42 protein-coding genes, 1 rRNA gene and 1 pseudogene (2 of these 44 only partly in view) are annotated in these 57,671 nt (G+C 68.5%); 22 read left to right on the top strand and 22 right to left on the bottom strand.

All coding sequences use genetic code 11. The annotated features are described in order from the left end of the window. Together WMF14_RS13035 and WMF14_RS13030 are read right to left on the bottom strand one after the other, a co-directional pair. A protein-coding gene (locus tag WMF14_RS13035; protein WP_437801300.1) for a hypothetical protein crosses the window boundary here: on the bottom strand, positions 1-598 show its start. The gene continues 851 nt to the left of window position 1, outside the view; the window shows 598 of its 1,449 coding nt (coding positions 1-598); the start codon lies at positions 596-598; the stop codon falls past the left edge of the window. Positions 599-805: 207 nt separating this feature from the next. Next, the gene (locus tag WMF14_RS13030; protein WP_437801299.1) at positions 806-1,798 is read right to left on the bottom strand and encodes a PEGA domain-containing protein; all 993 of its coding nucleotides are present in this window, start codon (positions 1,796-1,798) and stop codon (positions 806-808) included. Between the two features lie 350 nt (positions 1,799-2,148). Between WMF14_RS13030 and WMF14_RS13025 the strand changes: the two genes are divergently transcribed. The 4 genes from WMF14_RS13025 (at position 2,149) to WMF14_RS13010 (ending at position 5,205) form a co-directional block, all read left to right on the top strand. Beyond that, positions 2,149-3,234 (top strand): RNA polymerase sigma factor, encoded by a 1,086-nt coding sequence (locus WMF14_RS13025; RefSeq protein ID WP_437801298.1) that lies wholly within the window; start codon positions 2,149-2,151, stop codon positions 3,232-3,234. A gap of 116 nt (positions 3,235-3,350) precedes the next feature. Then, positions 3,351-4,247: a helix-turn-helix transcriptional regulator gene (locus WMF14_RS13020; RefSeq protein WP_437801297.1), complete on the top strand. Its 897-nt coding sequence runs from the start codon at positions 3,351-3,353 to the stop codon at positions 4,245-4,247. A 197-nt stretch (positions 4,248-4,444) separates the two neighbouring features. After that, a complete protein-coding gene (locus tag WMF14_RS13015) occupies positions 4,445-5,008 on the top strand; it encodes a sigma-70 family RNA polymerase sigma factor (protein ID WP_437801296.1) in 564 nt (187 codons plus the stop codon). Then, positions 5,005-5,205 carry a hypothetical protein gene (locus WMF14_RS13010; RefSeq protein WP_437801295.1) on the top strand — a complete coding sequence of 67 codons (201 nt, stop codon included), beginning with the start codon at positions 5,005-5,007 and terminating at the stop codon, positions 5,203-5,205. Before WMF14_RS13015 ends, WMF14_RS13010 begins: the two co-directional genes overlap by 4 nt. Before the next feature lie 746 nt (positions 5,206-5,951). Here WMF14_RS13010 and WMF14_RS13005 read toward each other — a convergent pair. Then, entirely contained in the window at positions 5,952-7,163 is a 1,212-nt protein-coding gene (locus WMF14_RS13005; protein WP_437801294.1) for a hypothetical protein, read from the bottom strand. A gap of 902 nt (positions 7,164-8,065) precedes the next feature. Between WMF14_RS13005 and WMF14_RS13000 the strand changes: the two genes are divergently transcribed. The 4 genes from WMF14_RS13000 (at position 8,066) to WMF14_RS12985 (ending at position 14,039) form a co-directional block, all read left to right on the top strand. After that, on the top strand, positions 8,066-8,977 hold the full coding sequence (locus tag WMF14_RS13000; protein WP_437801293.1) for a restriction endonuclease: 912 nt from the start codon (positions 8,066-8,068) through the stop codon (positions 8,975-8,977). Between the two features lie 733 nt (positions 8,978-9,710). Next, positions 9,711-11,687, top strand: a complete 1,977-nt coding sequence (locus tag WMF14_RS12995) for an ATP-dependent nuclease (RefSeq protein ID WP_437801292.1) — start codon at positions 9,711-9,713, stop codon at positions 11,685-11,687. A gap of 7 nt (positions 11,688-11,694) precedes the next feature. After that, positions 11,695-13,578, top strand: coding sequence for a UvrD-helicase domain-containing protein (locus tag WMF14_RS12990; protein ID WP_437801291.1), 1,884 nt, complete (start codon positions 11,695-11,697; stop codon positions 13,576-13,578). Positions 13,579-13,670: 92 nt separating this feature from the next. Next, complete coding sequence (locus tag WMF14_RS12985) at positions 13,671-14,039, top strand: MerR family transcriptional regulator (protein ID WP_437801290.1); 369 nt, start codon at positions 13,671-13,673, stop codon at positions 14,037-14,039. A 6-nt stretch (positions 14,040-14,045) separates the two neighbouring features. Here WMF14_RS12985 and WMF14_RS12980 read toward each other — a convergent pair whose 3' ends face one another. Continuing rightward, positions 14,046-15,359 (bottom strand): phospholipase D-like domain-containing protein, encoded by a 1,314-nt coding sequence (locus tag WMF14_RS12980; protein WP_437801289.1) that lies wholly within the window; start codon positions 15,357-15,359, stop codon positions 14,046-14,048. A gap of 718 nt (positions 15,360-16,077) precedes the next feature. Then, positions 16,078-16,248, bottom strand: coding sequence for a hypothetical protein (locus WMF14_RS12975; protein ID WP_437801288.1), 171 nt, complete (start codon positions 16,246-16,248; stop codon positions 16,078-16,080). 319 nt (positions 16,249-16,567) lie between these two features. Here WMF14_RS12975 and WMF14_RS12970 point away from each other — a divergent pair, with 319 nt between their 5' ends. Further along, positions 16,568-16,801, top strand: coding sequence for a hypothetical protein (locus WMF14_RS12970; RefSeq protein ID WP_373372322.1), 234 nt, complete (start codon positions 16,568-16,570; stop codon positions 16,799-16,801). A gap of 110 nt (positions 16,802-16,911) precedes the next feature. Here the strand turns inward: WMF14_RS12970 and WMF14_RS12965 are convergent, their stop codons facing one another. Beyond that, on the bottom strand, positions 16,912-18,303 hold the full coding sequence (locus WMF14_RS12965) for a hypothetical protein (protein ID WP_437801287.1): 1,392 nt from the start codon (positions 18,301-18,303) through the stop codon (positions 16,912-16,914). 451 nt (positions 18,304-18,754) lie between these two features. Beyond that, on the bottom strand, positions 18,755-19,483 hold the full coding sequence (locus WMF14_RS12960) for a 2OG-Fe dioxygenase family protein (protein ID WP_012234178.1): 729 nt from the start codon (positions 19,481-19,483) through the stop codon (positions 18,755-18,757). Positions 19,484-20,840: 1,357 nt separating this feature from the next. Here WMF14_RS12960 and WMF14_RS12955 point away from each other — a divergent pair. Further along, positions 20,841-26,393, top strand: a complete 5,553-nt coding sequence (locus WMF14_RS12955; protein ID WP_437801286.1) for an AAA family ATPase — start codon at positions 20,841-20,843, stop codon at positions 26,391-26,393. A 30-nt stretch (positions 26,394-26,423) separates the two neighbouring features. Here the strand turns inward: WMF14_RS12955 and WMF14_RS12950 are convergent. After that, positions 26,424-26,720: pseudogene (locus tag WMF14_RS12950) on the bottom strand (transposase); the annotation flags it as partial. A 327-nt stretch (positions 26,721-27,047) separates the two neighbouring features. Between WMF14_RS12950 and WMF14_RS12945 the strand changes: the two are divergent. Beyond that, a complete protein-coding gene (locus WMF14_RS12945) occupies positions 27,048-27,467 on the top strand; it encodes a hypothetical protein (protein WP_437801285.1) in 420 nt (139 codons plus the stop codon). Between the two features lie 15 nt (positions 27,468-27,482). On the opposite strand, the gene WMF14_RS12940 is transcribed toward WMF14_RS12945, so the two are convergent. Further along, positions 27,483-27,608, bottom strand: coding sequence for a hypothetical protein (locus tag WMF14_RS12940; protein ID WP_437801284.1), 126 nt, complete (start codon positions 27,606-27,608; stop codon positions 27,483-27,485). A gap of 269 nt (positions 27,609-27,877) precedes the next feature. On the opposite strand from WMF14_RS12940, the gene WMF14_RS12935 reads away from it, so the two are divergent. Continuing rightward, entirely contained in the window at positions 27,878-28,951 is a 1,074-nt protein-coding gene (locus WMF14_RS12935) for a trypsin-like serine protease (RefSeq protein ID WP_437801283.1), read from the top strand. Positions 28,952-29,140: 189 nt separating this feature from the next. Then, entirely contained in the window at positions 29,141-29,656 is a 516-nt protein-coding gene (locus tag WMF14_RS12930; RefSeq protein WP_437801282.1) for a hypothetical protein, read from the top strand. A gap of 164 nt (positions 29,657-29,820) precedes the next feature. Here WMF14_RS12930 and WMF14_RS12925 read toward each other — a convergent pair whose 3' ends face one another. Further along, positions 29,821-30,072, bottom strand: coding sequence for a MoaD/ThiS family protein (locus WMF14_RS12925; RefSeq protein WP_437801281.1), 252 nt, complete (start codon positions 30,070-30,072; stop codon positions 29,821-29,823). 341 nt (positions 30,073-30,413) lie between these two features. Between WMF14_RS12925 and moaA the strand changes: the two genes are divergently transcribed. Then, positions 30,414-31,493: a GTP 3',8-cyclase MoaA gene (gene moaA, locus WMF14_RS12920; protein WP_437801280.1), complete on the top strand. Its 1,080-nt coding sequence runs from the start codon at positions 30,414-30,416 to the stop codon at positions 31,491-31,493. 52 nt (positions 31,494-31,545) lie between these two features. Here the strand turns inward: moaA and WMF14_RS12915 are convergent, their stop codons facing one another. Next, complete coding sequence (locus WMF14_RS12915) at positions 31,546-35,532, bottom strand: protein kinase domain-containing protein (RefSeq protein ID WP_437801279.1); 3,987 nt, start codon at positions 35,530-35,532, stop codon at positions 31,546-31,548. Between the two features lie 392 nt (positions 35,533-35,924). On the opposite strand from WMF14_RS12915, the gene WMF14_RS12910 reads away from it, so the two are divergent. Next, positions 35,925-37,073: an ATP-binding protein gene (locus WMF14_RS12910; protein WP_437801278.1), complete on the top strand. Its 1,149-nt coding sequence runs from the start codon at positions 35,925-35,927 to the stop codon at positions 37,071-37,073. A gap of 41 nt (positions 37,074-37,114) precedes the next feature. On the opposite strand, the gene WMF14_RS12905 is transcribed toward WMF14_RS12910, so the two are convergent. The 4 genes from WMF14_RS12905 to WMF14_RS12890 form a co-directional block, all read right to left on the bottom strand. Beyond that, positions 37,115-38,683 carry an FAD-dependent oxidoreductase gene (locus tag WMF14_RS12905; protein WP_437801277.1) on the bottom strand — a complete coding sequence of 523 codons (1,569 nt, stop codon included), beginning with the start codon at positions 38,681-38,683 and terminating at the stop codon, positions 37,115-37,117. Positions 38,684-38,699: 16 nt separating this feature from the next. Continuing rightward, positions 38,700-39,848 (bottom strand): polysaccharide pyruvyl transferase family protein, encoded by a 1,149-nt coding sequence (locus tag WMF14_RS12900; RefSeq protein WP_437801276.1) that lies wholly within the window; start codon positions 39,846-39,848, stop codon positions 38,700-38,702. A 797-nt stretch (positions 39,849-40,645) separates the two neighbouring features. Then, positions 40,646-41,197, bottom strand: a complete 552-nt coding sequence (locus tag WMF14_RS12895) for a hypothetical protein (RefSeq protein WP_437801275.1) — start codon at positions 41,195-41,197, stop codon at positions 40,646-40,648. Next, a complete protein-coding gene (locus WMF14_RS12890) occupies positions 41,194-41,841 on the bottom strand; it encodes a hypothetical protein (RefSeq protein ID WP_437801274.1) in 648 nt (215 codons plus the stop codon). The genes WMF14_RS12895 and WMF14_RS12890 overlap by 4 nt, the downstream gene beginning before the upstream one ends. 97 nt (positions 41,842-41,938) lie before the next feature. Here WMF14_RS12890 and WMF14_RS12885 point away from each other — a divergent pair, with 97 nt between their 5' ends. After that, complete coding sequence (locus WMF14_RS12885) at positions 41,939-42,343, top strand: transposase (RefSeq protein ID WP_437801273.1); 405 nt, start codon at positions 41,939-41,941, stop codon at positions 42,341-42,343. 641 nt (positions 42,344-42,984) lie between these two features. Here the strand turns inward: WMF14_RS12885 and WMF14_RS12880 are convergent. Continuing rightward, positions 42,985-43,839 carry an SDR family oxidoreductase gene (locus WMF14_RS12880; protein ID WP_437801272.1) on the bottom strand — a complete coding sequence of 285 codons (855 nt, stop codon included), beginning with the start codon at positions 43,837-43,839 and terminating at the stop codon, positions 42,985-42,987. Between the two features lie 170 nt (positions 43,840-44,009). Between WMF14_RS12880 and WMF14_RS12875 the strand changes: the two genes are divergently transcribed. The 6 genes from WMF14_RS12875 to WMF14_RS12850 all read left to right on the top strand — a co-directional run bounded on the left by WMF14_RS12875 (position 44,010) and on the right by WMF14_RS12850 (position 51,071). Continuing rightward, the gene (locus WMF14_RS12875) at positions 44,010-44,924 is read left to right on the top strand and encodes a LysR family transcriptional regulator (RefSeq protein ID WP_272103062.1); all 915 of its coding nucleotides are present in this window, start codon (positions 44,010-44,012) and stop codon (positions 44,922-44,924) included. 165 nt (positions 44,925-45,089) lie between these two features. Continuing rightward, positions 45,090-46,409, top strand: a complete 1,320-nt coding sequence (locus WMF14_RS12870) for an ATP-dependent 6-phosphofructokinase (RefSeq protein ID WP_437328956.1) — start codon at positions 45,090-45,092, stop codon at positions 46,407-46,409. A 136-nt stretch (positions 46,410-46,545) separates the two neighbouring features. Continuing rightward, complete coding sequence (locus tag WMF14_RS12865; protein ID WP_437801270.1) at positions 46,546-47,013, top strand: hypothetical protein; 468 nt, start codon at positions 46,546-46,548, stop codon at positions 47,011-47,013. 300 nt (positions 47,014-47,313) lie between these two features. Continuing rightward, positions 47,314-48,819, top strand: coding sequence for a hypothetical protein (locus WMF14_RS12860; protein ID WP_437801268.1), 1,506 nt, complete (start codon positions 47,314-47,316; stop codon positions 48,817-48,819). Between the two features lie 7 nt (positions 48,820-48,826). Further along, on the top strand, positions 48,827-50,245 hold the full coding sequence (locus tag WMF14_RS12855) for a hypothetical protein (RefSeq protein WP_437801266.1): 1,419 nt from the start codon (positions 48,827-48,829) through the stop codon (positions 50,243-50,245). Continuing rightward, a complete protein-coding gene (locus tag WMF14_RS12850) occupies positions 50,238-51,071 on the top strand; it encodes a class II glutamine amidotransferase (protein ID WP_437801264.1) in 834 nt (277 codons plus the stop codon). The genes WMF14_RS12855 and WMF14_RS12850 overlap by 8 nt, the downstream gene beginning before the upstream one ends. Positions 51,072-51,167: 96 nt before the next feature. On the opposite strand, the gene WMF14_RS12845 is transcribed toward WMF14_RS12850, so the two are convergent. The 6 genes from WMF14_RS12845 to WMF14_RS12820 all read right to left on the bottom strand — a co-directional run. Beyond that, complete coding sequence (locus WMF14_RS12845; protein WP_272103056.1) at positions 51,168-51,542, bottom strand: zf-TFIIB domain-containing protein; 375 nt, start codon at positions 51,540-51,542, stop codon at positions 51,168-51,170. A 249-nt stretch (positions 51,543-51,791) separates the two neighbouring features. Next, positions 51,792-52,373 (bottom strand): hypothetical protein, encoded by a 582-nt coding sequence (locus WMF14_RS12840; RefSeq protein WP_437801262.1) that lies wholly within the window; start codon positions 52,371-52,373, stop codon positions 51,792-51,794. A gap of 274 nt (positions 52,374-52,647) precedes the next feature. Continuing rightward, a complete protein-coding gene (locus WMF14_RS12835) occupies positions 52,648-54,579 on the bottom strand; it encodes a glycosyltransferase family 87 protein (protein WP_437801260.1) in 1,932 nt (643 codons plus the stop codon). Positions 54,580-54,584: 5 nt separating this feature from the next. Then, on the bottom strand, positions 54,585-55,682 hold the full coding sequence (locus tag WMF14_RS12830; RefSeq protein ID WP_437801258.1) for a lysylphosphatidylglycerol synthase transmembrane domain-containing protein: 1,098 nt from the start codon (positions 55,680-55,682) through the stop codon (positions 54,585-54,587). Continuing rightward, positions 55,631-56,668 carry an NAD-dependent epimerase/dehydratase family protein gene (locus tag WMF14_RS12825; RefSeq protein WP_437801256.1) on the bottom strand — a complete coding sequence of 346 codons (1,038 nt, stop codon included), beginning with the start codon at positions 56,666-56,668 and terminating at the stop codon, positions 55,631-55,633. Before WMF14_RS12825 ends, WMF14_RS12830 begins: the two co-directional genes overlap by 52 nt. Before the next feature lie 378 nt (positions 56,669-57,046). Beyond that, positions 57,047-57,671, bottom strand: a 23S ribosomal RNA gene (locus WMF14_RS12820); it runs 2,382 nt beyond the window's last position.

Genomic DNA, 57,671 nt, shown 5'->3' with positions numbered 1-57,671 from the left:
AGTTCACAACCGGCAGGGCGCCCACAGCGGCGTCCGCCGTGCAGGCAGACGCGCCATGGTTCCCCTCCACGCCATCCGTCGCTCGATAGGTGTGCGCGTCCTTGCCCGCCTCCCCGTCCTTGCCGTCGCCCACGATGACATCGCTCGACACCACCTTCGCCTTGGCCCCTTGGCTCAAGATCATCGCGATCGAGGACTTGCCATCGTCCGCGGACGCATCCGCCGCTACGGCGCGCACGCCGAAGATCACGGACGTCGCGTCGTCCCCTGCGATGACCGCGTCGTTCCCCCCGAGGACCCGCAGCGGGATCCCCACCGGCGGAGCGATGATCGTCGGGTGATCCGGCCCGTCGAACGACCCCTCATACGACCAGTCGCCGCCGTCACACCGGCGTCCGCCCCAGAGGTCGACCCCCGAGGGCAGCGTGATCTTCTCCTCGAACGACCCGCCGCACGCGTACACGCGCCGGGTCGGCCCCTCGCCGTGGCCTCGCCCGTGCGCGGCGAGCCCGATCGCGTGCTGGAGCGTCTGGACCGGCGCTCCCTGGGTACCGAGGCTGCTGTCGTCGCCCAGCGCGCTGACGAACACCCCGCACATGTCGAGCGCGCTCGCCGTCGCTGGATTCCCATCACAAGGAGATGGCTCCGGCGGCGGAATCTCGCACCAGTAGGTGTCCGCGCAGCTGTCGGAATAGCACCCCGTGTTCCCCGCGGCGCTCGCCAAAGCGAACGCGATGGGCGCCAGCGATCGGAGGACATCTCGACTTCGACCCACGGATCCAGAACGCATGACCCTTCCTCCCCCTCACCACGCGCCTTCGAGGAGCACCCCCGCCCGATCGTTCGTCGTCACCGGCACGAGGCGAACGCCAGCGGCTTTGGGCGCACCACCGAAAAAGGCAACCTCCGTAAAGAACGAGGCCGCCGTCGCCACGCCGAACACGGCGCTCGTCGCCAGCGACACCTTGCCGAGGGTCGCGAACAGATCCCGCTCGTTCACCTGGTCACGAATGCCGGCGCACGCCGCTGGTGCGCTGGCTTCCCGGCACGTATGCGACGTCCACCCCTGCGCGCGAAGGGTGATGTCTCTCTCTCGCAGATTGCTGTGGACGACGTGAGCGCGCAGGAGAAAGACCGCGCCGGCCGCCGCCGTTGCCGTCGTCACCACGATGCCGCCTATCCGCGCCGTCCCCGGCCAGGAAGCCCATGGGCTCGTAGGTCGCGTCTGCGCAGCCGCCGGGGAGCTCAGGGCTCGCGGAGTTTCGTTCGCTGACACCGGCGCGCCTTCCTTGGCGCTGCTCACCGACGCGCGCGGCACATGAAGAGAGAGCTCGTGCTCCGCTTTCGCCACGGCGCGCACGGACTGAAACGCATCTTCGCCGCCCGGTGCTCGGGCCCGCACCATGTGCAGCCCCGGCTCGACGAACAGCGTATAGACGCGCGCGATGCGGCCGACGGCTTTGCCATCGACGAACACCTCGGCGTCCGGCGGGTCGACGGAGACACGGAGCTTCGCGACGTGCGGTGTTGCCTTACGCAGCCCTTCCTCGAATCGCTTCTGCAGCGCGGCCGGCAGCGCCTCGCGCTGCTCGAGGCTCCAGGTCAGGTGTTCGGCCGCATCGCGGTATTTGCCCAACGCGAGCTCGCAGAGGCCGAGCTCCCCGGCAATCTCCGCGCGCTCACGCTCCGTGGTGGACTCCGGGTCTGCGGCGTCGAATGCCGCCTTGTAGGCGGCGTGTGCCTCGGTCCATTGCCCCGCCGCGCGCGCCCTCTGGCCACGGCGAACATGGTCCTTCACCGTCGAGTGCTCTCTCGACCTTGGCGTCGATGGGCCGCCCTGGGCGCGCGCTGCGCTCGTAAGGCATGTCGATGCCCCGACCGCAAGGAGAATCGAGAGGAACTGTGGAGCGCAACGCATGTCACGACGGTAGTTGCGTCAACTGCTCGGCGTCAATGGGGGGTGAAATCGCCATGCGCTCGCGTTTGCCATGAGAAATTGCAGCGCGAGCTAGCAATGTTGTCACCTCGCCTAGGCGCCGAGTGCTGTGCGAGTGCACAGGTGGCGCATTGGGGCACATTGTCCCACCAAAATGAGCCGGACCGTTCACTTTTCTGACCCCGGGAGGGCCGCTCAGACGTGCTACCGGCATGGGCAAGCCAGCGGGGGCCTTCAGCAGCTTCGAGCTCTTCCGGCGCCTGGCGAGGCGCTTCGGGGTCCCGGCGCGCGATGCCGAGGACGTCGCGCAAGACTCGCTGCTGCGGGGGCTGGACGCGGAGGGACGGATCGAGGCAAGCGGGGACCCGGCGCCTTACCGCGTCACGATCGCGGCCAACCAGGCGCGCGACTATGTTCGAAGCGCGCGCCGCCGGCGAGAGGTGCTGACGCCGTTTGGCGACCCCGAGCTCCACGACGAGCACCCCACGCCGGAAGAGCTGCTCAGGTGGCGCCAGCGGGAAGCCGTGCTGCGCGAGCTCATCGCCGGTGTCGAGCCGAAGTACCGGGACATCTTGATCAAGCATGACCTGGAGGAGATCCCGCTGACCCAGATCGCCGTGGAGCATGGGCTTCACCCTGACGCCGTGAAGACGCTGCACCGGCGAGCCCGCGAGCAGCTGGAGGAGGCGGCGCAACGTCGGAGGGCGAAGCAACGCTCGCGCGGATGGGACGAGACCGCCTGCGTCGTTCCTTTCGGGCTCTATCCACGCCAGGGGTGGAGCGGCTCCCTGCTCCGCTGGAGCTGGAGGCGCCTGGCGCAGGGGGCGAGCGTCGTGCTCATGAGCGCCATTGTCGCTGCCGTGACCTCCTCGTCCACGCTGCAGGCGTGGGTTCGATCGGCTCTCGATGACGGTTGGCCCGCGCTGACGGGGCAGGGCTCCGCGCCGCTCCCCGCGGAGCGCCGCGCCGGGCAGGCGGGGACGTCCTCCGCATTACCCGCAGAGCAGGCCCTTGCGCTCCCGGCGGAGCGCCGCGCCGGACGGGCCGGCGCCGGGGCTAGCACGACGCCTTCTCCGTCGGTGACGGCTACTCCTCGCGCCTCGTCCTCGACGACGTCCGCGCAGCCGGCGATCAGCGCGCGCGAGAGGAGCCTGATTGGCCAGGCCCGGACGGCCATCGAGGCTCGCAGCCCAGAGGCGGATCTCGAGGCGCACCGGCTGCTCGAGGCACACGCGGAGGAGTTCCCGCGCGGTCGGCTCGCTGCGGAGCGCGAAGAGATGCTCAGGCAGCTTCGCTGACGGGTCGGCTGACCATCAACAGCTAAGCCAGCGGTGCGGTCGGTGCTGTCGTCGGGCAGCACAAGGCCGGGCTCCGCCATACGTCGGACAAGAATGCTCACGGTTCAGGAGGGAACATGGAGGACATGCTGGGTGCGATGTGGCTCGTCTCGCCGCTCGGGCTCGCGATGATCGCGTGCGTCGCGATCGGCTTCGCGGTCACCGCGCGCGAAGCGCTGGGACGCGAGCGCGGGCTTCGCGAGGCGCGCGAGCACGCGCATGATGACGAGGAGGCAGCCCTCACCGATGCGAAGGAGCAGGCAGCGGGCGAGCGAGACCGATATCGGCGCCTTCTGGACTGTCATGTCGACGCGGCGCTCGCAGAGCTGACGGAGGCCCGCACGCGCCCCCTCCCCTGGCCAGGAAGGGTCCTCGAGTCGTTCTGTGCGACGACGCCTTCGTGGAGGAGAAAGCTAGCCGAGAGCACGGGGCTGGAACCGAGGGAGGTGGAGCGGTTGCTGAGGAGCGACCTGCCAATGACGCCCGGCCTTGCCCGGCAGCTGGAGTCCTTCACCGGCACGCCTGCGCGGTACTGGGAGCGCCTGTGGCGGCTGCACGACGACCACCGAACGGACGCGGAGACGACGGTGGTAATGCAGATCGGTGCGCCCAGCACCAAGCGTGAGAGCTCGACGCTTCCCGCGGCGTCGTCGGCGCCGAGCTCGGCGCCACCGACTCCGCCGACGATACCTCCCCGCGCGCTCGACGTTCCTCCGCCCGTGGTACCGTCTCCCGAGCTTGCGGCCAGGAGCCCGCGGGCGAAGCTCCCGCCGCCTCCGCTGCCGCGGCTTCGGTCGCCGCTCCCTGTCCGCACCGCCGCGGGGGCGGAGCTCGCCCAGCGCGCCGCCACGCTGACGAGCTTCCCGCTACAGCGTGATGAAGGGGGGACGAGCTCCGCCAACGCGTCCGACTGGGAGGACGCAGAGCGCTCTCCGCTGAACACGACACTTCCGGGCGTAGGGAGCCATGGATGAGCGCCGCCGCGCTTCGCAGCTACACGCCATCAGGAGCCTGCAGCCTGCTGGCAAGCATGCCGCCACTACCGGAACTGAGCAGCTACGGCACGTCTTCCTTTGGTAGCGGACGGGGACGACCGCGAACCGGTGCCGCATGAGGCGGACGCGCGGCATCACCCGCTTACGGGCGATTGCCCGCGGGGGAGGGTAACGCCATGGATCGTCTGTCGAATGAAGACGAGCGCGCCGCCGCGCACGCGCGCTTGTTTTGCCCGGCGCAGGTTCGTGCCGTGCTGCGCTGGTTGGGGAGGCTGGGGGTCCCACTGTGCCATCGTACCGACGTCGCAGGCCAAATCTGGCTCATTGCCTGGGAGAGCTGGCCCAGGTTCGATCCGAAGCGCGGCAGGCCGGAACGCTGGTTAAATGCGATCACCGTACACGTTGCTTCACACTATCACGAGCGTATGGAGCGCCGCAGGGAAGAGCTCGTCGATTTGATCGATGTGGCCGATCCAGCGCCGGATGCCGCTGCTACGATGGAGTCTGACAGCATCAGGACGGGCACCATCGAGGCGGTGAACGCGCTCCATCCGAAGCTGCGCTTTGTTCTAGTGGCACATGATCTCAACGGAGTCTCGATGGCCCAGATCGCCGAAGACGCAGGGCTACCTCTCTCGGTGATCTACAAGCGACGCGCCAAGGCGATCGGTGCGCTGCGCGACATCATCGGACTTCGGGAAAACACGGAGGAGTTCGCCCGGAAAGTGGGGGCGCAATGACCATCAAAGGCCTGGTTGTTCACTTCCGGCGCGACTTGGACGATTACGAGGCCGAGCGAACAATCGACGCTCTCATGATGATCAAAAAGGTTATCAAGGTGTCACCTGTCGCAGCCGTTTACGAGGACGACCTGAACCGGCAGCGGGTCAAGCGAGAGCTGCGCGACAAGATGCGCGCGCTGCTGGACGACGAATAGACGTCGAGCTCGGCCCTGGCGAACCGGCGTCCGAGGGCGGCAGCGCCGATGGCGTCACGTAGCCCGCCGACCCGTGCCTCGGCCTCCGCTTCCCCGGCACGGCGGGGCGCACCAACCTTGCCTTGTGCTCGAGGTGGCATGGGCGTGCTCAGGGGGCGCGGCGGGGAGATCTGGCGGCTCCGCTCGGCAGGCCGGCCTCAGCGTCCTGGCAGAGTTCGGGCAGTTCCGCTGGCTAGCGGAGCAACCGATGCCCGAAAAGGCGCATTCTAAGGCGCCATGCGCACGTTGTACAGAAATCGGTTACATGCGCAGGCTACAACGGCGGATCGCACCATGTCGCCACCTGCCCCTCGTGGGCCCAGCTCCCTCGGGAGCTTCGCAGCGAGTGCGACGCATGACCGGCCTGTCGCGCTCGAGATCCATGTAGACGCCGCACTCGGTGAATCACGAAAGCGCCGCTGTAGATTCATCACAACGCCAGGAAGGTGGATATCTGAGGCTCCAGATTAGATGAGTCCAGCGAAGCAGACTCCCAGTCCATGGTGTCCAATCCGCGACGTCCACCGCCGCCAGGGCAAGACGAGCTCCTGTACATGTAGTACCGGCGCCGAGTTTCGCGAGGGTGTCGACCCCGAGGAGCTCGCAGGGGGCGCCGAGCTCCGCGAGCTCGACCCGGGAACGACGATGGTCCGACCCGCCAGGACACGGCGAACAGTCCGACGCTGTCATATGCGTACCCTCCAGCTCTACGCGTCTCTCGACACGAGCGCGCTCCCTCGGAAATCCACGATTGGCTTTTCCACATCGGCCACGCTACGTGTTAGGTCCAGCAATGAGATGCGAAACCCCTCCTTGGAATCCTCAAAAAACAATCGATCATTGACGAAGAATGCAAGTGGAACGCGTGGCAATTGCTGCGGACCGGCAGTCACCGTCAACTGGGCGTAGCAGTTTAGCCCATCCGATCTATCGATGTTGCTCCCGCGGGCGCGAGACTTGGCCTCCAAAAAGTCGCCGTAACCGGAAAGACATTGCGTCCACATTATCTCCGGTCGCTCGACAGGTTTAAGCATCGCGACCACTGGTTCATCGTCTGAGGGAGGGAACAAAGTAACGATATCGCGCGGCTTAACGACGGCAAAGCTATTAGACTTGTCGCCGATGAGACCATCGAATTCGTGGTAGTGAGACAGGTCGTACTTTGTTGGATAGCGCTCCGGTCGCGCTTCGTAATCCAACGCGACAAGATGCGAAAGGTAGTCTTCTGCCATAAGAGACATGAGCTTAAAGAACTGCGTAAATACGTCGTCGTCAAACGATAGAATGACAATGTTTCTGCGTAGCCAAATGGCCTCGAACATGGCAGTAACAACCAGCAGCTCATCAGCGGCTCGTTCGTGGTGCCCCTCTTTGTTCGCCATCTTGGACGTGCCCTTACTCAAGCCACCCAAACTCCGTGATAAACGATCCCGCTCTAACTTTGTCAGGGGCTTACCGCTCTGAATCTCGAGCACTTGCTCCAGGTAGCCTTTTGCGGCTTTCCGTTGCAAGATTAGGTTTACATAATAGCACAGAGCGGGCAGAAGGCTTTTGTATCTGGCCGGACTAACGATCTTGATCGTTGGGACGAGTGAACGATCTTTAAATATGAGATTTGCGACCTCCGCATCATCCCGAGTGCGTGGTGGAAGGGCGGCATACTTCTGAAGCTCGCCGACTATTGGGGGTACCACGAGCACGTCGTTCCGACGCAATACCTCGCGCACCATCGCCAAGTTTCCGCCGGAAAAAATGTTCGCGTCGCAGAATAAGAGGGCGCTTTCGTCGCGGATTACGTCGTACACAAAGGAGACGTCGGGAAGCTCAGCCTTTAGATATAAAAAGGATCCCTTGGGCTCGGTTGGATCAGCAGGTGGCTTCCCACGTTCCTTAATGAACTGAAAGACGGAGTTTTTCATGGTGTTGTCTGCGTGTTGCAAAAGAGCAATGGACTTTGCTAGTTAGCGCGGATCGTCGCACCGATCGTCATCGGACACAACGTTGTTGGCGATGGTACCGGACACGACATCCTGCCGACAATGCTGGGGCGCCGAACTCCACGAGCCCGACCTTGAGGAGCGCCGAGCTCCACGAACTCGACCTGGGGGGCGGGGCTCTACTGTCCAGCCATACGGTCCCGCAGAAACGGCGCGAGGTCGATCTCGCGCACACGCCGACGCAGAACGAGGTGGGGCGGCGCCGCGGGCACGGACCAGTCGATCTCGAGGAACGCGCCTTCCTCGAGGAACGCGTCCTCTTTTCGTGGGCGCGCCGGGGCATACCTGTGCGTGTGGGTGCGGCAAACCCGTCCGCATCCTACCGTCGTACCACTCGCGGCGCATCCCCCGCTACCTACGCGCACACCACCCCATGGCGATGACCATGGAGACCCGACAGTTAAAGGAGGCCGGGCTCCTGACCTCGACCGCCGTGGCCCGGATGCTCGGCATCGGGAAGACCACGCTCCGGCGGCTCGAGGGCATGCTCTTCGAGCCCGCCCCCGTCTGGGGAGTCGGAAGATGCGTGTGTTCACGCCCGAGCAGGTCGAGCTGCTCTGGAGGGCGCTCCGGGAGAAGATCCGGCGCGGCCCCGAAACCGGAGCTCGTCGGGTTCGACGAGCTGGCGCGCCGGAGAGCGCCAGCTCGGTGGAGCTCACGGCGAAGGCTGGCTGCCCGAGCGGACGAGCCCAAGCGCACCTGGTGCCTGTCCGTCCACCTGCTCAGCCGACCAGTACCATCTCGAACGGCTCGGCGAGAATGTGCATCGGCCGGATCCACCTCCGTCTTGACAGACTGGTTCCGCGGGCGACACCCTCCAATCCGTGGCCAAGATCTACTCGCCGCAGGTTTTCGAGGCCCTCGCTGAGAGCCTTCGCACAATCTATTGGTACACGAACGATCTGAAGTCGTTCCTGATCCGGTGCGGGGTTCCTCGCGAGCACGTCGCGCGCCTTGACTGGACGTACAAGCGGACGGCGGTGCGGGAACTGCTGGACGACCTTGCTGTCCACGGTGCAACCGGAACGAAACTCGTCGGGAACCTCATTGGCGGCGTCGTCGAGCAGGACGAACGGTTTCCCCATTTGGCTAAGCTGGATGACGGCAGGGCGAAGGTTCGTGACGCTCGAGAGGCCGTTCGTGATCTCAAGAACCTGCTCGGGCACCAGACGGTCGTCGCCCATGCGGAGGCAGCGCGCGCCGAGAACAGGACGGAGGCCGAGCGTCGGCGAGCAGAAAAGCAGCAATGGACCGAGACACTCGCGACGCTCAAGCATCGATTCATGGCCCTCGGCGGAATGACGGACCACAACCAGCGCGGCCTAAAGTTCCAGCTCTGGCTCCGTGAGTTATTCGCGTTGCACGACCTCGAGCCCCGAGGGTCTTTCGCGAGCATTGGCGAGCAGATAGACGGGAGCATCCGCATCGACGGGCAGACGCTGCTTGTGGAGGCCCGGTGGACCAAGGACCGCGTCGCCCCCGAAGGAGTCCGAGACTTCGTTGGAAAGTTCGAGCAGAAGCTCGACAACACGCTAGGGCTCATGGTCTCGATCCAGGGCTTCACCGACGCCGCTGGGGCGAAGGCTACGAGCAGCGGTCGGCTCCTCACTATCTTCATGGACGGGCAGGACATCTACCCTGTCCTCGACGGCCTCGTAGACCTTCGGCAGCTTCTGAGCCGCAAGCTCCGACACGCAGCAGAGAAGGGCGAGCCGATGTACCGGATAGGCCAGTAAAGACGCGCGACCAAAGCGCCGCGGAACGAGCTCCTTCAGCATGACGAAGAGGCGACGAGGGCGCAGCGAGGGATCCTTGCCGAGCTGCTCGACGATGAAGGGCACGAACGGGTCGACCATGGACGGGCGCGGCGCGACGACCTTCGGGTCGACGCCCGCTTGCCCGAGCACGCGTTGCACGGTGGTGTGGTGCAGCCCGAGCTGGCCGGCGATTGTGCCGAAGGCCACTTGTCGCCGTGGTAGAGGCGCAGGATTCCCGCCTCCTTGGCGATCACCGCCGCCTCCGGTCACCGTGAAGGCCCTCGTGGGACGTGGGGAGGGCGCCACGATCGCTGAATGGTCTGAGCGCTCCGGTGTCTCGCCCATGTCGGCGCGGAAGTTGGCGAACGTGTGCCAGCGCTTGCAGACCCTGATCCCGCGTCTGCCGTAGCGAGCAAACGCGTCAGACTTGGAGCTGTAGCAACGCCGTATCATAGCCTGCCAGCATGCATAGGTGCGGCTCGGGCGCCCTCGGCTTCCGTGGCCGTGTGTGGTGCACGCCTTGACGAGTCGAGCGCCGTTCTTCCGGTCGGCGCATGCCCGGCACGAGTCGCTGCGCGGCGCGCCGAGAACGAATGTCACCAGCCGCCGCACCATGGCCGTCGCTGGGTGAGCACGTGCTCCTCAACGTGACCTGCTCATGCGACGCTGGCCTGGACACAGCACCAAAGCTCAGGTAGGAGGCGATGACCAGATGAAAATTGAGCAGGTGACACTTCAGAACTTCCGCAGCTTTGGGCCGCAACCTGAAACAATCCGGCTTGGCGGACGGACCAGCCTCATCGGTGCGAACGGCTCTGGGAAGTCGAGCACCATGATGGCTCTGGTGCGCATGTTCGGAGCAACATCACCGGAGCGTACGCTCGAACCCGGAGACGTGCACGTTCCTCATGGCAAGCGACTCGAGGACCTGGGTCCTACGACGATCTCCATCGAGGCGCAGATCGCGCTCCCCGAGATTGAGACGGGCTCCAAGAGCATCGGGGCCGTGTTCAACCAGATGGTAGTCCCCGCTCCCGGCGCTTCCCCGTACTGCCGCATGCGTCTCGAGGGCAGATGGTCGGGCGGTGCTGCAGATGAGGGCGAAATGGACGTTTCGCTCTCTTGGATCGCGACCACGGACCCGGTGCCCAAGCCCGAGCACGTTTACCGAGTCACGGCGGTCGACCGTGCGCGAATCCAGGTTCATTACGTCCCGGCTGCGCGTGATCCGGCGCGTCAGCTTCGCGCGGTCTCTACGGCGTTGCTGGCACGCCTCTTCCGTGGAGTCGAGTTCTCTTCGAAGGTCGCCGATCTGCTGAGGTCCACATCTGAAGACGTGCGGATGGCCTTCCAAGACGAACTGGGGATCAAGGCGGTGACCACCGAGGTCGAGCGGGCCTGGCGGACGTTGAACGATGCCCCCCATTTCTCCCGCATCGGTTTCCGTCCCTTCGAGGCTGAGCTCGACGATCTGCTTCGGCGGGTGGAGATGGTCCTCGGTCCGGCCCCTCACACGTCGGAAGTAGGCGTCGAACGGCTAAGCGATGGCCAGAAGTCGCTTTTCTATCTGTCGTTGATCGCATCGGTGTTCTCGGTGGAGGACCACGTCAATGCTGGGAAGGCCTCCTCACTCGGCCTTTCCGCGGAACGCTTGACGCCGCCCATGCTTACGTTTCTCGCCGTCGAGGAGCCGGAAAATCACCTCGCGCCGCATTATCTGGCGCGAATCATGAATACGCTCGACACCATTGGAGGTTCCTCGCGCGGTCAGGTTCTCCTCACAAGTCACTCGCCAGCCATCCTGGGGCGCGTCGAACCGGAGGCCGTCCGTTACCTAAGGCTTGATTCCACTACGGGCCGCTCGTCAATCAAAGAGATCACTCTACCAGCGAAGTCGGATGATGCACACTTATATGTGCGGCAAGCGGTCCTTGCGTTTCCTGAACTCTATTTTGCCAAGCTGGTCGTTCTCGGTGAAGGCGACGGCGAGATGGTCCTCCTGCCGCGGCTAGCGATGGCGAGGGGCACGCACCTCGATCGCAATTTCGTGTCCGTGGTGCCCCTAGGCGGTCGGCACGTGAACCACTTCTGGAGGCTACTTAGTGACCTCGGGATACCACATGTGACACTGCTAGATCTCGACCGAGAGCGCTTCGGAGGCGGATGGGGACGGGTTCACTACGCGCTGTCGCAGCTCATAGAACGAGGAACGTCGCGCGATAAACTGCTAGAATGCGAATACGGCGTGCTCACGGAGCAGGAGTTCGCCGACATGACGAGTTGGCCCTTCGACGAGCTCGCCAGCTGGATAGATCATCTCGAGGCTTACGACGTCTTTTTTTCCGAGCCTCTTGACATCGACTTCATGATGCTCCGTGCATTTCCAGCGGCGTATCGCGCAACGGTTCCGCCGAATGGCGGCCCCAAGCTGCCGAGCAATCCCGAGGACCTCGAGGCGCGCATCGAACGCGCTACGCGGACCGTTCTTAAAGACAACGGCGGAGACGGCAGCTCTTTCAGCCAAGATGAGAAGAACGATTTTCCGTGGTACTCAAACCTGTTTCTTAACAGAGGGAAGCCCACGACTCACCTGCTCGCCATGGCTGCCCTGACGGACGACCAACTGCGATCAAGCATGCCGCCCGTACTCGAGCGCCTGCTTGATTGGGTCGAGCAGAAGCTCAAGTAGGCGCGCCATGCCCACTAGCAAGGCGGCGTGGAAGCCAATCGGAGTCAAAGCGCTCGAGGACGACGCAGACCTTGTAGTTCGCGCCGGTGAGTCGAGACTCGTCATCGCAGGTCCAGGTGCCGGAAAGACCGAACTGCTCGCGCAGCGTGCTGCCTACCTGCTGCAGACGGGGCTATGCGCTGATCCGCAGCGAATCCTCGCGCTTAGCTTCAAGCGCGACGCGGCACGAAACCTCGCCGAGCGTGTGCGAAAACGCATCGGCCCCACGCTCGCCGCGCGTCTCGATTCGTTCACGTTCGATGCCTTCGCAAAGAGCATGGTCGACCGATTCCGCAACGCGCTACCGGAGGCGTGGCGACCGACCTCGGACTACGAACTCGACTTCAAAGTCGCGACGAACACGCGAGATGCGATTCTCGCAATCCCCGACGCACATCTCTCGCTTACCCGTGGGCAACGAGAGGCGTTGCCTCACCCAAGAGGTACTTTTTTCCGCAAGTATGTGGTCGGCGCCCCGTTGCCACTCGTCGCGTCAGAGGCCGACACAGACGCCCACGTGGCGGGCCGAGCTCTGTGGTCCCACCTTCTTCACGGGACCAGGCGCTCGGTACTCGCGTTTCCGATGATTACGCGGTTAGCTCAACTCATCCTCAATCACAACACGACACTGCTCGCTGCGCTCCGGGGCACATACGCGTTCGTATTTTTAGACGAATTCCAAGACACCACCGGACCCCAGTATGCGTGGACCCGCACAGCTTTTGCTGGCTCAGCGTCCATCCTAACGGCAGTCGGCGACCCGAAGCAGTGCGTGATGCGGTGGGCAGGCGCGGTGCCCGCAGTATTCGCAACTTTCACGAAGTACTTCGGCGGGATCGAGACCCCCCTTAAGCAGAATCATCGTTCCGCGAGTACACTCGTTGCCGTACAGGCCGTTGTAGCCCGCCGCATCGACGCTAACTCCGTGGCAGCGCAGCCGGTCGGCGAATACGCAAGCGCAAAAGCCGAGTGCCTTCTCCTTGAGTACGGCGACCACGAAGCAGAGGCGGCAGACCTCGCTGCTCGCATCGATGGGTGGATCCGCGAGGAGAATCTCGATCCACGCGACCTCTGTGTACTCACGCGCCAGCAACCATACGTCTACGCGGCCACGCTAGTTGCTGCTCTCGCGAAGGTCGGTCGTCGCGCCCGCGTTGAGCAAGATCTTCAGGACGTCCTCTCGGAGCCCCTCACGAGCGCGTGTCTAGACCTTCTGCGTCTCGCAGTCCAGACCCGTGCGCCTGCGTCTTGGGTGCGAGCGACCGAAGTGCTCGAGCGATTAGATTCCTCGCTTCAAGGAGCGGATCGAACTGCCGACCGCCTTTCGACACATACCGAAGAACTGCGCGAAGCTTTCGCGCGTGACGCATCTGTTACGGAAATCGTGCAGCGCATGATTGACTTTCTTGGTGAGGCGCGCTTCCGTGCCGTCGAGCCCACCTACCGCGAGGGTCAACTTTTTTTCGACACAAGGAACAAATTCGAGGCTGCCTTGGATGCGGCGAAGCGAGGCCGAACATGGCGCGATGCGGTGGACGAAGTCGAGGGCGTCGGGGCGATCCCCATCCTGACGGCTCACAAGAGCAAAGGGCTCGAGTACCACACAATCGTGTTCATCGGCCTGGAGGACAATGCTCACTTCGGCTTCGCCAATTCTCCGAAGGAGGAGACCAGCGTCTTCTTTGTCGCTCTGTCGAGGGCGAAGCGGCGCGTGGTCGCGACCTTTGCAGAGCGGCGAATCACGCGGCAGGGCCGTGGTCCTGAGCGGCAGGCGCGTGACGCGATCCAGAGCTTCTACGAGGCCCTAGAGGAAGCGGGCGTGCGACCTGTGCGTGTCGGACCGAAGCGCTGAGGGGGTGCTGCAAGCCGATCCGCATCCTCCCCTCGCCCCACTCGAAGGGCATCCCCCGCCACCTGCGCGCACATCACCCCATAGCCGTGACCATGGAGACCCGCCAATTAAAGGAGGCCGGGCTCCTGACCTCGACCGCCGTGGCCCGCATGCTCGGCATCCGGAAGACAACGCTCCGGCGGATCGAGGGCCAGCTCTTCGCGCCCGCCCCTCGTCAGGGGATCCGCAAGATGCGGGTGTTCACCCCCGAGCAGGTCGACGTCCTCCGAAAGACACGCCGTGAGAAGACCCGCCTCAGCCGCAAGCCAGAGCTCGTCGGACTCGAAGAGGTAACGCGGAGAGCGGCGTGCTCGATGCAGACGATTTGCCGGTGCCTTCGCGAATCACCTCGCCATCAATTCCAATGTGTCCACCAGAACCGCACTCGAGCGGGAAGGGCGCGAGCTTGCCAGGTTTCGTAATGTGACCTACCCCGGATGGGGTAGCCGCTTCCAGCCAGTGGGAAGAGTCCAATAATCATCAAAGTGTCGGCTGTAGGCGTCGTGCAGGGCCTGGCCGTTAATCTCAACAAGAAGCTCATCATTCTTGTTGACTGACGGTTCGCTAATATTTTGAGACCCAGTGTACACTACATAGCGCCCATTGCCGTCCCGACCTTTATAAGTCAAAACAACCATCTTGGAATGTATGCTCCCATCGCGTTTGCCCCAGACCTTGACCTCTGCGTTGGTTTTCTTTGCCAGTCGACGAAGGAGGCGCCCATGTTTAACATGAGACATTGAACCACGTCCGATCGCAACCTGCACTTTACAACCTTTTTTGGCAAAATCGCGAAGGACTTCAAAAATATCCACTAGTCCGAAGCTCTGATGTGCCACACGAATAATGCAGTCGTTGTTGGCCACATCAAAACTGCTCAGATGATTGCTAAGGCTTACCGCGAGTGGGTTGCCCCTGAATTCGGGAAGAAGATAGACGGTCGCACCAACGTCTGTAGCTTCAATCGTTTGCTTCGTCGGCTGAGCATCACGATTTCCCTGTGATGTTTGAGCATTGTAGTACCCGATCATCCCGTTATATAAATTCAGGCTTCCGTAGACCGTCAGACCGTCATTGAACTTCCTTTTTCCTGTACTGTCTGTAAGGTTCGCGGACCCAATCCATGTCGCGTTGACGGCCGCCGTAGGGTCCTGTGGATTTGGTATGCTACTAAACAAGAAGTACTTGGCATGCTGTATGCCTTTGTCTGGATCGCCGAAGCATGCTGTGCCGCCATTGCTTTGATGGCAAAATGTTATGTTTATGCGACCTTGCACAGATGGGTGAAGCCTATTGTTGTATAGATACGTCATTGCCTCCCATTTTTCTGATCCAACATCGGTTTTACATCGCTTTCTATCCCAGTGGGCAGGCTCGAGGCATCCGTCGGCAACTAAGTTGACTTTCACGCGTCGATCTGGATCTGACGCTGCCTCCACGAGGGCGACGGCGATGTCCTTGATGTCCAAGTTATAGATGGCGCCGTGTATCTCGGAATCATCTTGCGCGCTTCCGATTAGCGACAGCAAATGACTGATGATAACTTCTCTTTCGCTGTTAGTCTTAGCTGCAGCGGGGGCGTCAAAATGTGCGCACACGCTTGTGTTGCAACTGCTCGTCTCGATATTGCCTCGTACGCTTTCGATGAGTTCATCTTCTGCGATTTCACCCACGCACCCAACGAGTAGGAGTGCGGATGCGGTCAGACTGAGGCGTATATTGACGGTTTGTGGTCGGTTCATTTCATCCTCCTGGGCACGCCCTCAACGAGGCGAGCGTACAGGAGCGAGCGACCGGACGCCAGTACAGCCGGTCCCATGTGCTGAGCGCACATCGCGAATCGTGCAAGATGGCCGACTGGTTAGTTTGGTTTCATTGTCCACATTTGACCCCAACTAGCTTACGCGGCTTACGATCTGCGCACGCTACCGAGGATTCATGTTTTTGAAAGTAGGTCGTCGCTGGACAAGGTGGGAGATCAAACTCCTGCGCCGGCCGCGGATAGCCAAGTTGTCTCGACGAAGCTGATCACGTCGGATTTCCCTTTGCCTGTCCGGTAGCTCGGGAACGACGACCTTCATCGCCACCGAAACGGTTTTCTCCGCCTCGCTCAATGCGTCAAGTTTCGAGGGAGCCCAGCGCCGGGTTCATGGACAGCAGCGGAAGGCACAACTGGATGGCCCTAGGCTCTCCGGTTCGACCGGATCCCAGCGTACCCATCAAGAGCACGTTCTGCCTCTCCGCGGCGGTGATGGTGGGGTGACCTTCGCCGCGTCGCAGGGCTTTTCGGACCTCGCCAGGCCGTTGACCGAGCGCGGCGCCTCGTCGGTCCGCTGCGCTGCCGGGGTCGGCGGTACCCAGGCCGCGGCAGAGCCAGGACTAAGGGGATCGTGCCGACGTGGCTCGGCCTCCGCGGCTCTCCGCGTCTGTCCTACCTCGGTGCCTCGTCTATGCGGCCTGCTACTGTCGGCGCGACCTTGCTCGCCCTTCCGGTGCCGCCGACAGCCCGAGCAGCCGACCGAGCGCCTCGTGAACGACCCGGGCCGCCGCCTCGTCCCCGAGGGCGACGGCGCGGCTCAGGGTGCTGGCGAGCGAGGCGACCACCGCGGCCCGACGCGACGTCTCGATCACGGCGAGCTCCCCACCCCCAGGGGGTGACGCTTGGGCCCGGGTTGGGCCCATGCCTTCCGGGGGGGTGCGATCCGTCGTCACCCTCTCCCCAAATCCCGGGGCATCCGACGGATCGCAACGGTTCGCCCCCGCGGCACTGTCCCGCCAGAGAAACAGATCGATGAATAGCGGCCTCCGGAAACAGCAACGAATTCCATAGTTTCCGCCAACTTTACCGCCGAGGGCGGCTCCGGTGTGGCCCAACGGGGCGCCCTCCGCCGCCGAGTCGCCGGCGGTTAGGGGCCCACGGCATCACCGATCGGGGGCGGCGCCTGGCCCGGTGACGCAACAGCTGGAGAGCATGTACCCGACGACGGGCGCAGGGGAGCCGCCGTATCCGCCGGCGCTGATGTGCATGGTCACCCTGCTGCAGGGCTACGTCGGCGCATTGAATGCCGAGGCCGTGGAGCTGTCCGTCGTCGGCCTGCGCTGGCAGAGGGTGCTCGGCTGCCTGGGTGCGGCCACGTCCGCGTTCTCGCAGGGCGCGCTGCAAGCGTTCCGGGAGCGAGGGTGACGATCTCGGCGCGCACGTCGAGGCGACGGTCCACGTCCGCCTGATCGAGCCCACGCCGGACTTCGGACCCGGGCGGAGCGGGCGGAGGGCGCCGTCGATTCGGGTCCTGGTCAGTCCTGCGTAGCCTGCGTCTCCGCGGTATTGCCGCCTGCGCTGGCGCCGGAGCAGTCGGCGGCAACCGCCCGGAGCGCCGCGACGCCTCCACGCGGAACGGCGTAGGTGATCGCAAAGGCCTCGCCGGACCAGGCGACCCGCGCGCGCGCGTCGCTCGCGTCCGGATCGGCCGCGCGCAGATCGATATCCTCGCCGACGGTGCGATGGAGCCACGTTCGCCGCCGGAAGCGCCCGCGCTCGCCGTGTGGCTCGATGTACTCGGCGAAGGGCGTCCGGAGCGCGCCGCGCTCGGCGGCGCCGTCGGGGCGCAGCGCGAGGTGGTCGAGGGCGCCGCCGGCGCTGGCCGCGCCGGGAGCGTCGAGGACGGCGTACTGGACGGTATCCATGGAGCTCAGCCAGACCTGCCGCGCGACGTGGATCCTGCCGTCGGGCCCCCAGCGGGCCTGGAGGCGGGCGTCGAGGAACCGCCCGGAGAGCGCGTCGGTGAAGTTGCCTTGTACCGAGCGCACGCCGCCGGGGCCGACGACGCGCAGCGCGCCGCCCTCGTCGAGGAGCAGGAGGGTCGGCGGGCCGGAGCCTCGCACGGGAAGCGCGTAGTCGGCGGCCGGCAGCTCGCTCCTTGTCACCTCGAGAGCGTCGCTGGCCGGCGCGCGTGCGGCGCAGGAGCGCACGGCCGGCGCGCGTGCGGCCGGCACGTGGATTGAGATGAAGTCCTTGCCCGTGACGAGCGCGAAGGCGCGGTCCGTCCCGGGGATCACGGCTTCGATGTCGAAGGGGCCGCCCTGGAGAGGCACCCATGCGCCGAGAGCACATCCTGCGGAGTCGGTGCGCTGGGCGACGAGGCCAACCGGCTCGAGCCTGGGGCACGGGCGCCAGCAGGGCCGGGAACAGACGTGCGGCTGCGGCGTGCCCGCCGGCCACGAGGAGCAGGTCGCGTCGACGCAGCGCGACGCGCAGGCGAGCGGGCGCACGACGAGGCGCTGGGCGAGCACGACGAAGCCGCCGGCGACGGGCACCACCTCCCGCGGCGCCGCGTCCTTCGGCAAGGCGAGCGCGACCTCGGCGCCCACCGTCTCCGCGAATGCCGTGAGCGGCCTCGCGCGTGCGCCTCCAGGGCCGGCCCACACCGCGAGCCCGCCGCGGTCGCCGAAGCCCAGGGCGAAGGCGCCTCCGGCGGCCAGGGCGCCAAGCTCGGAGGGGCCGCGGAGCTGGCAGCGCACCGCGCCGGCGTTGGCGGTGGTCGCCTCGGGCGGAGGGCGGTGAGGGGCGGCGGGAGGAGGTCCGCTCGCGGCCGCCGGAGCCGGAGCCGGGGCGAGCGTCGGGGCGGGGACGCAGCGGGCCGCGGCGAGCGAGGCGAGGACGGCAGCGCAGGTGCGTCGGGAGGGCATGATTCGGCGACACGCAGGGAGACGACCGCCTTGGGCTGCGCGAGGGCTGGCCGTGTGGATCGGCGGAGAAGATCGGCAGGATACAGCGATCGTGACGGAGCGGGGCGGGCGATGTCGGTCAGCAGCGCTCGTCGGCACGCGCGCACGCGCAGGCGGCGTGGCAATGGCGGCCGAGCTCGAAGGCGGCGGCGAGCCGGGTCGCGTCGAACAGCGCGATCCGGGTGCGAGGTCCATCTCTCAAGCAGGTTATTGCGAGCCGAGCTTCAAAGCGGCCTCCGCTTGCGCGCGCGTGAGGAGGTCATCGACGCGAGGCTGCTCAGCCCGCGTGCTGAGATGGTGGTCGTTGATCTCGGCTCCGCTGACTCGAAGCACCTCGACGACGTCACGCCATCGCCTGGACGAGACTTCACCACCCTCGCGGTACCAGAGCAGCGCGCCGCTCTCCGCCGCTTCAGGCGCCCTGGAAGCCGCCCGCGCGGTACGTCAGCACCAGCGTATCGCGATGGCCGAGCTCGCCGGCGGGCTGGATGGGCGTCGTCTCGTGGATCACGCGCTCGTCGTCCAGCAACAGCAGGCTCCACGGCTCGGTGAGCGTGAATCGCTGGCCTGCGGGCCCGTCCGCCTGGAAGACACGCGTCTCGCCACCCTTGATGCCCTCACGCCCGACGAGGAACACCGCCACGAGATCCACGCCGTCGCGGTGCGCGCCTTCCGGCGTGGGGCGGCCGATCCCCCCTTGCGTATCGATGCGGAACTGGTGCGCCTCGACGAACCAGGGCTGCTCGCCCTTGCGGCCGGAAGCGACCTGCCCGAGCGCACGCAGCAGGCGCGCCCAGGCGGGCGGATCCACCACCTGCGGCTGCATCGGCTCGAACCACCGCTGCATGCCGCCGTGCAGCGCGTTGTATTCGACGGGCTGCCAGTGCGCGCGACGCGGCGCCTGGCGCACCGCGCCGCCTTCGACCACGAAGCACGAGTGCCGCCGGCTGCGGTAGCGCCCGCCGTCCTTGAGGTAGCGGTCCGGCGGCAGGTCGTCCCAGGAGGGCCGCAGCGCATGCAGCTCGCCCAGGTCGCAGCCCGTGAGCTCGGCGACGCCCTGCGGGCTGAGCACCGCATAGCCCTGCTGGCGCAGCAGCACGGGCACCTGCGCGGGATAAGTGAAGGCGGGCGTGAGTTCCATCGCCTGCGAGTTTACCAGGCAGCCGGCCGCGCTGCCCGCGCTGCACCTGCGCAGCGCGGGCTTCGGCGGTCGCGCGGGCCGCTGATAGACCCGCCACCCTCCCTCAGCCACGCGGGCAACCGAGCGCGGAGTGACGATCCAGAGCGCGCCGTTCGGGCCGATATCGCTCTTGCGCCGAGGGGCGCGACTGTCTGCTCGTCCCCATGATGCGAGGTAGGCATGCTCCGACGGTGTGGTGTTGCGCGGTGGCACGCAGGGCGGATGGTGGGCCTTCTGCTTCCCGCGATGGGGCTGGTCCGGCCGACCTATCAGGCCAGCGTGCCCTCCTGTGCTAGTTCGGCGGGCAGCGGCGCGTTCAGGCGCTGCGACCGAGCCCCGGCGGCGCCGGGGTCACGGCTTCGCGTCGTCGTCGTCTGCGCACGCCGCCGCGCTTGCCTCCCGGCACAGGCCTGCTGCTTGCCGGCAGCACTTTCCGGAGGCCTCTTGGGCGCTTCGGCACGCAACCACCGCGCGCGGGTGATCTCAGTAGAACCTGCGGGCACCGACGAGCGGCAAGGCTCCGGCAGCGAGTCGACGCGAGCGCCGGGCTCGAGGATCGGCCCAAGCCGGCGATGGAGCGCATCTTCGCGGAGGAGATCGCCCGAGTCTGAGCCGTGCGCGGGGCACGCGCCTCTGCCCGCCGCGCCCGCGCCCGCCGCGCCGTGCGCTCTCAGCGAGGTCGCTCGCGCATGCCGAGCTCACGGTGCGAGTTGAGCCGACCCTGATCTCGGTCTTGCACTGGGGGCGGGCCTGACGGTGACAGAGGGTGTATCCGTCGAGATCCCGGCTGATCACGCCAGGCAGGAGCCGGCCCTCGGCCGCCACCTGCGCGAAGAAGGGGAGGATAGCTGAAAATGCAAAGGAGCACGTGTGTGCCTGCGGGTGCGGGGGGCGGGTCGCGGTGAAGCCGTGGCAATCGTGAACGACGGAGATTGGGTTCTCCTGCGAGTGGCGCGATGTCCTACGCCTGTCGGCGCGGTCCACTCGGACTTCAAGCCGGCGATGCGGATTCTCCGGGGCGCGATCAACCCTTCTTGGAACGACTTCGACGCCGCTCCTGTTCCGCAGCTCGGACGCACCACGTCCACGCTGCCCATAGCGCCCCTCCCGTGAGACCCCTGGCCGCCAAGGGGTGCGCCAAGCGTCCGGACTCCAGGGGGCGTTCGGAGTTTCCTGACGACCTCACGCGCCTGCACACCCAAGAGCCGCACGAGCTGGGCGTGGGCCAAACTCCGCCGGTGCCAAGTCACACCCTTTGGAATATATAAGTAGCTGGCCGTAGTGCGTCGCGTTGACGAGCGAGCGAGCAAGGTTTTCGATGATCGTCGAGAGAGGCTACGCGCTCCGCGAGAAAATCGAGGAAACTGCCGATTTCGCCCTGTACCGCGCATACCACGAGGGCGACGGCGTCCCGGTTTTGCTGAAAATCCTGTGCGCGGAAAGATCGACCGGCGCCGAGGTCGTGCGCTTCAAGCACCAGTACGAGCGCATCGCGCGCCTCGCCTCGCCCCGCCTCGTCGCCCTGCGCGGCGTCGAGGCGCTCGCCGGCTCCTTGATCGTCGTCCTCGAGGACTTCCCGGGCCGCGATCTCGCGCGGATCCTCGCCGCGCGCCCGTCACGCAGGATGCCGGTCGGCGAGGCGCTCGATCTCGCGGCCGCGCTCGCCGAAGGTCTCGCCGCGGTGCACGTGGCCGGGCTCGTCCACCGCGATCTGCGCCCGCAGAACGTGCTCGTCGGCGCGCGCGGCGCGGTCAAGATCAATGGCTTCGGCGTCGACGCCGAGATCACCCACGCGCACGAACGGCTCTACGCGCCGGCGGTCATCGCCGACGTGCTGCCCTACGTCTCCCCCGAGCAGACAGGCCGCATGAACCGCGGCGTCGACTACCGGACCGACCTCTACGCGCTCGGCGTCATTCTGTACCAGATGCTCACGGGTCGGCGCCCCTTCGAGGCCCTGGACCCGATGGAGCTCATTCACGCGCACCTCGCCCTCGCGCCCACGCCGCCGTCCTGCGTCGATCCGACCATCCCCGAGGCCGTTTCCGACATCGTGCTCAAGCTGCTCGCGAAGAACGCCGAGGAGCGTTACCAGAGCGCCGAGGGCCTGCTCGCCGACCTCGAGCACTGCCGCGAGGCCCTCCGCGGCACGGGGACGATCGAGCCCTTCGTCGCGGGCCAGCGCGATCGTCAGGACCTCTTCCGGATCCACCAGAAGCTCTACGGCCGCGAGCATGACATCGAGGCGCTCACCGCCGCGTTCGAGCGCGCGCTCGAGGGGGGCCGTGAGATCGTCCTCGTCTCCGGCTACTCGGGGATCGGGAAGTCCTCGCTCGTACACGAGATCTTGAAGCCACTCGCGCGACAGAAGGGCTATTTCACGAGCGGCAAATACGACCAATACAACCGCGGCGCGCCCTACAGCGCGGTGATCCAGGCGTTCGACGGCCTCGTGCGGCAGATCCTCACCGAGAGCGATGCGCGCATCCTCCGCTTTCGGAGCGCGCTCCTCGAGGCGCTCGGGCCGAACGCGCAGGTCGTCTGCGACGTCATCCCGTCGCTCTCCCACGTGATCGGCCCGCAGCCGCCCGTCCCGGCGCTCGGCCCGATCGAGGCGCAAAACCGCCTGAACCGGTGCTTCTTGCTGTTCGTCTCGGTGTTCGCGCGGCGCACGCACCCGTTCGTCCTGTTCCTCGACGATCTTCAGTGGATCGACCCCGCGAGCGTCGGGCTGCTCCGCGCGCTCCTCGCCGACGACTCGCTCGATGCCCTCTTTTTCTGCGGCGCTTACCGTGACAACGAGGTATCGCCCGGGCACCCGTTCGTCCTGGCGATCGAGGAGCTCAAGCAAGCCGGGCTCGTCGTGCGCAACATCGTACTCACCCCGCTCGCGCGTCCGCACCTGATCGAGATGCTCTCGGATAGCCTCAAGCGCAGCGACTGTGGGCCGCTCGCCGATGCGGTGCAGAAGAAGACCGGCGGCAACCCGTTCTTCGTCAAGGAGTTCGTCCGGCCGCTGCACGACCACGGCGTCCTCGCGTACGCAGCCGGATCAGGCTGGCGCTGGGACCTCGCCGCGATCGACGCACTCGGGTACACGGACAACGTCGCAGACCTCATGGTGCGCACCATCGCGCGCCTGCCGCCGGCGACGGTAAAGGCGCTCAACCTCGCCGCGGCGATCGGCAACCGGTTCGACCTCGACGTGCTCGCCGCGGTGAACGAGTGCTCGCCGGAAGACGCGTATGCCCGCCTCGATCCCGCCGTGAGCGAGGGGCTCGTGATCGCCGGGCGCGGCGGCTACCGCTTCGCCCATGACAAGGTCCAGGAGGGCGCCTACGCGATGATCCCGGAGGCGGACCGACCCGCCTTCCACCTCCGGATCGGCCGGCTGCTCGCGGGCAAGCTAGACCTCTCGGAGAGCCAGAGCCTCTTCGACGTCGTCGGCCACCTGAACAGCGCAGGCGACCTCGTGTCGGACCCCGCGGAGCGCCTGCACCTCGCCCGCATGAGCCTCGAGGCCGCATGCCGCGCCGAGGACTCGGCCGCCTTCGGCGCCGCGCTGCGCTACCTGCAGTTCGGCCTCCTGCACCTTCCGGAGGACGCCTGGGCGTCACAGTACCCGCTCCGCCTCGAATACGCGAAGAGAGCCGCCCTGATGCTCTCGCTCTGCGGCCAGCATGACGACGCCCTCGCGATCCTCTCCGAAGGCCTGGAGCGGGCCGCGAGCCGGCTCGATCGTACCGAGGTGCTGCGGCTCAAGATGAACGTGCAGGTGCTCAAGAACGACCTGCCAGCCGCGCTCGCGGAGGGGCTCGAGGCCCTGCGCCCGTTCGGGATCGACCTGCCTCTCTTCCCGGACGACGCCATGCTCGACGCCCAGGTGCGGGCGACGATGGATCTCGTCCGGGAAAGGACGATCGAGGCGCTGCCAGGCCTGCCGTCGCTCGCGGACCCGGAGATCCTCGCCATGCAGGACGTGCTCCAGGAGCTCTTTCTCCCCTGCTACTTCCTGGCCACGAACGACCTCGGCATCACGGTCGCGAAGATCCTCGAGAACACGCTGCGCCACGGGCTCTCGAAGAACTCGATCTTCGGCTGCATGAACTTCGGGATGCTCCTCTGCGCCCGCGGCGACATCGCGCTCGGCTACCGCTTCGGCCGCGCCGCCATCGACCTCGCGGACCGCTGCACGGACAAGAAGTCCGAGGCGATGCTCCGCAATATGTGGGGCGCCTTCGTGCAGCATTGGCGAGAGGGCTACGCCGCCTGCAAGGCGTCGCTGGTCGCCGGGATGCACACCGGGCTCGAAACGGGCCAGTACATCTGGTCGTTCTACAACACGGCCAATGGCATCACGAACAGCCTCCTGCGCGGCCTCCCGCTCTCCGACCTCCTCGCCGAGGCGCGGAGCTACCAGCCGATGCGCAAGCTCGACGAGTTCAATGCCATCACCTGGGCGGTCGGCGCGGTCGGACAGATCGCGCACCAGCTCTCGGTCGAGACCGAGCGCCCCGCCGCGCTCAAGGGGGCGTGGGTCGATATCGACGAGGTGATCGAGGAGTCCCGCCGCATCGACAACCAGGCCTCGTTCTTCTTCGCCCACTTCTACATCGTCATCCTCTGCGTCTTCCAGGGCCTGTTCGAGGAAGCGGCGCGCGCTGCGCTCTTGCCGAACATCGAGATCCCGGCCGTGGCGGCCTGGCATGGCAACCCCGCGTTCCATTGCTACGCAGGCATCGCGTTCACGCAGGCGGCGGACGTCGTCTCCCCAGCGGAGCGCGCGCTCTTCCTCGCCCGCGCCGAGGTCTCCGCCGAAAAACTCTCGCGCTGGGCGGACCTCTGCCCGGAGAACCTGGCGCACCGCCGCGCCCTCCTCCGCGCCGAGCTCGAGCGCGTCCGCGGCGACGCGCGCGCCGCCGGGGACCGCTACGACGAGGCGATCGCTCTCGCGCAGCGCGGCGGCTATCTCCACGACGAGGCGCTCGGCAACGAGCTCGCGGGCCTCTGCTTCCGCGCGCTCGGCAAGAAAACCATCGCCGGCGCCTACCTGACCAAGGCGCACAAGGCGTATGGCCGCTGGGGCGCGACGGAGGCGATGCGGCGCCTCGAGAACGCGTACCCCGACCTCGTCCCGGGCGAGAGCCTCCGCGGCGAGAGGAGCCCGCAGGCCGGCGCCGCGCTCGACGTCGGCTCGGTGCTCAAGGCCTCTCAGGCCATCTCGGGCGAGATCGTCCTCGACCGCCTGCTCGACGCGCTCATGCGCATCATGGTCGAGAACGTCGGCGCGCGGCGCGGCGTCCTCCTGCTCCTGCGTGACGGACGGCTCGTCGTCGTGGCCGAGCACCACATCCGGGATGCGTCGGTCCACGTGCTCGGCGCGGCGCCCCTCGAGGGCCGCAAGGACCTGCCGGCCAGCGTCGTCACGTACGTGGCGCGGACGCGCGAGACCGTCCTGCTCGACGACCTCGCGATCGACGGGCCGTTCGGGCGCGATCCGTGCTTCGCCGGCGGTGCGCCGCGCTCCTCGCTCGCCGCGCCCATCGTCTACAAGGGCCGCCTCGCCGGCGTGATCTATCTCGAAAACGACCTCACCCGCTCTGCCTTCACCCCCGATCGCGTCGAGGTGATCCGGCTGCTCTCCGCCCAGGCGGCCAACTCCATCGAAAATGCGCGCCTCTATGCGGATCTGCAGCAGGAGAACGCGGAGCGACGGCGCGCCGAGGAGGTGCTCCGCCATTCCCTCTCGCTCCTCGAGGCCACGCTCGAATCGACGGCGGACGGCATCCTGGTCGTCGACGACGAGCAGCGCGTCCTGTGTCAGAATCACAGGTTCACGGCGATGTGGCGCATCCCGGACGAGATCCTCTCCACCGGGTCGGACGACACGTTCCGTACGTTCGTCTGCGACCAGGTCCTCGATCCCGAGGCGTTTCTGCAAAGGATCCGCGCTCTCTATGCCTCGCCCGAGGAGTCCAGCTTCGATGCCATCCCGTTCGCGGACGGGCGCGTCTTCGAGCGTTATTCGCAGCCCCAGCGCCTCGGCGGGCGCGTGGTCGGGCGGGTCTGGAGCTTCCGCGACATCACCGCGCGCGTGCGCGCCGAGCAGCAGCGCGATCAGCTCCTCCTGGACGAGCGGCGGGCGCGCACGGCAGCGGAGGAGGCCGTGCACCTGCGGGACGAGTTCCTTTCTATCGCCTCGCACGAGCTCCGCACCCCGCTCACCAGCCTGCAGCTCGCCATTCAATCGCTGGGGAAAAGGCTCGCGCGGGGTATGGACGTCGAGCGCGTGCGATCCGCGGTCGCCCTCTCTGGCCGCCAGGTCAAGCGCCTCACCGACCTCATCGATATGCTGCTCGACGTCTCCCGGATCCAGGCGGGGAGGCTCGAGCTGTATACGGCGCCCGTCGAGCTGCGCGCGCTCGTCGACGAGGTCGTCGCCCACCTCGGCGATCAGATCGCGCAGTCAGGCAGCGTGGTCGCCGTGCGCGCGGAGCAGCCGGTCATCGGCCGGTGGGACCCGCACCGCCTGGAGCAGGTCGTGACCAACCTCCTCACCAATGCGATCAAATTCGGGGAACGCCAGCCGATCGACATCACCATCACCCGGGAAGATCGGGTCGCGCGGCTCTCGGTGACCGACCGTGGGATCGGGATCTCGGCCGAAGTGCAGGTGCAGCTCTTCGAACGATTTCGCCGCGGCGTCTCGTCTAAGCATTACGGGGGGCTCGGGCTCGGCCTCTACATCACCCGCACCATCGTCGAGGCGCACGGCGGCCGAATTCGCGTGTCGAGCGAGGTCGGCCGGGGCTCGACCTTCTGCGTCGAGCTGCCGCTCTCGACCGAGCGCGCGGGGGATTTGTCGTCGTAGCGGTTGCCTCGAGCGGCTTCGTGAGTTCGGCTTGGTCACCTGTCCCTCGGTTTGTCCGTTGCTCCACCTCTCGGTGAGCGCGGCCCTGACTGCGCGCTCGTCGCGGCAGAGCCCCGCGGCGAAGTCGCGAAACTCGACCAGCGAACTCGCCTTGGCTTGCTCCAGCCAGGGCACCAGCGCAGCGGTATCGCGGGCGCGGACCAGCTGGGTGAATTTCTGCGCAAGGCGTTGTCCGGCAGCGATCGTGGGGCAGTCTTCGAGCAGGTGGTAGATGTAGCGACGTTGGTCGGGGTTCAGCTCGAACGCGGGAGCGCATCCTTTCGACACGACGCCTCCGGACGAGCGCCTGCAGAGCCTGCGGGCGCTGGCGAGCGGCAAGGCTTCGGCAGCGAGTCGACGCGAGCGGCGGGCTCGACGTTCAGTCGGGGCGGGCGACGGATCGCACCGGTTCGCCCCCGCGGAACAATCCCGCCAGAAGCACCGCGCGATGACGAGCGGTCGCCGGAAACTCGAGCTCGGTATGCTCGCGAACCTCCCCTGCTCGATGGAGAGTGGTTGAACAGCGTCTTCTTCGCAGCCGGCGGCCGATGGGAGCACCTGTCATGCTGGTGGATCGAGTTGCCGCCGGCAGACTGGCGCGTGTAGCATTTGACAATGCGAGCGGTGCTCTCGATCTGCCTCTGGACCGTCTTGGTCGTGCTCTCCAGCGCCGGCTGCAAGCGCCTCAAGACAGGCGCCCGCGAAGACTTCGCGGAGAGGTATAGCTGCCCGGAGGACAGGGTCGAGGTGCGCGAGCGTGACGACGTCAAGTGGAGCACGGTCGTGCTCGGCGACGCGCCGCGGGAGGCCCCGCCGGCCGAGGTGAAGAACGACCCGGAGCGGCTCGCCAAGTGGAACGCAGACCGCGCCGAGCAGGACGCGGAGACGAGGGAGACGCTCGACGATCTCGACGTGTTCCAGGTGCGCGGGTGCGGGCACGACGAGCTCGTCGCCTGCAGCCACCCGGCGGACGGCGATGGCGTCGCGACCGACAGGGTGGTTTGCTTCCAGGGGCCGAAGCGACCCAACCCCTGACCGGACAGGCCGTGCTCACGTGAGCCAGGCAGCCGGCGTCGAGCCGAGGTCGATCATGGGCGCGCCGAGAAGCGCGGTGCGGCGCCACGCCAGCTCGCGCTGAGACTGGTCCGCGCGGTCCACGGCATCGTGCAGGGCCACCCAGCGTGTTCTCACAGGCCCGCTCGGGCTTGCAAGCGCGCGAATTGATGCGCTTGCCGATCCGACCCGTGAACGGATATCCAATGTGCTGATGGGTGGAGCCACCAGCTGGAGGCCGTCGCCTCCATCCAACGCTTGACGGACGCACACGCCCTCGTCCCCAGGACCACATTTTCCCGGAAATCGACGTAGATCGACGCGACAATCACCGGTCGCCCCGCGCCGGCATGGTTGTTGCCGAAGCACGATGCGTAAGACGGAGAGCCATCATGAACAAATCACTCGCAATGATCATTGTCGCCGCCTCCTATTCCATCGCCGGATGCGTCCTCGATGCCCCCAATGGCCCCGACACGCACCTCGGCGCCGAGCTGACGAACGAGCACGCTGGAGCACTTACGAACGGCGAATCCCCCGTTGCCGACAAAAGCCCCCTGGCAAAATCGACGGTTCGAGTCTCAACTCAGACGCACCCATCGTGGTTCCCCCCCGGAATCGACTGGGTAGATGACTGCACGGGGGTCATCGTCGGCCCTCGGCACGTGCTGTCGGCGTCGCACTGCGTTCCGCCAGCGGGCGACACCACGGTGACGTTCTATGACGGTCCGCTGCCAACGGGGGACTTCGCCACGGTGGTCGCGACCGTGGCACCGAGCGGGGTCGAGCTGGGCTCGCATTCGGATGACGGCCGCCGGGACACCAACGGCAAGTTCGCCGACATCGCGGTACTCACGCTCGACTCCGATATCCCGAGCTATACGCGCCCGGCGTTGCTCCCCCTGGGCTACCCCGGCAACGATGTTTCCGGTTACATGGTCGGCATCGGATATCACGACAATCAGCCGAACGACGACGACTGGGATATGCGGAAGCTCTCTGAGGCCACGTATTCGAGCAACGTGAATGACGGGCACTTCTTGGTCAATGACGGGCACCTTTTGACAGATTGGCCGAACGCCAGCCGTGGCGACTCCGGAGGCCCCTTCCTGGTCTGGGCGAGCACGCCGGGCCGATACGTCGTTCACGGCGTGGCATCCTCGAGCGTCGACGAGTGGGGCACGTGGAAGACGAAGTACACGAGCATCACGTACCGGCTGAACTGGGTCCTCAACAAGATCAGCTATACCGGAGGAATGACCCGCAATGTGGGCGTCCGACTCGTGTCAAGCAGCTTCACTGTCGCTCCGTCGGTCGATCAGAGCCGCAAGTGTGCCTTGTATTGCGAGCACGCCCCCAGCTGCTCGAGCTATTCCTATTCACTCACTGGCCAGTTGTGCACGCTCAACCTCGGGAGCGCGACGCCTGTAACGGCGAGCGGCTTCGTCTCGGGAGAGAAGCCATGAACGACGCCACCCGGCGCCCGCTACGTCAGGGAAGGTGTCGCCGAAGGACCACGCGCAGCGAAATCTCGCAAGCTCCCCAGCTCGCCTCCAGCAGGTGGATATCGCTTTCCCTTGCGTCCCTTACGCTCTTGCGGTGTCCTCTCCATGGATCACGTCGTTTGTGGCGCGGGATCGCATCGGAGGACGAGCATGGAGAGCTTCTTGCGGTGGACGATGGGGGTGTCTGGGCTCGGGCTGGTCGTGGCCCTGACGGGAGCCGCCGGCTGCCTCGGCACGGCCGAGGGGGAGGACGCAGCGCTGGCCGAGCCGAGCGCGGCGGGGGCGCAGGCGCTGACCGGGTGGCAGTGCGCGGCGTGCGTCAGCGGCGAATACACGCACTCCGTGTCGCTGAGCCAGGGCAGCGCGCTCGGCTGCGCGAACGGCGAGGCGTACCGCTGCGAGCTCATCCCCTGGGCCACGCGGGCGTCCTTCGCGCATTGCGACGCCTCCGTCGGCTGTCCGCCCGGCTGGTACGTGAGCAGCTCGCAGAGCGGGCCGAGCTACTGCGCCGGGATCTACGATCGGATCTCGTGCGGCGCGGTGCCGTACCCGAGCGGGGCTTACGCGACGTGCGACCCGATCTGTTACCCTGGCTTCACCCAGACGGTGGTGAATGCCGGCGTGCCGAGCTGTGATTTCCAGGACAAGCGCACCTGCGTGAAGTGAGCGGCGGCGCCACCTCCCGCCGCGACCCAGCTCCCTCCGGCGAGCGCGCACACGAGCCGCGGCGACGGCATCGGTCCTGCCCGTCGTCAACAGCCGGGCGCTGGCGAGCAGCACGGCTGACGCGGCTCCCGCTGCGCTTCCGCGCCGCGCCGCCGTGAGCCGACCTAGCCGCCGGCGACCGGCGGGATCAGCGCGACATCGTCACCGCAGCTGATCTTCTCGTCCGCATGGGCGTAGGTCCCATTGACAGCAAGGCGGATCGAGCGCCGATGCGGCGTGAGCGCCGGATAGCGCCGGCACACCTCGCCCATGAACTCCTCCACCGTGCAGGGGCCGCTCAGCTCGAAGCGTACCTCCGAGGCCCCGACGATGTCGCGCGCGCCTCCGAAGGCGAGCAAGTTGACGGTGTTTTCCATGGCCGAAACGTACCATCCCATGCAGCTCGACGCCGCGACGCCCGATCGATCATCCCCGCCCCGCTGAGGCATCGCACACGCTCGAGCTCGAACGCGGAGCGGCTGAGCTCTGCGGAGGTCATCGCGAGCGACCAGCCGACGTCGGGGGCCGAGTGGATCGCAGTGCCGTCGAGTCGAACATGACCAGCAGGAGAGTGCTTTCCATCGAGTCTCGCCTTCCGCGAGCTGGAAACGCGGCCGCCCTCCCTTGCGGGTCCGCGCCTGGAACACCATCAGCGTTGCATGCTCGGCGCTGCCGTCGATGTGTGAAATCGGCCAGGTGGACGCAGGAGGAAGGTGGCATGCTCGCGACAATGCCGCTCCCAGGTGCCGCCGGTGCCCGGCGATCGGAGGGCCAGACGTCGACCGTCGACGTGCACGGCCGGCCGATCGGCGATCTGCGAATCTCGGTCACGGATCGGTGCAACCTGCGCTGCTCCTATTGCATGCCGGAGGAACAGTACGCCTGGCTCCCCCACGATGACATCCTCCGGTTCGAGGAGATCAGCTTCCTCGTCGACGTCTTCGCGGAGCTGGGCGCCGCCAAGGTGCGCCTGACGGGCGGCGAGCCGCTGCTGCGCCACGATCTGAGGACGCTCGTGCGGTTCATCGCCGACAAGCCCAGGATACGAGACATCGCGATGACCACGAACGGCGTGCTCCTCGCCGAGCACGTCCACAGGCTCCGGGCGGCCGGCCTGCGCCGCCTCACCGTCAGCCTCGACACCCTGCGCCCCGAGCGCTTCAAGGCGCTCACCCGCCGCACGACCCACGCCCAGGTCCTCGAGGGCCTGCGTTCCGTGCCCGCCGCCGGGTTCACCGACACCAAGATCGACGCCGTGGTGATCCGCGGCGTGAACGACGACGAGCTCGCGGATCTCATCGAGCTCGGCAAGACCATCCCGGCCGAGGTCCGCTTCATCGAGTACATGGACGTCGGGGGCGCGACCCAGTGGTCGCACGACAAGGTCGTCTCGCGCGCCGAGATCCTCAGATCGCTCTCGCGCCGCTACGGCCGGGTGGAGGCGATCTCGGGCGAGGGCACGGCGCCGGCCGCCCAGTATGCGCTCCCCGGCGGGACGACGTTCGGCATCATCTCCTCGACGACACAGCCGTTCTGCAGCGCTTGCAATCGCTGCCGGCTGACGGCCGACGGGATGTGGTATCTGTGCCTCTACGCTGCACGGGGCACCAACCTGCGCGAGCCGCTCCGGCAGGGCGCCTCGCTGGAGGAGATGAAGGCCATCGTCGCCCGCGTGTGGGGCGCTCGCTCCGACCGCGGCGCCGAGGCCCGCCTCGCCGACCGATCACGCGGCGCGCTGCTCCCGGCCATCCAGCTGAAGCGCGACGCGCACCTGGAGATGCACACCCGCGGCGGGTAGGTGTGATCCGCTCGAGCGACGCTGATCCACGGGCCCCTGGGTGACGCGGCGCTCAGGCGACAGCCCCCTGGCGCTCCAGAGCCCACGCGTCGGCGAGCGCGAGCGCGCGGGCGTTCTCGGGGATGCTCTCCAGGAAGCTCTGCCGCAACGCCGGCCTGCCGATCTTCGCGGCGCGCTCGAGGAGCCGCGAGCGCGCCGCCTCGATCATCTGCGCGGCGCGCTCGCGCTCGCCGGCGGCGCGCAGGGCCTCGGCGTAGGTCAGGCGGATCAGCGACTCTCCCTCCTCGGCCATCCCCGCGTCCTCGATGAGGCGGAACGCCTCCTGCGCGTCGAGGAGCGCCTCGGCCGCCCCCTCGGGCCCCCCACCCATCCGGGCGCGCGCGAGGAGGGCCAGCGCCACCGCGCGCAGGAGCGGCGCCACGTCGAGCAGCGCCGCCGCCGCGCCGGCCTCGCGCGCGGCGGCCTCGCGGTCGCCCGAGAGGAGCGCCGCCCGGGCGAGGTACGCGCGCGAGAGCCCCTCCATGCGCCGGTTGCCCTGCCGGCGCGACGCGTCGATGGCCTGCTCGAGGAGCGCGCGGGCCTCGTCGATCTGGCCCGCCTGGAGGAGGACATTCCCGAGGTTCTGCCGCGCGGTCGGGAGCACCTCGTGCAGATCCATCTGTGTCGCCTGGGCGACGGCCGCGCGCAGCAGCTGCTCGGCGCGCTCGAGCGCGCCGAGCTCCGTGAGGATGAAGCCCATGTTCAGCTGGACAGAGCAGGCCTGCCGGCGGTCGCCGGCGCGCCCGAACGCCCCGACCGCCACCTCCAGGGCGTCCACCGCGGCGGCGTGATCACCCGCGAGCGCGGCGCGAAACCCGACGGCCTGGTGCAGCCCGCCGAGCGCCTCGTCGTCGACCGTCGGAGCATCGTCCGCGAGGCGCAGGCACTGCTCGAGCAGCGCGTCGGCGGTCGCGTGCTGGTTGGCGAGCATGAGCTCCGCCGCGCACCCGGAGAGGCAGAGCACCACCACGCTCAGCGCCTCCTCGGCGGGCGCCGTCGCCGCGAGCCTCTCGGCCCACGCCCCGGCGCGATCGACGGCGCCCTGCTTGCTGGCCCCGAGCAGGGCCGCGGTGAGCGCGCGGTACCATGCGCCCGACCCCGGATCGAGCAGCGCGATCGCCTCCGTCGCGCGCGCCTCGGTGGACGACAGCTCGCCGCGCCACAGGTGCGCCTCGGCCTGGACCAGGCGCAGCGCGCCGAGATCCCGCCCGCTCGCGCCGGAGGCCACGCCCCGCTCCGCGCGCGCGAGCGCGGCCGCGAGGTCGTTGCCGCGGAGCGCCTCCTCCGCCGCGGCGCAGAGCCACCGCACGGCCCGCTCGGGCTCGCCGCCGCGCTCGCAGTGCCCGGCCAGGACCAGCGCGTCCCGCTCCCCGGCGTGCTCCAGCCACTCGGAGGCGAGCCTGTGCCCGAGCCGCTGATCCGCCTCGGTGAGCATCATGTACGCCGCGTCGCGCACGAGCCCGTGCCGGAACGCGTACTCCACCTCGCCCGGGAACCGGGACGCAGGCCGCCGCGCGATCCACTCCTGCTGCTCCAGCGCGAGGAGGCGGCCCGCGAGCGCGGCGTCGTCCCGGTCCACCCCGAGCAGCCGGGCGATCGCGCCCCACCAGAACACCTCGCCCAGCAGGCTCCCGGCGCGCAGCGCCCGGCGCGCCTCCAGATCGAGCCCCTCGAGGCGCGCCTGCACCATGGCGAGCGCGGTCTCGGGCGCCTCGCCCGCGTCGCGGCCCTCGACGCCCTCGGCGCCCTCGGCCGCCACGCGCAGCATCTCCTCCAGCAGGAACGGGTGCCCCGCCGCGCGCCGGACGAGCCTCTCCACCTGCGCCGCGGGCGCCTGCTCCCCGAGCGCCGCGCGCACCAGCCGCTCGCAGGCGAGGGCCGGCAGCGCCCCGAGCCGCATCGCGGTCGCGCCCCGCTCGGCCCACAGCCCCGGGAACACCTCGTCCACGTCGGGCCGCCCGAGCCCCAGCACCAGGAGCGGGCTCGACCGGAGCTGCCCGAGCGCCGCGTCCACGAGCTGCACCGTCGGCAGGTCGCCCCAGTGCAGGTCCTCGAGCACCAGGAGCACCGGCCCGGCGCGGCACTCCGCCTCCAGGAAGGTGAGCCAGGCGCGCCGCACCTGGTCGGCCATGAGCATCGGGTTCTGCCGCGCGGCGCGCAGCTCGCGCCGATCCGCGTCCGGGAACGGCGCGCCGATCACCTCGCCAAGAAACTCCGTCACCCGCGCCTGCTCCGCGGCGTCCACGGATCGTGCGACGCGCGCGGCGAGCTTCTCCCGGCCGCGCTCCCGGGGCTCGCCCTCCGCGATCTGGGCCGCGCGCCGCACCACCTGGGCGAGCAGCCCGAGCGGCGCCCCGGCCCGCACCGCGTCGCCCTGCGCCGTCCAGATCTGGGGCGGCGCCTCGCGGCCGCGCATCCTGCGCGCGAGCTCGATGCGGAGCCGCGATTTGCCCACGCCGGCCGCGCCGATCACGAGCGCCGCCTGGGCGCACGGCTCCGAGGCGCACTGGTCGAAGAGGAGCTCGAGCCAGCGCAGCTCGCTGCTCCGCCCCACGAACGGCGTCGGCTTGCCGAGCAGCGCGCGCGCCTCCTCCAGCGGCTCCTGCTCGCCGAGCAGCGCCGCCCCGCGCTCGCCGTGCGCCACCTCGAAGCGCGGGCCGAGGAGGGACGCGGTCATCGCGTCGATCGCGATCGGCCGGAGCGCCTCCTCCGCGCCCCGCTCTGCGGCCGTGAGGTTCGCGACGGCGCGGTCGATCACGGTCCCGAGCGGCTGGGTCCCGTCCACGACCTCCCAGCCCGTGGCGAGCGCCACGTCGGAGGCCTGCAGCAGCGCCTTGAGCGAGAGGGCGCACCGGGCCGCGCTCGCCGCGAGATCCGTGGGCGCCTCGGCCCCCGTGAGCAGGGCCGCGATCGATCCGTCCTGGAGCAGCTCCACGCGCGCGCCGTGCAGGTCGGCGGTCCTCCGGATCTCTCGGAGAAGGGCGAGCGGCCAGCGGCGCTGATGGGTCAGGCCGCGCGCGGGTGCCGTGCTCTCGTCGCTGGCCACGGCCTGCGCCGGCTGTGGCGGCCGCGCCGGCTCGGGCTGGCGCGTCGCCAGCACCACGGTGACCAGCCGCCGCTCGGCCGTGGTCAGCCCGACCGACGGCGCCAGGGGCGCCGCGCTCGCCTCCCGGATCTCCGGTGAGCGCAGCTCTGCCGCGATCGTGAGCGCGTCCCCGGGCCGCAGCTGCCGATCCTTGCCCAGGAGGCGCGAGAGCAGCGCGTCGAGCGCCGGAGGCGCGCCGGGCCACAGCTCGTGGAGGCGGGGCGCCTGCGCGAAGAGCACCTTGGTGAGCAGCGCGACGACGTGCGACCCCACGAACGGCGGCCGCCCGGTGAGGCACTCGAACAGCACGCACCCGAGCGCGTACAGGTCGGCGCGCGCGTCGATGTCGGGCTCGCCGCGGACCTGCTCCGGCGCCATGTAGGCGGGGGTCCCGACGGGAGCGTCGGGGTTGGTCAGCGTGTAAGTGACGTCGGGGGCCCGCGCGATCCCGAAGTCGAGGATCTTCACCGCCGCGACGTCCCCACCCGGCAGGAAGAGGTTCGCCGGCTTGACGTCCCGGTGGACCACCCCGCGCAGGTGCACGGCGCCGAGCGCCTCGGCGGCGCGCGCGGCGAGCGCGAGGCTCTCGTCGAGGCCCAGCGGCCCCCGCCGGAGGCGCGCCGCGAGATCCTCGCCGTCGAGCCACTCCATGGCCAAGTACTGCCGGCCCTCGGCGGTGACGCCGTGGGCGACGTGCCGCGCGATGGCGGGGTGGTGGAGCCCCGCGAGGACCCGCGCCTCCCGGCGGAACCGCTCGGTCTGCTCGCCTTCCGCGTGCTCCGCGTGCAGCCCCACCTTGACGGCGACCGGCTCCCCGGTCTCGCGGTCGATGGCCCGATAGACCGCGCCCATTCCCCCGGATCCTGCGACGCGATCGAGCTCGAAGCGACCTGCGAGCAGGTCCCCGGGGCGCATGCGCGGAGTATCGAGCAAGCGCGCGGCGCGTGCCAGGGCGGCGCGCGCGGGCAGGACCGACGCAGCGTCCTCTGGCTACTTGCCTGAAATCTTCCTGCCTTGGAGCAACTGGCTCGGGAACGCGCACAGCACGAGCACACCACCAGGCGAGGGAGGACGGCGAAGCGCCAGTCGTTCGGTTGACGAACGCCCCCCACCACGGTGGCGGCCTGCTTCGCTCAACCGTTCGGCGCCCCATCGGCGGTGCTGCCCCTCCGGTCCTCGCTCACCTCGGCTCTCTGGCTCGGTCCGGGTTCCTGCTTCTCCTGAGGGGCGTTGCGGGATCCATGACAATGGCGGACTGCGGCGCGCCGAATGACGAGACGCATCTGCATCGATGGGGGAGAGCGCAGGTGAGCCACAACTTGTCGCGCATCACGGTCCTGCTCCGTGAGCGAAGCGAGGACATCATACGCCAGTGGATGGTGCGCGTGCGGAGCGCACCGAAGATCGCCCCAGCCCGTGAGCTCACCGATGAGGACTTGAGAGATTTCACTCCGAAGCTCCTCGACGACCTCATCGACTCACTCGCGCAGAGCGCGCAGCCGGACACGCCGGCCGGAGCCAGCGGCCCGGAGATCGGCAGCTCGGAGGCCGCCAAGGTGCACGTCTCGCATCGCATCGCCGAGGGCTACACCCTCGCGGAGGAGCTGCGCGAGCTCGGCGTCCTTCGCGCCGTGATCGTGGACCTGTGCGCGCAGGAAGGGGTGGTGCTTGGCGGCGAGGAGGCCCAGCTCGTGCATTCGGCGCTCGACGAGGTGATGATCACTGCGGCCGTCGAATACGAGCAGGCGAGCTCAGCCGATCTCCGCCGTGATGTCGCTCTCCACGAGCTGTTCATCGCGGTCCTCGGGCATGACCTGCGCAACCCGCTCTCGGCCATCCGGTTCGCCACCGCCGCCCTGCTCAAGCGCGAGGACGTCACGACCGCCCTGGCGAGGCTCGCCCAGCGTATCGCAGCGAGCAACGACAGGGCGGTGCGGATGGTCGAGGAGCTGCTCGACCTGACGCGCATCCGCTCCCACCGGGGTCTTCCGGTCGAGCCGGAGCCCGTCGACCTCCGCGCGATTTGCCAGCGTGTGGCCGAGGAGTTCGAGCTCGCCCACCCGGAGCACATCATCCGCTTCACGGCCCACGGCGACGGGCGGGGCACGTGGGACCCGGGCCGGATGGGGCAGCTCCTGTCGAACCTGATCGGCAACGCCGTCGACTACAGCCCGCCGGAGGAGCCGGTGCAGGTGGAGCTGCGCGGGCACGAGAATGCCGTCGCGATCGAGGTGACGAACCGCGGGACCCCGATCCCGCCCGAGCTGCTGCCCGTCCTCTTCGATCCGTTTCGCCGGGGCGAGCAGAGCCAGCTGGTCGTACAACGCTCGAAAGGGCTCGGGCTCGGGCTCTTCATCGTCAAATCGATCGTCGACGCGCACGGAGGCTCCATCCAGGTCACGAGCACGCTGGAGGAGGGCACCACGTTCCGCGTCAAGCTCCCCCGTTCGTCGTAGCGCGGTCGCTTCGCCGACACACGCCGTGGCGCGGCGACGGCTCATACAGGCCTCAGCGCCGGCCACACCAGCTCGATGCCCTCGCGGACCAGGAGCGCCTGGAGCTCTTCGCGGAGCGAGCTCCGGGCGCGCACCTGCCGCGGCAGCACGCGGCGCTCCAGGCAGAACGTCGCGAGCAGCCCCGCCGCCTCGCCGACGCTCCACTCCACGGGGTGGACCCGGTAGGCGCCGTTCGTGATATGCGTGACGCCGAGGTTCTTCCCGCCCGGCAACAGGTTCTCCACCCGCACCGGGATGAGCGACCCCAGCGGTATCTGGAACGGCCAGCAGCCGAGATCGAGGTACCCGGCGCCCCCGACGCGCGGGTGCAGATCGATGCGATAACACCCGATCCCGACGCTGTCCTCGAACGTCGCGGGGCCGTCGGGCCGGAGCGGATACGCGATGTCCTGCTCGAGCACCGTGAGCTCGGCCCGGATCCGCCGGGACTCGCGGATGTAGGGCGCCGGCGCGAGGCCGTCGACCGTGCCGCCGACCACGTCCCCGCGGAGGCGCAAGCCTGGATAACCGAGCCCGCCGTCCGGGCGAGGCGCCTCGGTCTGCATCCAGTACAGAAGGCTCAGGCTGAGCTGCCGCGCCGCGTCCAGGTGCCGCGCGGCCTCCGCCTCGTCGACGCCGCAGACGGGCCCGAACCAATAGTCGTTCTGCGGCCAGTTCACGATGGTGATGTCGCTCGGCGCGAACCCCGCTTCGAAGACCGTCCTGTCGAGGATCCGCCGGAAGCTCCACCAGGGATGCCGGTCTTCCGCGGCGAACAGACCTCGAGTCAGCGGCTCGAGTGTATCGGGTCGAACCGCCGTCCAGTCCAGCAGCCGTCCCGGCCAGCCGGGCGGCTCGAGGGAGCGCCAGCGCTCGTACTGAGAGGGCCTGTCGATGGTATGGTCCTCTCCCGGGTGGTGCTCGATCGCAAAGCACACGGTGATCGCCTGCTGGGCCCTCGGATCGGCGCGGTCGGGGGCGTGCGGCTCGCAAGTCTCCGCGCGAGACTCCGCCCCGAGCGCGTGCTCCACGCGCGCGAGCGAGAGGAGCTCGCCATGAGGCGTGGCATCGATGAAGAGGTCGGCCACGAGGAGGACATCGCGCCCCGATTCGAGCCCTCGGACCACGACGCCGGTCACCCGATCGCCGTGCGTCGACGCCGAGATGGGCCGGTGAGCAGGGAGCGCGAGGAGGCGCCCGTTGAGCCGGTACGGCGCGGTCATCTCGTGCAAGACCGCCACCGCGACCCGCGGATCGTGGCACAGGCGGCTGACCCAGCCGTTGCCGGGGTTGAGCTCGCGGAGCGCCCTGGCCGACGCGGTGAGCGGCAGATGCCTGCGGTAATACTCGCGGATCCCCTGGCGCAGCGCGCGGTAGCTCCGGGTCGCCCCGATGTCCTCGATCCACGGGTGCTCGTCCGGAGGGACCGCCTGGTTCGTCAGCTGGCCCCCGAGCCAGTGAGTCGCCTCCGTCAGGACGACGCGGCGGCCCGTCCGCGCCGCCGCGAGCGCAGCCGCGCAGCCGCCGAGCTCTCCGCCGATGACGGCGACGTCGGTCCGGATCACGTCCATCGCCAGCTCCCCGCGCTCACGCGCTCTTCCGCACGGGCTGCGCCGCCGGAGCTCGCCGCGCGAGGAGCTCGGTGACGAGCTGGTTGGTCTCCCTCGCCCTGGCCTTCAGGCCAGGGAGCAGTCGGCGGATCTTCGCGCGGATCTCGTGACGCGTGTCCCACGAGCGATCGAGCCTGGCGATGAGCTGCCCGGAGCTGATGCTCCCGAGGGGCGGGGTCTCCATCTCGAGGTCCTCGATGAACCCCGCGACCTTGGACGCGTAGGGCAGCGCCACGAACGGGGTCTCGCGGAGCGCCGAGAAGATCAGGAAGTGGAGGCGCATGCCCACCACGAACTCGAGGTGCCCGACGAGGCTGAGGATCTGCTGCGGCGTGTACCGGCGCCTCAAGACCTCTGCCCGCTCGGCGTTCTTCATGTGGGCGACGACCGCGTGGCTGTGCTGCACGTCCGTCCGTTCCATGGACACGAACACGACGTCCGCGTCGAGGCGCTCGACGACGAAGTCGGCGGCGTTGGCGAGCAGGCCATAGTACTCGTCAGGGTCGATGTCGGGCGCCGCCGGGCCCGGCTCCCTGACGGAGAAGCCGACGAGGTGCCGCTCGAACTCGACCCCTTCGGCCCGGATGGCCTCGATGGGCAGCGCCTCCTCGCGCAGCAGCAGGGCCGGATCGGCCGTGAGGCGGATCTCGCGATTCACCCCCACCTCCTCGAGCAGGCGACGTCCCTGCTTGTCTCGTACGGTCACGATGTCCGCGGCGTTCAGCGCCGCCCGTACGGCTTGCTTCGCGCTCGGGTCCGACAGCGGCCCGGCGCTCACGGCGTAGATCACGACGGGGACGCCGCGCTCCTCCGCGATGAACGCCTCTCTCAGATAGACCGGCGCGTCCCGATCGTACAGGATGCCTCCCCCGCCGAGGACGAAGAGATCGAGGCGCTCGATCTCGGCGGTCGACTCCATTCGTGTGAGGTCACGAACGGGGACGACGCGCTCCACCCGGTGGCGCATCTTCGTGTCCTCCGGGCACAGCGAGAACACGGTGATCTCCGCTGACATCGACTCCCGGAGCTGCGTGACGATGCCATCGAGGATGGCCTCGTCGCCGAGGTTCATGCCGCCGTAGGACCCTGAAATCCCGACTCGGAACGGTTGGTTCGCCTTGTCCATCGTGGGCTCCTCCCGCGAGCGCCTCCGCTCGATCGCCGCGCCCGCCGCGCCCGCCGCGCCGCGTCGAGCGCGGCCCTCCGCCAGCTGCGACCGGCTCGGTCGTCCGAGATCGTCGGCGCAGCGCAGGACCTTGCCACGGCGGCGGCGAGGCGCAATATCCGTCGGCGGAGGACGCAGCATGGGACACGCGCAGGCGCGGGAGATCCGGAGTGGCTCGAGAGAGCCGAGCGGCGAGGCGCGCCCGAGCAAGGAGCAGCGCGCGGGGCGAGCCGCGGTGCGGGCCGTCCCGGCCGTGGTCGTGGTCGATGTCGTGGAAGAGGCCTGTCAGCAATCCTTTCCTGCCAGCGACCCGCCTGCCTGGACGCCTGTGAGAGCCGGCCTGCCGCGCGACGACCGGTCAGATCATGCCATGAGAGGAGCGCGGCCGACGCTACCAGCGCGTACTGGCCGAGCACCGGAGGTGAAGGCAGCGGCAAAGGGTTGAAGAAGATGCCGTTCGGCGGACGCTCCCCTGTTCAGTCCGCAAAGGTAGAGGTGACGGGGGCTTCATCGTCTACCCGTCCTTAGGGCTGATGGGTGAGGTCCAGAGCACCGGACCCTCGACGCGCGCCGGCTCAGCGGAGGGCGGCCGCGTGGCCCTGGGCGCGCTGCGCGAACCCGATCGGCTCACGCGGGGTGACCTGCGGCTACGCTACCGCCCAGCCGCCCCAGCGCATGCCGGCCCGTAGGCCAGGTGCCGGGTTGTGTACCCGTTGTGGACAGCGACGGACGGGGGACAGCTGCGGCTCCTCACCAAGCTAATTCACATGGACTCTGTAGCCACGAAACGTGACGGGCGAAATGGCGGGGCACGTTAGACCAGCATAAATCCCGTTGTAGCCACCAGGATAGAACTCAATCCATGCGTAGCCAAACGGATGATCATGCCACACATCGAGCCAGTCCGGATCATCGAGCCCGACGCTGTCCAACGAGACGATGCCCGGACCTCCATCCGAATCCGGGGCACCAATATCCCATCCTCCTGATGAGCAGCCAGATCCAAAGGCGCCAGTGCTGATGTCGCTGTACGTGACGCACGCTCGTGCTTTAGGCCTCGCATCATGGGTGCCATGGGAGTCAGTGCAATAATAGCTGGACGCAGGCAACCCAGCTGTGAAGTCGACGACCGCTTTTTCGACGTCATCGAGCCCATTGGTGAACCAGTGCGGAAACGGACATTTATACACGTTACCGTCCAGTTGGCATTGGACGGGGGGAAACCTATAGACTGTCGCGTTTGCCTCGGCGGCAGCGGTCGCAATAGACGCGGCGGCTGCGACGACGGCTGCGATCTTGACTGTATTCATTGTTGCTCCTGATTGTTGATGCGATGTTGCTTGCTCGAAGACGAATGGTCGAGACAGCGTTCAAATCTTACGAATGTTGTAACGTCGTTGCTTCCACCGGCTGGGGGTTTGCCCATAGTTTGGACGGCGCAACGGATCGAGTAACGCGCTGAAGCGACGGTGGGGTCGTGCTCCATGGCTTCCGCAAGGCTCTTCCAGCGGAGGCTCGCAACGCAGCGTTTTGATTTACAGTCGAGTGTTCGTACCTCGAACCCGAGCTTGTCAGCGAGTTTGCGCAGGTCCTGATCGAGCAGCGCGGACGCGCGGGGCCCCCACTCCTGGTCGGCCGGCGCCGCCTCGAACTCGCGGAGTGCGGCTTCAAAGCGCGCCAGAGCCCTCGCTTCGGTCGCCGCTTCGGCCGCTGCTTCGTCCCGCTCCGAGACATCAGCCGTGACCGAGGTTGCTTCATCCGTGGAGGGCGCCAGTCGCGAGCTGGCAGCCCCCCTCCTAGCTGGGCGCTGGGTGGGCTGCTCGTGTGGAACCGCCGCGGGTTCCAGCGCTTGGGGCTCACTTGAGGAGTGCCCTTTCGTGGTCACCGTGAAAGTGACCGCGGCGGCAAGGAGCATGGCGACGACAGACAATAGAATCGCTCGCGCGGTAGACATGCCGTGTTCTTCCTGCGGGCGCGCTTCGGCGGAACGCTCGCAGCGTCACCAGAAGAGATCCGCTTCAGAATGTACGGTAAAGACTTAACCGAATACGGTGCGTATTACAATCTCCCGGACTGCGATCGTCAAGATCAATTTGGCCGTCAAATCAGCGCAGGACGATGGGCCGACGCCTGCGGCCAAGGAACCCGTATGGCTCATGATGAAATGGCTCGACGGAGAATCGAAACCTACGAAATTTATCCTGACGACGCTGCTGCGAAGAATGAGCAAGAAGCAGATAGTCTGCATCGCCAAGGAGCGTTGGCAAACGGAACGTGTCTACGAAGAGCTCAAGGGGGAGCTGGGCCTCGACCACTTCGAAGGCCGCTCCTTCGTGGGTTGGCACCATCACGTCACCGTTGTCCTCCGCTGCTACGCGTTCGTCGTCGCCGAACGTGTGCGGCATTTCCCCCCCTCGCAAGGATGGCAAGCCGCAGCCCATGCGATCGAGGCCTGAGCGGCACTTCGTCGATTCGTTCACTACGATCCGCCTCGCTATAGCGCGCATTCTCGTTTGATGGCTACTCCGCTGCCCTTGCTGCTATCGACCCCATCGAAACCGTCGTCACCGGAGCGGCGCAAGCTTTGGCGTCTAGGAGCGAAATCTGCGGCAGTGGTGCTAGGCTCCCGCGCGCCGGCCATCGCGGCACGGCGCGGGGAGTTGGCTCGGCCGTCGGCTGACAGGTTCGAAGTCAAGATTAGCAAAGGATGTGCCGTCCTCGCGCCGGCGAGCGACTGCGGCGATCACCGAGCTTCGGAGCACCGGGCCGGACCGCGGGGGCCTCCCGGCACGCTGGCACGCTGGCACGCTGGCACGCTGGCACGCTGGCACGCTGGCACGCGCTCGCGCATCCCTGTCATTACGGCGTGAGCACGCCGGGGTGCGAGGCGCGGAAGGCTCGCTGCGCGTCCGTCGAGGAGACGGCGGCGCGCCTCGGCGCGGACAGCCTCGCCTTATCTCGCTCGATGGCCTCTACCGGGCGCTTGGCGAGCCAGGGCACGACCCCGCGGCGCCGAGGTACTGTGACGCTCGCTTCACCGGCCTGTACCCGGCGGATTGACGAATTCGAGAGCACCGGACGATCACCGCGTGTCACCTCAGCGGAGCGCGACCGCGTGGTCGAGGGCGAACCGCTCGAAGCCGATCGGCTCACGCGCCGTGACGTCCTTCACCGCCGAGGTCACGGCGCTGCCAGCGCCGCTCCGGTAGAACCGGTTGAGCTCGATCATGGCATCGGCATAGGAATCGGGCATCCCGCCGGCGACCATACCGGCCTTCGCCGCCTCATCGGACACCGCCACATAACGCACCTCCTTGCCGAGCACGCGAGAGAGGATATCCGCCGCCTCGCTGTAAGAGAACGCCGATGGGCCAGAGAGCTCATACGCCTTGCCTTCATGGCCCGAGGTCGTCAGCGTCAGCGCCGCGACCCGCGCGATGTCGCGCACGTCGATATGGCTGATCTTCGCGTCGGCCGCGGGCAGATAGAAGGCGCCCTGCGCCCTGATCGAGTCGGCCATGTAGGTCACGAAATTCTGCATGAAGCCGTTCGGCCTGAGGAACGTCCAGGCGAGACCCGACGCCTCCACCGCGCGCTCTATCGGTCGGTGGATCTTCGCGAACGAGTAGGCCTCGCCCGCGGCGCCCCAGACCGAGAGCTTCACCAGCCGCTTCACCCCGGCGGCCCTGGCAGCTTCGACGACCCGGATCTCCGCTTCGATCTGCCCGGCGCCGCCGGACCCCAGCAGAAACACGGCATCGACGCCGTCGAGCGCCGGCCGCAGCGTCTCCGGCTTCGCGAAGTCGAGGATCACGGCGTCGTGCCCCGCCGCCTTCGCCCGCTGGGCTTTGTCGATCGAGCGGTGGGCGACGCGCGGCTTCACGCCCATGGACTTCAGCTCATCTAGGAGGGCGCCTCCGACAGTCCCTCCGGCTCCCGTCACGAGAATCATGCGTGGGTTCCTTCCTGATCGCGTGCGTTGTGGTGCAATCGAGGCGCGCTCCGCGGCGGCGTCGCGCAGCTCGCCTGCCCGAACACGAAGCTCGCCTGCCCCGAACGCGAAGACGATGCGCGCAGGTACCCTTTTTGACAATAGGCCACATCGGCGCCAGACTGGAACGCGTGGAGTACCAATCCGGCCGCTCGCTCGAGGAGCTCGCCGCCTTCGTCGCCGTCGTCGAGGCCAATGGATTCACCGCGGCTGCCCGCGCGATGCGGGCGCGCAAGGCGACGCTCAGCGCGCGGGTGCAGGAGCTCGAGCAGCGGCTCGGCGTCTCGCTCCTCGTCCGGACGACGCGCTCGCTGCGCCTGACCGACGAAGGGCGCGCGTACTTCGAGCACGCGCGAAGGTCGCTCGCCGCCGCGCGCGACGCCGAGGCCGTGGTCGCGCTGGCCAGGTCGAAGCCGAGCGGGCTGCTGCGGATCACGACGTCGTCCGCGCTCGCGGGGGCGCTGCTGGAGAGCGTCATCACGCCCTACCTGGCCCGTTACCCCGATGTCGTCGTCGAGCTGGACACCTCGGCGCGGAGGGTCGATCTGGCGCGCGAGGGCTTCGATCTCGCCATCCGCGTCGGCCCGCTCGACGACTCCTCGCTGGTCGCCCGGCGGCTCGGCACGGCGACGGGCGGCTATTACGCGAGCCCCCGCTACCTCGACCGCCGCGGCGTCCCGGCGCGCCCCGAGGAGCTCGGCCACCACGAGACGATCGTCGTCGCGCGCGAGGAGGGGCCCAAAGATTGGCCCTTCGTCGCTGGCTCGAGGACGCGATCCATCGCCGTGCGCCCGCGCCTCTCCGTCGGCAGCTTCGAGCTGGCCGCGCAGGCCGCCGCGGCCGGCGCCGGCATCGTTCGAGCGCCCCTCTACTTCGTCCGCCCGTTCCTCTCGAAGAAGCGGCTCGTCCAGGTCCTGAAGGAGTGGACGCCTCAGGGGTTCGACGTCCACGCTGTCTTCCCGCCCGGCGGCACGCTCGTCCCGAAGACCCGCGTCTTTCTCGACATGCTGGCGGCCTGGTTCACGAGGAACGGGAGCTGCGCATAACGCGCTGCCCCTCGTGGCGCCTTGCGTGGGAACGGAACCGCGCGGCGTTACGATAGCTTATCGCTCCTGAAAAGCGGTCGAAACAGGCGCCGTCGGACGATGGAAGTGTCCCCGCGGCGGTGCTCGCCGGAGGGGCGCTGTTCTCCCCACCTGGAGGCATTGCGCGTGGTGACCCCTGCCGACCTCGCCATCAAGGATCTCGGCCCTTGCCGGCACCCCTCGCCCGTCGCCGAGAAGCTCGGCGAGAAGGCCACGGTGTACGTCGGCGAGGCCGACAAGGTGCTGTTCAACGATCGCCTGTCCGCCGTCCTCGCGGACGCCTCCGGCGAGCGGCCGCCGGCGTTCGAGCTGGCCGGGCCGCGCAACCGCGTCTTCTGGGATCCGAAGGAGGTGCGCGCCGGCATCGTGACGTGCGGCGGGCTCTGCCCCGGCGTCAACAACGTCATCCGCGGCCTCGTGCTCACGATGGCGCAGAGCTACGGCGTGCCGGAGATCTTCGGCTTCCGCTACGGCTACGAGGGGCTCGTCGCCCGCTTCGGGCACGCCCCGATGCGCCTGGATCCCCGCAGCGTCGAGGAGATCCACCGCATGGGCGGCACCGTGCTCGGCACCTCCCGCGGCAACCAGGACCCGCACCAGATGGTGGACACGCTCGAGGCCCTCGGCATCAACGTCCTCTTCGTCGTCGGCGGCGACGGTACCATCCGCGGCGCGATGTCGCTCGTCCGGGCCATCGAGGAGCGCCGCCTGTCGATCGGGGTCGTCGGCGTGCCGAAGACCATCGACAACGACATCAAGTTCATCGACCGCAGCTTCGGCTTCGAGAGCGCCTTCGCCGCCGCCGTGGACGTCATCCGCAGCGCGCACGTGGAGGCCTCGGGGGCGAAGAACGGCATCGGGCTCGTCAAGTTGATGGGCCGCCACTCGGGCTTCATCGCGTGCGCGGCGGCGCTCGCGTCGGCGGACGTGGACGTGGTCCTCATCCCCGAGGTCCACGCGGAGCTCGACGGCCCCTGCGGGCTGCTCGCGCACCTCGAGCGCCGGCTCGCCCGCCACGGCAACGCCGTGATCGTCGTCGCCGAGGGCGCCATGCAAGAACACTGCACCTCCAGCGCGGAGCCCATGGCGACGGACCTCAGCGGCAACCTCAAGCTGAAGGACATCGGCCTCTTCCTGCGCGACCGCATCAACGCCCACTTCCGGGCGCGCGGCGTCGAGGCGACGCTGAAGTACCTGGACCCGAGCTATCATATCCGCAGCGTCCCCGCGTCCCCGTCGGACAGCGTGTATTGCTGGAACATGGCCCGGAACGCGGTCCACGCGGCCATGGCGGGCAACACCGAGATGCTGATCGGCCGGTGGCACGGCCGCTTCGTGCACGTGCCGATGCCCCTGGCCGTCCGCATGCGCAAGCAGGTGGACCCGACGGACGACCTGTGGATGGCCGTCGTGGAGGCCACGGGGCAGCCGCTCTCGTTCTACTAACTGCCAGCAGGGGTCCGGCCAGGGATCCGGAGAGAGATTTCAACGCAAAGTCGCAAAGCCGCAAAGTCGCAAAAGAACGATTGGATCGGCCATCGCCCCGCGCGCCGCGGGCTCGCTCCGTGCCATCATGGCCGGCATGAAGATCTCGCTGCCCTCTCGCTCGCTCGTGCTCGCCGGCCTCGCCTGTCTCGCCGGCTGTACCAAGGAACCCGCGCCGCAGGCCCCGTCGGGGGCCCAGGCCCCGTCGGGGGCCGAGGCCTCACCCGCGTCGCAGGCCCCGCCGGCGGCCGAGACCTCGCCGGCGGCGGAGCCCCCGCCGGCGGCCGGCGAACCGCGCGCCGCGGCGTCCGAGGCTCGGTGCGAGGCCGACGCCGACTGCGTGGTGTCCTGCGCGCAGGCCGGGCAGTGCTGCGACCAGCTGTGCCCGCCGTGCAACCAGGCGTTCCACCGCGATGCGCTCGCGGAGCTCCAGAAGTGGCGCGCCGCGAGCTGCGCCGCCGCGAGCTGCCCGGTCGCCAAGTGCATGGCGCCGAAGGAAGACTCGGTCGCCCGCTGCAAGGCGGGCGCATGCGTGGTCGAGCGCGTCCCGCACGTCGACCGATGAGCCGGCGCCCAGGGTGAAACCTTGCCCGACACCTGTGCGAAACGCAGGGACCCCCCTCGCACAGCGCCCACGGCGCGTTTTGCCACAGGCTGCATCGACGCCACACCGATCGAGCTCGACGCCGGCGGGCGGCCGTCTCCGGCTTCCTTCATGCCGAGACCGCCGTCCGTGGCCCTGCGCTTGCATTGCGCGGCGCGTAGGGCGCGGGAACATCGCGCTCCCGGCTGGGAGCTCTCCTGAAGCCCACGGCGCTCGCCGTGCTGGCGGACGGGCCCTCGCCGGGATCGCAGGGGAGGTCCCTTGGGCATCGAGATCCAGCAAGACCATTTCAAGACCGTGGATTATCGGCTCTTCAAGACCCGGCTCCAGCAGAACCTCGCGGCGCTGGAGATGGTGCTCGCGCGGCCGGGGTTCGGCCACGGGGAAGCGACGATCGGCACCGAGCTCGAGATGTTCCTCGTCGATCGCGAGGCGCGCCCCGTGCCGATCGGGGCGGAGATCGCGCGCGCCGCGGCGAGCCCGATGATCACGCCGGAGATGGGCGCGTTCGACATCGAGCTCAGCACGCAGCCGGTGCCGCTCGCCGGCAGGCCGCTCTCGGCGCTCCGCGAGCAGATGCGCTCGACCGTCGAGGCGATCCGCGAGCGAGCGGCCGCGCGGGGCGCGCGCGTGGTCCCGGTCAGCATCCTGCCGACCTTCCAGCGGCGCGACTTCAGCCCTGCGACGATCACCAACCTGCCCCGGTATCGCGCGCTCGCCGCGGGGCTCTGCCGGCTGCGCAAGGCGCCCTTCCATATCCGGATCGACGGCGCCGAGCCGCTCGATCTCACGTCGGACGACCCCGCGATGGAGGCGGCGAACACCGCCTTTCAGATCCACCTCCGGGCCACGCCCGACGCCTTCGCGCGGCTGTTCAACGCCGCCATGATGATGACCGCGCCCGCGCTCGCGGCCGCGTGCAACTCGCCCACCTTCCTCGGCCACCGGCTGTGGCACGAGACGCGCGTGGCCGTGTTCAAGCAGGCCGGCGACGATCGCCCGCCGGCGCCCGGCGCGGACTGGAAGATGCCGGCCCGCATCGGCTTCGGGACCGGCTGGGTGCGCGACGGCGCGGCGGAGCTCTTCATGGAGAGCGTCGCGCTGCACGAGCCCATCCTCCCCGTGTGCGGCGACGAGGACGTCGTGGGCTGCGCGCGGGACGGGGGGATTCCGCAGCTCCACGAGCTCCGCCTGCACCACGGCACGGTCTGGAACTGGAATCGACCGGTGTACGATCCGGCCGGCGACGGCCACCTCCGGATCGAGCTGCGCGCCTTGCCGTCCGGGCCCACGCTCGATGACATGCTCGCGAACGGGAGCTTCCTGCTCGGGGGCATCCTCGCCCTCGCGCCCTCCATCGGAGAGCTCCTGCCGTCGTTCCCGTTCGAGCTCGCCGTGAGGAACTTTTACCATGCGGCGCACTACGGCCTCGACGCCGAGCTCATCTGGCCGGCCGTACCGGGGGCCGCGCCGAGGTGCGTCCGGGCGCGCGATCTCCTCCTCTCGCTCTTGCCGCGGGTCGAGGAGGGACTCGTGACCGCGGGGGTCGACGGGGACGAGGCCCGCCATTATCTCGGGCTCTTCGAGGCGCGGGTCGCCAAAGGCATCACGGGCGCCACATGGCAGCTCCGCGCGCTCTCGGCGCTGGAGATGGGCTCCGCGTCGCGCGAGGAGGCGCTGAGGAAGATGCTGGAGCGGTACATGGCCGAGGTCGACTCCGGCGCGCCCGTGCACGCCTGGGGGACCCCGCGCGCGGGCGCGACATGAGGTCCCCATGAGCCAGGACGCCACGAGATCCCTCGCGGAGCAGCTCGACGCCCGGCTCGCCGCGCCGGGGGCGATGGATGCGGCGCGGTTCGAGGCGTTCCTCGATGCCCAGCGGAGGCTCGGGCTGGTCCACGGCGCGCGCCCTCTGTGCCGCCACCTGCGGCCGTACCTCATCGCCGAGCACGACCTCGCCGCGATCGCCCGCGCGGCCGAGCAGATCGCCTCCGCGCTGGAGAGGGTCGCGCAGCGCGCGATCTGGGACGACTTCCTGGCCGAGGAGATCGGGCTCTCCGCGGACGAGCGCGCCCTCGCGGCCATCGTGCCGGGCGCGGGGCCGCTCCACACGGTCGGGCGCCTCGACATGCTGATCACCGACGGCGGCTTCTCCTTCATCGAGTACAACGCCGACTCCCCCGCAGGCCTCACCGACCAGCTCCTCGTCGAGCGGACGCTGATGGCGCTCCCCCACCTCGCGCCGCTCCGGGACGGGCACGGCCTGCGCACGCCGGCGCCGCACCGGGCGCTCCTCGGCGCCCTGCGCGAGGGCTACGCCGCGTGGGGCGGGCGCGAGGCGAGGCCCGCGATAGCCATCGTCGACTGGGCCGCGGTCGACACCTCGGCCGAGCTCAGGGTGCTCGCCGACCTGTTCTCGGCCGAGGGGCACCGGACAAGGATCGTCGATCCGGACGAGCTCACGTACGACGGCCGCCGCCTCGAAGCGCGCGGGGAGCGGATCGATCTCGTCTACCGGCGCGTGATCACGCAGGAGCTCATCGAGCGGCGCGGCATCGATCACCCCCTCATCCGCGCCTACCGCGACCGCGCCGCGTACGTGGCGAACTCGTTCCGGATCAGGCCCCTCAACAAGAAGGCGGCGTTCGCCGTGCTGAGCAACCCCATGTTCTCGGGGATGTTCTCGCCCGAGCAGCGCGCGGCCATCGGGGAGCACATCCCCTGGACGCGCCGGGTGACCGCCGGCCGCGCCGCGTGGCGGGGCCGCGAGGTGGATCTCGTCGAGCTCCTCCTCGGAGAGCAGGAGAGCTTCGTGCTGAAGCCGAACGACGAGTACGGCGGCAGAGGCGTGCTGCTCGGCTGGAAGGCGGCGCCGGCGGCGTGGAGGGAGGCAGTCCGGGCCGCCGCGGATCAGCCCTGGATCGCGCAGGAGCGGCGCCGCCCGCGCACGGCGCGCATGCCGACGTTCCGCGGCGGCGCCGTGGAGGAAGAGCAGGTCTATTTCGACCTTTGCCCCTTCGTCTTCGCCCGCGGCGCGGAGGGCCCGCTCCCCACCTTCGTCACGCGCATGGAGGGCGCCATGGTGCGGCTGTCCGCCTCGGAGGTCAGCAACGTCTCCGCCGGAGGCGGGGTCACGGGGCTCGTGATCGTCGATGGCGCGCGCGCGCCACGGGAGGGTGCACGCCATGTGTGAGCTCCTTGGTATGGTGTCGAACGTGCCGACGGACATCGTGTTCTCGTTCACGGGGCTCGCGCTCCGCGGCGGGCAGACGGGGCCGCACGCGGACGGCTGGGGTGTCTCGCTGTACGATGGGCTGTTCGCGCGGACGTTCCTCGAGCCTCACCCGGCCTTCTCGAGCCCGCTCGCGCGGTTCATCCGCGAGAACCCGATCCACACGGCCCTCGCCATCGCGCACGTGCGCAAGATGACGCGCGGGGGAGCGGCCCTGAAGAACACGCACCCTTTCATGCGGGTCCTCCACCGCCGGCACATCGTGTTCGCGCACAACGGCACCTTGCCCACGGTCAGGGATCGGAAGCTCCACGTCGAGACGCCGGTCGGCGACACCGACAGCGAGCACGCGTTCTGCGTCCTCCTCGAGGCGATCCGGAGCGCGTACGGCGCGAGCTACCCGGCCGACGGGCGGGAGCTCGGGCGCACGCTGTACGAGCTCGGGAACGAGCTCGGCGCCGATGGCGTCTTCAACTTCCTGTTCGCGGACGGCGAGCACCTCTTCGCCCGCTGCGGCGACCACCTGTCCTGCATCCTGCGCCAGGCCCCGTTCGGCGAGGCCACGCTCGTGGACGCGGATCTCAAGGTGAATTTCAACGATCTCCACGGCGTGGGCCCCGACGCGCGGATGGCGGTCGTGGCCACCGAGCCGCTCACGCGCGACGAGCTCTGGCGCAAGGCGACGCCCGGCACGCTGTGGGTCTTCCGCGCCGGCGAGCTCCTGGCGACATTCCCCGAGCCCCGCGAGGGCTCAGGCGCCGAGGAGTCCGCCCCCGAGGTCCGCTGATCGAGAGCGCGCCGGGGGCAGCCGGGCGGGCTGCTCGAGGCTGAGCTGTACGGCGGAGGAGAGCCCGTGTCCGCAGCTCCCGGCGTCGGCGCGCCGTCAGCTGCGCGGGCGCGCGAACAGGTCCCGGAAGAAGTCGCTCAGCGTGTGCTCCTTGTAATCGCGGAACTCGCCGGCATCGAAGTAGACGCCGCCGCAGACGCTGCAGTTCTCGTACCAGATGTGCGACTGCTCCGGATCGACCATGCGCACCATCGGCGTCGTGCAGCGGGGGCACGGCACCCGCCGGATCTGGTTGTTCTTCCGCCCGACCGACGGGTCGCCGGTGTCGATCTGCTGGGAGCCCGCCATGGCCTTGAGCGACTCTTTCTCCCGGCTATCGAACCAGATCCCGCCGCACGCCGTACACCGGTCGACGTCGATCCCGCCGAAGGTGACGACATCCATCGAGGCGGTGCATTTCGGACAGTTCACGTCACGCTCCAGTGCGGCAGGCGCCGCGGTCGGGAGCGATGGTATCAGACGACCCGGATCGCGTGAAGGGCCGAGCGTTCGGGGAGCTCGTCAGCGCTCCACGACGCAGCCGAGCTCCCTGCCGCGGACGGGGGAGCGGAGCGCGCGCGGCTCGCGACAGGCTCGGAGCCACCGCGGCGCGCGCTCGCCCGTGTCGCGAGCGCGCGCCAGGAGAGCGCGGTGGCCCCGAGCGTGGAAGCGGGGCCTCGTTCACGGGCACGCTGGCTCCGCCTCCACGCACTCGGTGAACCAGCCGTACGGGTCGTGGCAGTTGAACGGTCCGTTTTCGGCAGCGACACTCGAGTCCTCGAAACAGTCGAGGAATATCGCTGGCTCGACGAGCTTGCAACGCCTGACAAAGATCTCGTACTCAACGCCCGGCTCCCGGGAGCAATGATGCATGCGAGTCCATACGATCGCCGTTCTGTCTTCCCCGAGATAGGTCTCCTGCTCGATGGTGCACGATCCGCCGCCGTCCACGAGCACGTCCACGGACACGTGGACCGGCGTGCCCTCGGCCATCGTGGCCCAGACGCACCTCCCGGCTTCGAGCGGGTAGACGTTGAACAGCACTTCCACAGGCGGACAGAGCGCCGGGAGCCCGCAGGCGTCCAGCAATGCCTTCTCCCGTTCTCCGTCGCCGGGCTCGCCTGCGTCGTCCCCGCCGGCTCCCTGAGCGCCTGCGTCGCCCGCCCCCGCCCCTGCCCCGGATTCGACGACGACACCGTCGCAGCCGGTGAAGGCGAACATGGAGGCGACGGCACCGCCAACCAGCATTCGATATCGTGCCATGGCACTCTTCTCCTGCTCTCTCTTGCTCTTTTTCGAACGCCTGGCACATCTCGCAAATGCGATGCCATACGGAGATATTCGGGCATTTGCGGCGACTGGCTCAGCGTGGCGCACAGCACCGGCGCAGTGCGGCACATGGCGCTTACTCAGCGTGGAAAGCACGAGACAGCGCGCACCGCGCCGGTCCAGACCGCGGCTTCCAGTGCGGCGCTGCCCGAGGACGCTGACGAGCGGGCCTCGCCGGCATCAGGCCATCGTGGAGGCGTCGGCAGCGTCAGCGCGCCGGCGCCGCTTCGTCGAAGAGCTCGACCTCGTCGATCGCGATGTGGCCCCAGCCCTTCTTCTCCTCGTCGATCACCGCGAGCTGCGCCGTCTTGCCGCGGAAACTCCGCACGTCCCACGTCACCTCGGTGAGGATGTCGCTCTCGATCCCCACCTCGCTCACGACCTTCTTTCCGTCGACGCGCAGCTCGACGCGCGTCGTCGAGGACTTGCCGCCGCCGATCAAGAAGCCGAGGCGATCGCGATCGACGACGAACGTGGGAGAGATCGCCTGGCCCACCGCCTCGTCGTAGAGCTTGGGAGCAAAGCTCGTGAGCAGCTTGTGCCGTGAGGCGCCCACGACGCCCGGAGTGAACGCGTCCCCCGACGTCGTCCAGCCGCCGAGCCCAGCCTCGAAGTCGAAGAGCACGCGCCGTTCCTTCTTGTTGACCGGCTCCCGCAGCCGCAAGAGGTTCCGCGGCGCCGAGGGGTAGCCCATCAACGGGTTGACGCGCGCCCGCTTGGGAAGCTGCTTGTTCGGCTTGTAGAGCTGGTGGATCCAGCCGCGGATCGACGGCCCCTCGAGGCCCGACAGGATCACCCACGTCGCCTGGGTGCGCTTCAGGAAGCCGGGCAGATCGATGCCGGGCATCCGCCCCACCATGGCATCCCAGTAGGGCATGTCATGGAACTGGGGTGTCGTGTGCCCGTTGCGGACGGCGAGGAACGGGTGGCTCGGGATGAGCACGCCGCCCTCCAGCGAGGCCACGTACTTGTTCAGCTCGATCGCCCTCTTCCAGAGGTCCTCGGAGGGGATGTAGCGCGCCTTGTCGTACCGTTGGTGGACGAAGAAGGCGGCGGCCAGCGCGAGAGCGCCGATCTCCGCGGCGGCGCGCGCGCGGGGCGAGGACCAGAGACCTTGGAGGACGTCCCCCACGAGCAGCGCGAACACCGGGCCGGCGAGGAGCGCCACCGGGATCAGGTTGTTCAGGAAGCCGCCGGCCTTCGCGTACGGCAGGATCGCCGCCGGGAAGGCCGCGATGAGCATGCCTATCCAGAGCGCGGTGCGGGGCCGCAGCCAGCGGCGGCGGCGCGCGAGGATCGCGATCAGCGGCAGGAGCGCGAGGAACGGCGCGAACTCGAAGAGGATCCGCAGCCCGTCCAGCGCCTGCGACCCACGCACCTGATGGTGCGAGAGGTTCTTGACCGTGTAGATCCAGAAGCGGCCCTGCGTGGCGATCTGGAGCCCTGCGAGCAGGGCGCCCGACAGGACCGCCATCGACAGGCCGAACACGATCGCGCGCGGGAAGCGGCGCACGAGCAGGAACAGGCCGACCCAGGCGGCGAAGAAGATCCCCGTCTGCTTCGTGAACAGCGCGGCGGTGAACACGGCGGCCGAGGCGATCAGCTGCTTGCGAGACGGGTTCTCGCCGCTGACGAGCGCGGCGCCGAGGAGCGGGAGCGCGATGGCGAGCGAGTCGTTGCGCACGACATCGTACCAGCCGCCCACCACGGGAAAGCTGGCCGCGGCCAACGCGACCGCGGTGAGGCCCAGGGCGACGCCGAAGCCGCGGCGACGGCCGGAGGCGCGCATGGCCTCCACGAAGAGCACGGCGCACGCGAGCGCGAAGGCGGCGATGGAAACGGCGCGGCCCGTCGCGTAATCGAGCCCGGCGAACGTGGCGGCGAGCCCGACGGCCGTGAAGTGGACCGGCGGGTAAGGGTACGGCAGGAACCCCTGGGACGGCGGCCCGTAGATCGCCTCTCCCGCCAGCAGGCGATGGGTGTGGAGGAGAGCACCGCCCTCCATCCACTCGATATCCATCGGGTAGCCGATGCGGGCCGCGAAGATCTGCGCGAGCGTCGCCACGTGCCAGAGCGCCGGCACGAGCAGGGCAAGCCCGAGGACGAGGAGCAGCGCGCGCGCAAGGAGCGCCCTGACCATCGGCGTCAGCCTCGCTCGACCGGCGCGGGCTCGTCCGCGCCGCGTTGCGCGCCGGGCGCCCCGAAGAGCGACCACGCGCCCCAGAGACAGAGCGGCGGCAGCACCGAAGCGGCCCGGTCCACGACGACGGCCACCGTCGCGGAGCCAGCGTCGATCCCCGTGAGCGACGTGAGGAGCGCGACGCCCGTCAGCCCCATCACCCCCTCGGAGATCGGGAGCAGGGTCAGGATCCCGGCGATGATCGAGATCGGGTACACGAAGAAGACGACGGCGAGCTCGGCCTCGAAGCCGAGCAGCACCATCACGAGGTACAGCTTCGAGAACTCGATCGCCCAGGCGACCGCCGACAGCAGCGCGTAGCCGGCGAGCCGCGCCGGCGAGCCGAAGCTGCGATCCCACGCGGCGAACAGCCCCTCCAGGAGCTCCAGCGCGCGGCCCTTCTTGCCCGGTCCCATGACGCGCCCGGCGAGGTGCGAGAAGGCCGCGAGCAGCGGCGTCCGCGCGCGGCGCACCGAGATCACCGCGACGCCGGCGGCGAGCCCTGCGAGCAGCGCGAGGCTCGCGCCCCGCCACGCGTCGGCCGCCGCGCGCCCGGACAGGAGCGCGCCCGTGACCGCGATGGAGACGGCGACGACGAGGAGGTCCAGCGCCCGCTCCACCAGGACCAGGCCGACCCCCGCGCTTCCCGAGACGCCATGCCGGCGGACGAGCTCCGCCTTGATGAGATCGCCCGCTCTGGCCGGCGTGACCGCCGCGACGCTCAGCCCCGCGAGGAAGATCCGCGCGCCGTCGACCCAGCGGTAGTCCCGCGGCCGTTCACGCACGAGGAGGGCGTGGTAACGGAGCGCCCGCGCCGCGATGTGGGCGAGCGAGACGGCGACGATGAGCAGCAGGTGGACAGGCCGGAGGCGGGAGAGCCCCTCGATGACGCGATCGCGGTCCAGGTTGCGCCACGCGAGGGCGGCGATCGCCGCATAGCCGAGCGCCCCGACGAGGAGCCGCAGCGTCCGCGAGCGCGCCGGCGCTGGCGTCGCCCTTGCGGCGTCCGCGCTCACGACGCGCCCGGCGCTGCGCCCGCCTTGTTCCTGTGCTCGATGTACCACGCGAAGGTCTGAAGCGCGGCGTCGACGTCGTTGTACCGAGGCACCCAGCCGAGCCGCGCCCGGGCGGCCGTGGTGTCGACGATGTAGTCGAGATCGGCGATGAGGTACTGGTCCTTGCGGAGCGGCGAGAGGCGCACCGCCTCGAGGGCGGCGAGCGCGGGCTTCACGATCGCGCCCGGCAGGTTCACGACGCGCGACCGGGAGCCCGCGCGGCGCGCGACCTCCTCGACCCAGCGGCGCATGGGTGGCACGTCGGACGACCCGCAGTTGTACGCGGCGAAGCCGCGGTCGAGGCCGGCCAGGAGGACGAGCCGCGCGCAGTCTTCGACCGCGACCATCTGGTACCGGTTCCGCCCGCCGCCGATGAGGGCCACCGGCCGATCGCGCAGGATCCACTCGAGGACACGGGTCAGGACGCCAGTGCGCCCCGGCCCCACGATGAGGCAGGGGCGGATGACGGCGGCGTCGATGCGCCCCGCGTCGTGGGCCTCCCGGATCAGCCCCTCGGCCTCCAGCTTGCCGCGCCCATAAGGTCCGAACGGCTCCTTCGGGTGATCTTCCCGGATGGGCAGCGCCTGGGGAAGCCCGTAGACCATGTTCGTCGACACGAAGACGAGGCGGGCGGCGTGCTCGGCGATCGAGGCCGCGAGCACGCGGCGCGTCCCCTCGACGTTCACCGCCTGGAACGGGAGATCGTACGTGGTCGGCGCGAGCGGCGAGTGATACTGGCAGGCCGCCAGGTGGAGCACCGTCTTCACCCCGCGCAGCGGCTCGCGGAGGTCGTCGGTCCGGATATCCCTGCGAAACGCCCTGACCGCGGGGTTCTCGGCGAGCTCCCCCGTGACTGGCTGGCAGTCGATGACGCGCACGTCGCCGGCGCCTGCCGCGAGCAGCTGCCGCACAGCCTCGCTGCCCACAAAGCCGGCCCCGCCGATGACGGCGACGGGGTGGTCATAGCGGATGGAGTCTACGAGCTGGCTCGGCATGCGCGACGAGAGGGCGGAGGCGCTGGCCTTATAACGTGCCCTTGCGTCAGAAGACAGACCCTTGTCGAGACAGCACGAACCGGTACGCCCCTCCCCCGTCCCCAGGCTCGCCCCCGGCGCCGCGCATCGCCCCCGGCGCCGCGCATCGCCCCCGGCGCCGCGCATCGCCCCCGGAAGTCCCGACGAGCCCGCTGCGCTCAGCGCGGCCCCCGCGGCCCGCGGCGCGGGCGCCCCCGGGCCGGGCGTCATGCGAGACAAAAGCAAAAAAGCCCGCATGACGTCCGCCATGCAGGCTCTCTTCTGAAGCGTCTCTCGCACGCTGCGACGCGCCGCTCACACCCGAGCACCGGGCGCGAGGCTCGTCACGTTCCATGGAGCAAGGTCAAGCCGCACGACCTATTAGTACCGGTTAGCTCCGCCGATTGCTCGGCTTCCACACCCGGCCTATCAACCTCGTGGTCTACAAGGGGTCTTTAGGGGCCTTGCGGCCCGGGACACCTAGTCTTGAGGCCGGCTTCCCGCTTAGATGCTTTCAGCGGTTATCCGTTCCGTACATGGCTACCCGGCTATGCCCTTGGCAGGACAACCGGAACACCAGAGGTACGTCCACCCAGGTCCTCTCGTACTATGGGCAGCTCCTCTCAAGTGTCCTACGCCCACGGCAGATAGGGACCAAACTGTCTCACGACGTTTTAAACCCAGCTCGCGTACCGCTTTAATCGGCGAACAGCCGAACCCTTGGGACCTGCTCCAGCCCCAGGATGCGATGGGCCGACATCGAGGTGCCAAACCGCGCCGCCGATATGAACTCTCAGGCGCGATCAGCCTGTTATCCCCAGAGTACCTTTTATCCGATGAGCGATGGCCCTTCCATACAGAACCACCGGATCACTAACGCCTGCTTTCGCACCTGTTCGACCTGTCGGTCTCACAGTTAAGCTCCCTTGTGCGTTTGCACTCTACGCCTGGTTTCCAATCAGGCTGAGGGAACCTTCGCACGCCT

The organism is Sorangium sp. So ce693 (assembly GCF_051521375.1).
Classification (GTDB): domain Bacteria; phylum Myxococcota_A; class Polyangia; order Polyangiales; family Polyangiaceae; genus Sorangium; species Sorangium atrum.
This window is presented reverse-complemented; position numbering and strand designations above follow the sequence as displayed.

Coding starts and splice junctions, on each gene's coding strand:
- WMF14_RS12890 (WP_437801274.1), bottom strand. CDS start 41,841: ATGTCTACCGCGCGAGCGATTCTATTGTCTGTCGTCGCCATGCTCCTT.
- WMF14_RS12840 (WP_437801262.1), bottom strand. CDS start 52,373: ATGGCACGATATCGAATGCTGGTTGGCGGTGCCGTCGCCTCCATGTTC.
- WMF14_RS12905 (WP_437801277.1), bottom strand. CDS start 38,683: ATGGACGTGATCCGGACCGACGTCGCCGTCATCGGCGGAGAGCTCGGC.
- WMF14_RS12825 (WP_437801256.1), bottom strand. CDS start 56,668: ATGCCGAGCCAGCTCGTAGACTCCATCCGCTATGACCACCCCGTCGCC.
- WMF14_RS12985 (WP_437801290.1), top strand. CDS start 13,671: ATGGAGACCCGCCAATTAAAGGAGGCCGGGCTCCTGACCTCGACCGCC.
- WMF14_RS12925 (WP_437801281.1), bottom strand. CDS start 30,072: ATGGAAAACACCGTCAACTTGCTCGCCTTCGGAGGCGCGCGCGACATC.
- WMF14_RS12990 (WP_437801291.1), top strand. CDS start 11,695: ATGCCCACTAGCAAGGCGGCGTGGAAGCCAATCGGAGTCAAAGCGCTC.
- WMF14_RS12980 (WP_437801289.1), bottom strand. CDS start 15,359: ATGAACCGACCACAAACCGTCAATATACGCCTCAGTCTGACCGCATCC.
- WMF14_RS13015 (WP_437801296.1), top strand. CDS start 4,445: ATGGATCGTCTGTCGAATGAAGACGAGCGCGCCGCCGCGCACGCGCGC.
- WMF14_RS13020 (WP_437801297.1), top strand. CDS start 3,351: ATGGAGGACATGCTGGGTGCGATGTGGCTCGTCTCGCCGCTCGGGCTC.
- WMF14_RS12850 (WP_437801264.1), top strand. CDS start 50,238: ATGTGTGAGCTCCTTGGTATGGTGTCGAACGTGCCGACGGACATCGTG.
- WMF14_RS12880 (WP_437801272.1), bottom strand. CDS start 43,839: ATGATTCTCGTGACGGGAGCCGGAGGGACTGTCGGAGGCGCCCTCCTA.
- WMF14_RS13025 (WP_437801298.1), top strand. CDS start 2,149: ATGGGCAAGCCAGCGGGGGCCTTCAGCAGCTTCGAGCTCTTCCGGCGC.
- WMF14_RS12945 (WP_437801285.1), top strand. CDS start 27,048: ATGCGAGCGGTGCTCTCGATCTGCCTCTGGACCGTCTTGGTCGTGCTC.
- WMF14_RS12835 (WP_437801260.1), bottom strand. CDS start 54,579: ATGGTCAGGGCGCTCCTTGCGCGCGCGCTGCTCCTCGTCCTCGGGCTT.
- WMF14_RS12995 (WP_437801292.1), top strand. CDS start 9,711: ATGAAAATTGAGCAGGTGACACTTCAGAACTTCCGCAGCTTTGGGCCG.
- WMF14_RS13010 (WP_437801295.1), top strand. CDS start 5,005: ATGACCATCAAAGGCCTGGTTGTTCACTTCCGGCGCGACTTGGACGAT.
- WMF14_RS12865 (WP_437801270.1), top strand. CDS start 46,546: ATGAAGATCTCGCTGCCCTCTCGCTCGCTCGTGCTCGCCGGCCTCGCC.
- WMF14_RS12935 (WP_437801283.1), top strand. CDS start 27,878: ATGAACAAATCACTCGCAATGATCATTGTCGCCGCCTCCTATTCCATC.
- WMF14_RS12960 (WP_012234178.1), bottom strand. CDS start 19,483: ATGGAACTCACGCCCGCCTTCACTTATCCCGCGCAGGTGCCCGTGCTG.
- WMF14_RS12855 (WP_437801266.1), top strand. CDS start 48,827: ATGAGCCAGGACGCCACGAGATCCCTCGCGGAGCAGCTCGACGCCCGG.
- WMF14_RS12955 (WP_437801286.1), top strand. CDS start 20,841: ATGATCGTCGAGAGAGGCTACGCGCTCCGCGAGAAAATCGAGGAAACT.
- WMF14_RS12965 (WP_437801287.1), bottom strand. CDS start 18,303: ATGCCCTCCCGACGCACCTGCGCTGCCGTCCTCGCCTCGCTCGCCGCG.
- moaA (WP_437801280.1), top strand. CDS start 30,414: ATGCTCGCGACAATGCCGCTCCCAGGTGCCGCCGGTGCCCGGCGATCG.
- WMF14_RS12895 (WP_437801275.1), bottom strand. CDS start 41,197: ATGAATACAGTCAAGATCGCAGCCGTCGTCGCAGCCGCCGCGTCTATT.
- WMF14_RS12930 (WP_437801282.1), top strand. CDS start 29,141: ATGGAGAGCTTCTTGCGGTGGACGATGGGGGTGTCTGGGCTCGGGCTG.
- WMF14_RS12900 (WP_437801276.1), bottom strand. CDS start 39,848: ATGGACAAGGCGAACCAACCGTTCCGAGTCGGGATTTCAGGGTCCTAC.
- WMF14_RS13005 (WP_437801294.1), bottom strand. CDS start 7,163: ATGAAAAACTCCGTCTTTCAGTTCATTAAGGAACGTGGGAAGCCACCT.
- WMF14_RS12915 (WP_437801279.1), bottom strand. CDS start 35,532: ATGCGCCCCGGGGACCTGCTCGCAGGTCGCTTCGAGCTCGATCGCGTC.